The 56849-nt window shown below is 73.3% G+C and carries 50 protein-coding genes (1 of these 50 running past the window's edge); 17 read left to right on the top strand and 33 right to left on the bottom strand.

Annotation, left to right across the window (positions count from 1 at the left end):
- From dnaG to POF43_RS34750, 6 genes are all read right to left on the bottom strand, one after another.
- Positions 1-1339, bottom strand: the 5' portion of a protein-coding gene (gene dnaG / locus POF43_RS01800) for a DNA primase (RefSeq protein ID WP_271325479.1). It extends 557 nt beyond the left edge of the window; only the first 1339 of its 1896 coding nucleotides appear in the window; it begins with the start codon at positions 1337-1339; the stop codon falls past the left edge of the window.
- A 71-nt stretch (positions 1340-1410) separates the two neighbouring features.
- A complete protein-coding gene (locus tag POF43_RS01795; RefSeq protein ID WP_282704364.1) occupies positions 1411-2691 on the bottom strand; it encodes an NAD(P)/FAD-dependent oxidoreductase in 1281 nt (426 codons plus the stop codon).
- 333 nt (positions 2692-3024) lie between these two features.
- Positions 3025-4344, bottom strand: a complete 1320-nt coding sequence (locus POF43_RS01790) for a deoxyguanosinetriphosphate triphosphohydrolase (RefSeq protein ID WP_271325956.1) — start codon at positions 4342-4344, stop codon at positions 3025-3027.
- A gap of 137 nt (positions 4345-4481) precedes the next feature.
- Complete coding sequence (locus POF43_RS01785) at positions 4482-4763, bottom strand: hypothetical protein (protein WP_282704363.1); 282 nt, start codon at positions 4761-4763, stop codon at positions 4482-4484.
- 132 nt (positions 4764-4895) lie between these two features.
- On the bottom strand, positions 4896-5342 hold the full coding sequence (locus POF43_RS01780; protein WP_271314533.1) for a gamma-glutamylcyclotransferase family protein: 447 nt from the start codon (positions 5340-5342) through the stop codon (positions 4896-4898).
- 45 nt (positions 5343-5387) lie between these two features.
- Positions 5388-5519, bottom strand: coding sequence for a hypothetical protein (locus POF43_RS34750; protein ID WP_271323523.1), 132 nt, complete (start codon positions 5517-5519; stop codon positions 5388-5390).
- Between POF43_RS34750 and POF43_RS01770 the strand changes: the two genes are divergently transcribed.
- Positions 5518-6099: a SanA/YdcF family protein gene (locus POF43_RS01770; RefSeq protein ID WP_308217715.1), complete on the top strand. Its 582-nt coding sequence runs from the start codon at positions 5518-5520 to the stop codon at positions 6097-6099. The genes POF43_RS34750 and POF43_RS01770 overlap by 2 nt on opposite strands.
- A gap of 200 nt (positions 6100-6299) precedes the next feature.
- Here POF43_RS01770 and POF43_RS01765 read toward each other — a convergent pair whose 3' ends face one another.
- On the bottom strand, positions 6300-6461 hold the full coding sequence (locus POF43_RS01765) for a hypothetical protein (RefSeq protein WP_271314535.1): 162 nt from the start codon (positions 6459-6461) through the stop codon (positions 6300-6302).
- A 219-nt stretch (positions 6462-6680) separates the two neighbouring features.
- Here POF43_RS01765 and POF43_RS01760 point away from each other — a divergent pair, with 219 nt between their 5' ends.
- From POF43_RS01760 to POF43_RS01735, 6 genes are all read left to right on the top strand, one after another.
- The gene (locus POF43_RS01760; RefSeq protein ID WP_271314536.1) at positions 6681-7073 is read left to right on the top strand and encodes a rodlin; all 393 of its coding nucleotides are present in this window, start codon (positions 6681-6683) and stop codon (positions 7071-7073) included.
- 448 nt (positions 7074-7521) lie between these two features.
- Positions 7522-8280, top strand: a complete 759-nt coding sequence (locus tag POF43_RS01755; RefSeq protein WP_271314537.1) for an MgtC/SapB family protein — start codon at positions 7522-7524, stop codon at positions 8278-8280.
- A 214-nt stretch (positions 8281-8494) separates the two neighbouring features.
- The gene (locus POF43_RS01750; RefSeq protein WP_372515760.1) at positions 8495-9805 is read left to right on the top strand and encodes an ABC transporter substrate-binding protein; all 1311 of its coding nucleotides are present in this window, start codon (positions 8495-8497) and stop codon (positions 9803-9805) included.
- A gap of 3 nt (positions 9806-9808) precedes the next feature.
- Positions 9809-10723, top strand: a complete 915-nt coding sequence (locus POF43_RS01745) for a carbohydrate ABC transporter permease (protein ID WP_271323519.1) — start codon at positions 9809-9811, stop codon at positions 10721-10723.
- A complete protein-coding gene (locus POF43_RS01740) occupies positions 10723-11559 on the top strand; it encodes a carbohydrate ABC transporter permease (RefSeq protein ID WP_271314540.1) in 837 nt (278 codons plus the stop codon). The genes POF43_RS01745 and POF43_RS01740 overlap by 1 nt, the downstream gene beginning before the upstream one ends.
- A gap of 101 nt (positions 11560-11660) precedes the next feature.
- Positions 11661-12587 (top strand): oxidoreductase, encoded by a 927-nt coding sequence (locus POF43_RS01735; protein ID WP_271314541.1) that lies wholly within the window; start codon positions 11661-11663, stop codon positions 12585-12587.
- A 115-nt stretch (positions 12588-12702) separates the two neighbouring features.
- Here the strand turns inward: POF43_RS01735 and ppdK are convergent, their stop codons facing one another.
- The 3 genes from ppdK to POF43_RS01720 form a co-directional block, all read right to left on the bottom strand.
- Complete coding sequence (gene ppdK / locus POF43_RS01730) at positions 12703-15402, bottom strand: pyruvate, phosphate dikinase (protein ID WP_271314542.1); 2700 nt, start codon at positions 15400-15402, stop codon at positions 12703-12705.
- 429 nt (positions 15403-15831) lie between these two features.
- Positions 15832-16962, bottom strand: coding sequence for a tRNA dihydrouridine synthase DusB (gene dusB, locus POF43_RS01725; RefSeq protein ID WP_271323520.1), 1131 nt, complete (start codon positions 16960-16962; stop codon positions 15832-15834).
- A gap of 140 nt (positions 16963-17102) precedes the next feature.
- The gene (locus POF43_RS01720) at positions 17103-17993 is read right to left on the bottom strand and encodes a helix-turn-helix transcriptional regulator (RefSeq protein ID WP_271323521.1); all 891 of its coding nucleotides are present in this window, start codon (positions 17991-17993) and stop codon (positions 17103-17105) included.
- A gap of 89 nt (positions 17994-18082) precedes the next feature.
- Here POF43_RS01720 and POF43_RS01715 point away from each other — a divergent pair, with 89 nt between their 5' ends.
- The 5 genes from POF43_RS01715 (at position 18083) to POF43_RS01695 (ending at position 23845) form a co-directional block, all read left to right on the top strand.
- Complete coding sequence (locus POF43_RS01715; protein ID WP_282704362.1) at positions 18083-19615, top strand: MFS transporter; 1533 nt, start codon at positions 18083-18085, stop codon at positions 19613-19615.
- Positions 19616-20000: 385 nt separating this feature from the next.
- Positions 20001-21005: an aldo/keto reductase gene (locus POF43_RS01710; RefSeq protein WP_271325429.1), complete on the top strand. Its 1005-nt coding sequence runs from the start codon at positions 20001-20003 to the stop codon at positions 21003-21005.
- A gap of 24 nt (positions 21006-21029) precedes the next feature.
- The gene (locus tag POF43_RS01705) at positions 21030-21626 is read left to right on the top strand and encodes a TetR/AcrR family transcriptional regulator (RefSeq protein ID WP_271325430.1); all 597 of its coding nucleotides are present in this window, start codon (positions 21030-21032) and stop codon (positions 21624-21626) included.
- Between the two features lie 249 nt (positions 21627-21875).
- Complete coding sequence (locus POF43_RS01700; RefSeq protein ID WP_271317915.1) at positions 21876-23324, top strand: MFS transporter; 1449 nt, start codon at positions 21876-21878, stop codon at positions 23322-23324.
- On the top strand, positions 23321-23845 hold the full coding sequence (locus POF43_RS01695; RefSeq protein WP_282704361.1) for a MarR family transcriptional regulator: 525 nt from the start codon (positions 23321-23323) through the stop codon (positions 23843-23845). Before POF43_RS01700 ends, POF43_RS01695 begins: the two co-directional genes overlap by 4 nt.
- A gap of 99 nt (positions 23846-23944) precedes the next feature.
- Here the strand turns inward: POF43_RS01695 and POF43_RS01690 are convergent, their stop codons facing one another.
- Positions 23945-25327 carry a glycine--tRNA ligase gene (locus POF43_RS01690; protein WP_271317577.1) on the bottom strand — a complete coding sequence of 461 codons (1383 nt, stop codon included), beginning with the start codon at positions 25325-25327 and terminating at the stop codon, positions 23945-23947.
- A gap of 278 nt (positions 25328-25605) precedes the next feature.
- On the opposite strand from POF43_RS01690, the gene POF43_RS01685 reads away from it, so the two are divergent.
- Positions 25606-26028: a Fur family transcriptional regulator gene (locus POF43_RS01685; RefSeq protein ID WP_271317578.1), complete on the top strand. Its 423-nt coding sequence runs from the start codon at positions 25606-25608 to the stop codon at positions 26026-26028.
- 36 nt (positions 26029-26064) lie between these two features.
- On the opposite strand, the gene POF43_RS01680 is transcribed toward POF43_RS01685, so the two are convergent.
- The 4 genes from POF43_RS01680 to leuA form a co-directional block, all read right to left on the bottom strand.
- Positions 26065-26904 carry an isoprenyl transferase gene (locus POF43_RS01680; protein ID WP_271317579.1) on the bottom strand — a complete coding sequence of 280 codons (840 nt, stop codon included), beginning with the start codon at positions 26902-26904 and terminating at the stop codon, positions 26065-26067.
- Between the two features lie 13 nt (positions 26905-26917).
- Positions 26918-27664, bottom strand: coding sequence for a DNA repair protein RecO (gene recO / locus POF43_RS01675; protein ID WP_271317581.1), 747 nt, complete (start codon positions 27662-27664; stop codon positions 26918-26920).
- Between the two features lie 95 nt (positions 27665-27759).
- Positions 27760-28503, bottom strand: a complete 744-nt coding sequence (locus POF43_RS01670; protein WP_271314713.1) for a TerB family tellurite resistance protein — start codon at positions 28501-28503, stop codon at positions 27760-27762.
- A 233-nt stretch (positions 28504-28736) separates the two neighbouring features.
- On the bottom strand, positions 28737-30503 hold the full coding sequence (gene leuA, locus POF43_RS01665; protein WP_271314712.1) for a 2-isopropylmalate synthase: 1767 nt from the start codon (positions 30501-30503) through the stop codon (positions 28737-28739).
- A 340-nt stretch (positions 30504-30843) separates the two neighbouring features.
- Between leuA and POF43_RS01660 the strand changes: the two genes are divergently transcribed.
- The gene (locus POF43_RS01660; RefSeq protein WP_271314711.1) at positions 30844-31989 is read left to right on the top strand and encodes a M4 family metallopeptidase; all 1146 of its coding nucleotides are present in this window, start codon (positions 30844-30846) and stop codon (positions 31987-31989) included.
- Positions 31990-31991: 2 nt separating this feature from the next.
- Positions 31992-32279 carry a protealysin inhibitor emfourin gene (locus tag POF43_RS01655; protein ID WP_271325157.1) on the top strand — a complete coding sequence of 96 codons (288 nt, stop codon included), beginning with the start codon at positions 31992-31994 and terminating at the stop codon, positions 32277-32279.
- Between the two features lie 471 nt (positions 32280-32750).
- Here the strand turns inward: POF43_RS01655 and era are convergent, their stop codons facing one another.
- From era to hrcA, 14 genes are all read right to left on the bottom strand, one after another.
- Entirely contained in the window at positions 32751-33692 is a 942-nt protein-coding gene (gene era, locus POF43_RS01650; RefSeq protein WP_271316446.1) for a GTPase Era, read from the bottom strand.
- Positions 33693-33750: 58 nt separating this feature from the next.
- Positions 33751-34107, bottom strand: coding sequence for a cytidine deaminase-like protein (locus POF43_RS01645; protein ID WP_271316447.1), 357 nt, complete (start codon positions 34105-34107; stop codon positions 33751-33753).
- Between the two features lie 52 nt (positions 34108-34159).
- Entirely contained in the window at positions 34160-35464 is a 1305-nt protein-coding gene (locus tag POF43_RS01640) for a hemolysin family protein (RefSeq protein WP_271322912.1), read from the bottom strand.
- A 4-nt stretch (positions 35465-35468) separates the two neighbouring features.
- Positions 35469-35966, bottom strand: coding sequence for an rRNA maturation RNase YbeY (ybeY, locus tag POF43_RS01635; protein WP_271316449.1), 498 nt, complete (start codon positions 35964-35966; stop codon positions 35469-35471).
- Positions 35967-35979: 13 nt separating this feature from the next.
- Positions 35980-37023: a PhoH family protein gene (locus POF43_RS01630; protein ID WP_271322911.1), complete on the bottom strand. Its 1044-nt coding sequence runs from the start codon at positions 37021-37023 to the stop codon at positions 35980-35982.
- A gap of 207 nt (positions 37024-37230) precedes the next feature.
- Positions 37231-38331: a carbohydrate kinase family protein gene (locus POF43_RS01625; protein WP_271322910.1), complete on the bottom strand. Its 1101-nt coding sequence runs from the start codon at positions 38329-38331 to the stop codon at positions 37231-37233.
- A gap of 145 nt (positions 38332-38476) precedes the next feature.
- Positions 38477-39376, bottom strand: a complete 900-nt coding sequence (locus POF43_RS01620; protein WP_271322909.1) for a ribonuclease Z — start codon at positions 39374-39376, stop codon at positions 38477-38479.
- 21 nt (positions 39377-39397) lie between these two features.
- A complete protein-coding gene (locus tag POF43_RS01615) occupies positions 39398-39754 on the bottom strand; it encodes a histidine triad nucleotide-binding protein (protein ID WP_271316452.1) in 357 nt (118 codons plus the stop codon).
- A gap of 182 nt (positions 39755-39936) precedes the next feature.
- Positions 39937-43221: a S41 family peptidase gene (locus tag POF43_RS01610; protein WP_271322908.1), complete on the bottom strand. Its 3285-nt coding sequence runs from the start codon at positions 43219-43221 to the stop codon at positions 39937-39939.
- Positions 43222-43638: 417 nt separating this feature from the next.
- Positions 43639-44040, bottom strand: a complete 402-nt coding sequence (locus POF43_RS01605; protein WP_271313960.1) for a DnaJ family domain-containing protein — start codon at positions 44038-44040, stop codon at positions 43639-43641.
- Between the two features lie 181 nt (positions 44041-44221).
- The gene (locus POF43_RS01600) at positions 44222-44959 is read right to left on the bottom strand and encodes a 16S rRNA (uracil(1498)-N(3))-methyltransferase (RefSeq protein WP_271322907.1); all 738 of its coding nucleotides are present in this window, start codon (positions 44957-44959) and stop codon (positions 44222-44224) included.
- Positions 44956-46017 (bottom strand): nitronate monooxygenase, encoded by a 1062-nt coding sequence (locus POF43_RS01595; RefSeq protein ID WP_271322906.1) that lies wholly within the window; start codon positions 46015-46017, stop codon positions 44956-44958. Before POF43_RS01595 ends, POF43_RS01600 begins: the two co-directional genes overlap by 4 nt.
- Positions 46018-46126: 109 nt before the next feature.
- Positions 46127-47263 carry a molecular chaperone DnaJ gene (gene dnaJ, locus POF43_RS01590; RefSeq protein WP_271313963.1) on the bottom strand — a complete coding sequence of 379 codons (1137 nt, stop codon included), beginning with the start codon at positions 47261-47263 and terminating at the stop codon, positions 46127-46129.
- Complete coding sequence (hrcA, locus tag POF43_RS01585; RefSeq protein ID WP_271313964.1) at positions 47264-48280, bottom strand: heat-inducible transcriptional repressor HrcA; 1017 nt, start codon at positions 48278-48280, stop codon at positions 47264-47266. It abuts the gene before it with no gap.
- 225 nt (positions 48281-48505) lie between these two features.
- Between hrcA and POF43_RS01580 the strand changes: the two genes are divergently transcribed.
- Together POF43_RS01580 and POF43_RS01575 are read left to right on the top strand one after the other, a co-directional pair.
- The gene (locus POF43_RS01580) at positions 48506-49243 is read left to right on the top strand and encodes an MBL fold metallo-hydrolase (protein WP_271313965.1); all 738 of its coding nucleotides are present in this window, start codon (positions 48506-48508) and stop codon (positions 49241-49243) included.
- Positions 49244-49271: 28 nt separating this feature from the next.
- Positions 49272-50105 (top strand): DUF3097 domain-containing protein, encoded by an 834-nt coding sequence (locus POF43_RS01575; RefSeq protein ID WP_271322905.1) that lies wholly within the window; start codon positions 49272-49274, stop codon positions 50103-50105.
- 241 nt (positions 50106-50346) lie between these two features.
- Here POF43_RS01575 and hemW read toward each other — a convergent pair whose 3' ends face one another.
- The 4 genes from hemW to lepA all read right to left on the bottom strand — a co-directional run bounded on the left by hemW (position 50347) and on the right by lepA (position 56664).
- Positions 50347-51579 carry a radical SAM family heme chaperone HemW gene (gene hemW / locus POF43_RS01570; protein ID WP_271325378.1) on the bottom strand — a complete coding sequence of 411 codons (1233 nt, stop codon included), beginning with the start codon at positions 51577-51579 and terminating at the stop codon, positions 50347-50349.
- A 161-nt stretch (positions 51580-51740) separates the two neighbouring features.
- Positions 51741-53624, bottom strand: coding sequence for an AMP-dependent synthetase/ligase (locus POF43_RS01565; protein ID WP_271313968.1), 1884 nt, complete (start codon positions 53622-53624; stop codon positions 51741-51743).
- 226 nt (positions 53625-53850) lie between these two features.
- Positions 53851-54552 (bottom strand): hypothetical protein, encoded by a 702-nt coding sequence (locus POF43_RS01560; protein WP_282704360.1) that lies wholly within the window; start codon positions 54550-54552, stop codon positions 53851-53853.
- 243 nt (positions 54553-54795) lie between these two features.
- Positions 54796-56664: a translation elongation factor 4 gene (lepA, locus tag POF43_RS01555; RefSeq protein WP_271313970.1), complete on the bottom strand. Its 1869-nt coding sequence runs from the start codon at positions 56662-56664 to the stop codon at positions 54796-54798.
- Between the last annotated feature and the right edge of the window lie 185 nt (positions 56665-56849).

The following is a 56849-nucleotide window of genomic DNA, read 5'->3' as shown; positions in this document are numbered from 1 at the left end:
TGCGGTCCCGCTGCCAGGTGGCCAGCTGGCTGACCCGGCGGACGGCGACCTGGTTCTCGATGACGTACCCGAGCAGCCCGGAGAGCATCACCGCGTACCGGTGCCGGATGGCGGTGTCCTTGATCCGGGCGACGATCGGGGCCGCCGCCTCCAGGGCCGCGGCCTGGCCCTCGGGGGTGTCGATGTCGTGCTGGTCGGTCGCCGAGCGGATGGCGAACTCGAAGAGCGGCGTGCTCTCGTCGACGAGCTGGCGCACGGCCTCGTCGCCCTTGGCCAGCCGCAGTTCGCACGGGTCCATGCCGCCCGGGCTGATCGCGATGTTCGTGGCGGCGGCGAACTTCTGGTCGTCCTCGAACGCCCGCAGCGCCGCGCGCTGGCCGGCCGCGTCGCCGTCGAAGGTGAAGATGACCTTGTTGCGCGAGGAGTCCATCAGCACCCGGCGCAGGATCTTGACGTGGTCGCCGGCGAAGGCGGTGCCGCAGGTGGCGATGGCGGTGGTGACGCCGGCGAGGTGGCAGGCCATGACGTCGGTGTAGCCCTCGACGACGACGGCCCGGCCGGTGCGGCCGATCTCCTTCTTGGCCAGGTCGATGCCGTACAGGACGTGGGACTTCTTGTAGAGCGGGGTCTCGGGGGTGTTGAGGTACTTCGGCCCGTTGTCGTCGTCGCGCAGCTTGCGGGCGCCGAAGCCGATGACCTCGCCGGTGATGTCGCGGATCGGCCAGACCAGGCGGCCGCGGAACCGGTCGATGGGGCCGCGGCGGCCGTCGCTGGCCAGGCCGCCGGTGAGCAGTTCCTTGTCGGTGAAGCCCTGGCCGCGCAGGTAGCGCACCAGGTGGTCCCAGCCGGCCGGGGCGTAGCCGACGCCGAAGTGGGCGGCGGCGTCCTGCCCGAAGCCGCGGGCGGCCAGGAAGGCGCGGCCGATCTCCGCCTCGGCGCTGTCGAGCTGCTCGGTGTAGAACCGGGCGGCGGCCTTGTGCGCCTCGATCAGCCGGGTGCGCTCGCCCTGCTGGCGGGCCGGGTTGTAGCCGCCGTCCTCGTAGCGCAGGGTGATGCCGGCCTGCGCGGCGAGCCGTTCGACCGCCTCGGAGAACGTGAGGTGGTCGAGCTTCATGACGAAGTCGAGGGTGTCGCCGCCCTCCTGGCAGCCGAAGCAGTAGAAGAGCCCCTTGCTGGCGCTGACCTGGAACGACGGGGACTTCTCGTCGTGGAACGGGCACAGGCCCTTGAGGTTGCCGCCGCCGGCCGGGCGCAGCTGGAGGTACTGCGCGACGACGGAGTCGATCGGGACCGCGTCCCGTACCGTCTTCACGTCCTCGTCCCTGATCCGTCCCGCCACACGGGAATCCTACGGGCACCGGCCGGCCCGGTCGCGCGCGGCCGGGTTCGGGGGAGCCCGGCCGCGGCGGGTCAGCCGAGGAAGGACTCCAGCGGCACGCCGGGGTCGGCGAGGCGGCCGGGATCGACCGGGCGGCCGGCGCGGATGACGGCCTGGAGGGTGTCGGTGACGTCCCAGACGTTGACGTTCATCGCGGCCCGCAGCCGGGGCCCGCGCCCGTCCTGGCCGCCGCCGAGCCAGAACGCGACGAACTCCCGCTTGCCGATGTCGCCGCGCACCACGACCTGGTCGTAGCTGCCGGGCGCCGCGTGGCCGCAGAACTCCATGCCGAGGTCGTACTGATCGGTGAAGAAGTACGGCACCTTGTCGTACGAGACGTCCCGGCCGAGCATGGCGCGGGCGGCGGCCGCGCCCCCGTCCAGGGCGTTGGACCAGTGCTCGACGCGCAGCCGGATGCCGAGCAGCGGGTGCCGGGCGGCGGCGCAGTCGCCGGCGGCGAAGATGTCGGGGTCGCTGGTGCGCAGGCCGGCGTCGACCGCGATGCCGCCGCCCTCGGCCGCCGGGACGAGGGCGAGGCCGGCCGACTCGGCGAGCGCGACGCGCGGGGCGGCGCCGATGGCGGCGAGCACGTCGTGGCAGGGGTGTTCGTCGCCGTCGTCGGTGCGGGCGGCCAGCACCAGGCCGTCCTGCCCCTCGATGGCGGTCAGCCGGGTGCCGAAGGCGAAGCGGACGCCGTGCTCGCGGTGCAGGTCGGCGAAGACCGCGCCGAGTTCGGGGCCCAGGGCGGCGTGCAGCGGGGTGGGCGCGGGCTCGACGACGGTGACCTCGGCGCCGTAGGAGCGGGCGGCGGCGGCCACCTCCAGGCCGATCCAGCCGGCGCCGGCGACCACCAGGTGGCCGTTCTCGCGGCCCAGCGAGGCCAGCACGGCGCGCAGCCGTTCGGCGTGCGCGAGGCGGCGCAGGTGGTGGACGCCGACCAGGTCGGTGCCGGGGATGTCGAGGCGGCGCGGTTCGGCGCCGGTGGCCAGCAGCAGCTTGTCGTACGACAGGGGCGTGCCGTCGCCGAGGGTGACGGTCTTCGCGGCGCGGTCCAAGGTGGTGACCGGCTGGCCGAGGTGGAGTTCGACGTCGTGCTCGGCGTACCAGGCGGTCTCGTGCACGAAGACGGAGTCGCGGTCGTCCTGGCCCAGCAGGTACCCCTTGGACAGCGGTGGCCGTTCGTAGGGATGGTCGCGTTCGTCGCCGATGAGGATCACCCGGCCGGTGAACCCCTCCGCGCGCAGCGTCTCGGCCGCCTTCGCCCCGGCCAGTCCCGCTCCCACGATGAGATACGTCAGATCTGCGTCGACCACTGTGCGCCTCCTCGCGCGGATTCCCCCGGCGAATCCTTCTCACCGGAGCGTCCCTCACCGCACGGCTCGCGGGAAGAGCGCCGCACCGCAGGAGGCCGGATCGGTTCGGCAGGAACGGTCCTGCTTCGCGGGGTCTTCACCGATCGGCCACGAAATGGTGGAAAGGACCGCGCCGCCGCGGGGCGCCGGGGGCGGGGGCGTTCCTCGGGGGTGACGGGACATCAGGGGCGGGAGTGGATGCCAGAGGCGGGGGTCGCTCCCCGGGGGTGCCGGGGCGTCAGGGGCGGGTGCGGATGCCAGGGGCGGTAGCCGTCCCCCAGGGGTGGCAGGGCGTCAGGGGCGGGTGCGGGCGGTGAGGCGGGCGTGCAGGGTGATGGCGGCGGCGTCGGTGAGGGAGGCGATCTGGTCGACCACGACCCGGGCGCGGGCGCGGTCATCGGCGGCGGTGTGCCAGGCGCCGCGGAACTCCGGCGTCAGTCCCTCCGGGGCCCGCTCGGCGATCGACTCGGCGAGTTCGGCGATGACGACGCGCTGGTCGGCGCGGCGGCGGGCCTGGTCGGCGCGCTGCATGACGTAGCGGTCGGCGACCGCCTTGAGCATCGCGCACTCCAGGACGACGTCGCGCGGCACGACCAGCCGGGCGGCGTAGCGGGTCAGCCGGCCGGGGCCGTAGGCGTCGCGGGTGGCGCGTTCGGCGGCCAGGCAGAAGCGGCCGATGAGCTGGGAGGTGGCGTCCTTCAGCCGGGCCTGGGCGATCGCGGAGCCGTCGTAGCCGTGCGGCCACCACTCCTGGTCGAGCAGCCGGTCGAGGGCCGCGGTCAGCTCGGCCGGGTCGGCGCCGGGCGCGTACCGGGCGGCGGCCACCGCGCTGATCTCCCGGCGTTCCGGCTCGGCGTGCAGCATGTTGGGGTCGAGGTGGCCGGCGTGCAGGCCGTCCTCGACGTCGTGCACCGAGTAGGCGACGTCGTCGGACCAGTCCATGACCTCCGCCTCGAAGCAGCGCGTCCCGGCCGGGGCTCCGTCGCGCAGCCAGCGGAAGACGGGTTCGTCGTCCTCGTAGACGCCGAACTTCGGCGATCCGGGGTCGCCGGGGCGTTCGCCGCGCGGCCAGGGGTACTTGGTGGCGGCGTCCAGCGCGGCCCGGGTGAGGTTGAGGCCGACGCCGACCGTGGTGCCGGACGCGTCGGTGGTGAACCGCTTGGGCTCGATCCGGGTGAGCAGCCGCAGCGACTGGGCGTTGCCCTCGAAGCCGCCGATGTCGCGGGCCACGTCGGCCAGCGCCTGTTCGCCGTTGTGCCCGAACGGCGGGTGGCCCAGGTCGTGCGCGAGGCAGGCGGTCTCCACCAGGTCCGGGTCGCAGCCGAGCGCGGCGCCCAACTCCCGTCCCACCTGGGCGCATTCGAGGGAGTGGGTCAGCCGGGTGCGCGGTGAGGTGTTGATCTCCGGCGAGCCCGCACCGGGGTCGACGACCTGGGTCTTGCCGGCCAGCCGGCGCAGCGCGGCGGAGTGCAGCACCCGGGCGCGGTCGCGCTGGAACGCGGTGCGCCCGGCGCGCTTGTCCGGCTCCGGGACCCAGCGCTCGGTGGCCGCCTCTTCGTACGGCGCGTCGGAGGCGGTGGCGTGCGCGGCCGTCACCGGCGGGTTCCCGTTCATACGACGACCGTAACCGGCCTGGCCGAGGTCATGCGCGTCCGGCGGGGCGGGGGGCCGGTCCGGTGGTACGGGCCCGGCGTGGCGTCAGCGGTACGCGGGCGGGGGCACGTCAGCGGCGCGGGGGCTCCGGGGTCGCGTCAGCCGTACGGGGGCGGCGTGGCGTCAGCCGTACCGGCCCGGGGGGCGCGTCGGCGTAACGGGGGGCCGGCGTCGGCTCCGGTGGGCTGCGGGAAGGGGCGCAGGTGGGCGAGCTGGACGGTCAGCTGCGCGGTGAAGCGGGTCATGAGGGTCTCCGCGCTGCCGAAGACGTCCTCGGCGGGCGGGGCCGGGCGGGGCAGCGCCTCCGGTCCGCCGGACCAGCAGGAGACGGGGACGGACAGCGGGTCCGGTGCGCGGAAGTGGCTGATGTCGTCGGTCATGTACGTAGTGTGCGGCGACCGGATTGCCCGTTCGTTGCACAAACGTACCCGGCGCGTGCCGGCGTCCACCCGTCAGCCGCAACCGGCCCACCGGCATCCACCCGTGCGGGGGACCCGGTGTGCCGGGGAAGGTCAGCGGTCCGGGTGCCACTCGCCGTCGGCGATCCTGCGGCCGTGAGCGGCGAGCCGGCGGCGGGCGGCGGGGCCGGCCAGGTAGACCCAGGCGCCGACCGCCGTACCGTCCGGGCCGAGGACGTCGCGCCGCACGCGTACGTAGAGGCTGCCGGGGTCGCCGGGCACGTACTCCTCCAGCCGGTCGAGGGCGGCGAGCACGCGGTCGTAGGCGGCGGGCAGCGGCTGCACGAGGTCGCCGCGGACACGGTCGGCCGCGGTGCCGTCGACCGCCCAGGGGTAGCCCGGTCCGGCGTGGAGCGCGGCGCCGGGCAGGACGGCGGGGGCGGTCCAGGCGGTCCGGCCGCGCAGCAGGCGGTCGTGGTTGGCGTTGCCGGGGCGCAGCGTGCCGTATACGAAGACCGGCGGGCGGTCGGGCGGGACGGGCGGCGCGGGTGGGGTGCTCACCCGGCCATGATGCGGAACCGCCGGGCGGACCGGGGCGTCCGGGGTTCACAGGGGGCCGGCCCGGCCCGGGGAGGGGACGCCGGACATGAGGAGACCGAGGTGGCCCGCGACGACGCGCGGGCGGCGGCGGGTGGTGCGGTGGGCGGCCGCGGTGTGCGTGGCGGCGCTGCTGCCCATGACCTGGCTGTACGTCAGCGCCTCGCAGCGGGTGCGGGACCTGGCGGACGTGCCGGCCGAGCCGGTGGCCGTGGTGTTCGGCGCCGGGCTGGACCACGGCGTGCCGTCCCCGTACCTGGCGCACCGGCTGGGGGCGGCGGCCGCGCTGTACCGCGAGCACAAGGTCGAGGTGATTCTGGTGACCGGCGACAACAGCCGGACCGACTACGACGAGCCGGACGCGATGAGCGGATGGCTGGTCGGCCACGGGGTGCCGCGCTCGCGCGTGGTGCCGGACTACGCCGGGTTCGACACCTGGGACTCGTGCGCGCGGGCCCGGCGGATCTTCGGCGTGACGCACGCGGTGCTGGTCTCGCAGGGCTTCCACATCCGCCGGGCGCTCGCGCTGTGCGCGGCGGCGGGCATCACGGCGTACGGCGTCGGTGTCGACGAACGGCACGACGCGACCTGGTACTACGGCGGCGTGCGGGAGGTCCTCGCCTCCGGCAAGGCGGCGCTGGACTCCGCCGCCGACCCGGCCCCGGACCTGCTCGGCCCGCGCGAGCACACCGTGACGGCGGCCCTGCGGGCGGCCCGGTGAGTGCACCGGTGCGGGGTTCGGTGAGGAAGCCGGCGCAGAGGTTCGCTGAGGGGCCCGGTGCAGGGGTGGACCCGGTGCGGGCCTCGGCGCGGCGTAGGCGTCGGCCTGGTGCGGGCGTCGGCGCGGTGCGGCCCTCGGCGCGGGACCTGACGTAGGGCCGACGCGGGACCTGACATGGAGCCGACGTGGGGCCGGTGTGATCAGCGCATGATCAGGGCGACGAATACCAGGATCGCCAGCAGGACCGGGCAGCCGAAGACCACCATCAGGCCGAGCCACGGGCGGTACTCCCCCTCGGCGGCGGCGGTCGCCGCCAGCGGCTGAATGGTGACCAGAAGTTCCTCGGAACCGTCCGCGGACATGCCGCTCCCCCCGTCCGTCCCCCACAGCCCCCCGGCTGTGGGGGAATGCTACCGGCGGGGCGCGAGAACGGACAGTGATAACGCGTCAGGCCGCCGGCCGGGACCGGCGGCCGGCGGAATTGGTCCGGGAGAGTGAACGAAGAGAACCAATCCTGTTCCGTGACAGTTGTTCAGTCTGCTCCGGCTAGTGGGGCGCTCCAGGATCGGAAGGAAATTCTCGTGATCAAGAAGGTTCTCGCTACCGCGGCGGTCGTCATTTCCGCGGTCGGCGTCACCGCCGCTCCCGCGATGGCCATCGGCAACAACCACGGCCCCAGCTCCACCAACGGAGACGGCGCCGAGCAGGCCTACGGCAACACCACCACCGGCGGGTACATGAGCCCGCAGATCGGTCTGGTCCAGGGCTCGCTGAACAAGCCCTGCATCGGCCTGCCGGCCAAGGCGAACCTCACGTCGCTGGTCGGCCTGGTGCCGATCGGTGTCCAGGACATCCTGACCCAGCCGCAGATCCAGCAGTGCACCGAGAACTCCAGCCAGGTCAAGGGCGACGACCCGCTGTCGCACATCCTCAGCAACATCCCGGTGCTGTCCGGCAACGGCGCCAACAGCTGAATTCCCGCACGGGAATCCAGCGACGGCGCAGCCCGTCCTCCAGGCGAATTCCGTACGGTATGAAGAAACGCCTTCCTCTCACGGAGACGTTCCTCGTCCGGCGACCGGAATAAACCGGCCCGGCGGATTGATCGCCGAATAGCCCGAAGGCCCGTTCACCCCCTTCACCGGGTGAACGGGCCTTCGGCATGCGGTGCGGAAGATCACGGCCGCACCGTCGGCCGCCTGCTGTCCTGCGGCGACGGCGGCACCCGTTGTCCCCCGGCCGCACCGCGGGATGAGCCGCACCGCGAGGCGGGCCCGCACCGCTGGACGGGCCGCACCGCGACACGGGCCGCGTCGCGGCGGTGGGGGACGAGGGACGTAAAGCGGTCATCTAGGCTCGCGGTCGGGCCTTCGGACGGAGAGCGTGCCGGGGGTGGCGACATGGGGTGGAGGCGTATTCGAAGTGCGGGAGATCGCGCTGCCGTTGTGGGACCCGGCCGCGGGGCAGGGGTTCCGGCAGCTGGCGGAGCTGGGGCTCGCGCTGGTGCTGTCGACGGTGATCGGGGTGGAGCGGGCCGTCCAGCAGAAGAGCGCGGGGCTGCGGACGCACACGCTGGTCGGCGTGGGCAGCGCGCTGTTCATGGAGGTGTCGCAGCACGGGTTCAACAGCGTGCTGGCCCTCCAGCACATCTCGTTCGACCCCTCGCGGGTGGCGGCGCAGATCGTGTCGGGCATCGGGTTCATCGGCGGCGGCATCATCTTCGTGCGGCGCGACGCGGTGCGCGGGCTGACGACGGCGGCGACGGTGTGGCTGACGTGTGCGATCGGCATGGCGTGCGGTGGCGGGCTGCCGCTGCTGGCGCTGGCGGCGACCGCGACGCACTTCCTGGTGGTGCGGGGCTACCCGCTGCTGACCCGGCTGGTGCCGGCGATCTCCACCGCCGCGCAGGCCCAGATCCAGGTGGCGTACGACATCGGGGGCGGCGTGCTGCCCCGGGTGCTGGAGCGGTGCACCCGGGCGGGGTTCCGGGTGCTGGACGTGCGGGTGGAACGGGCGCCGTGGCTGGAGCGGGACGAGGAGCCCAGGCCGGCGGACCCGGGCACCTCCGACGTCGAACTGACCATCCAGGGCACCGGGAGCGTGCACCAGCTCGTGGCGGAGCTGGCCGAGCTGGAGGGCATCCGCAGCGTGTGGTCGCCGGCGGTGGACACCACCGACTGACAGTGATGAACGCGCGCACGCCGGGTTGACCGGGGTCGTCACCGTTGCGCGGAACCGCGAACGCCGCGCCGCGCCGGGGCATCTCCCCCTCGCCGGCGGGCAGTTGGCCCACCGGCACGGCAATACCTGGTGGGACAGGCCGCGACGGGCGGCGGCGGCAGGGCGAAGCTTCACGTATCCGTGATGCTTTTTACACACGCCACCGCGATACTTCATGACCATGTCCGAGTCCACGCGGTCCGACCGCGCTTCGCTGCCCCTGCCCCACCTCGGCCGCCGCGGTCTGCTCGCCGCCGGCGGTGGTCTCGCCGCGGCCGGGCTGCTGACCGCCTGCGGTTCCAACACCGGCCGGGGAAGCGGTGGCGCGGGCAGCGGTCCGGCGCTGTCGCAGTGGTACCACCAGTACGGCGAGGCCGGCACCGAGCAGGCCGTCAAGCGGTACGCCGCCGCCTACAAGCCCGCCGACGTCACCGTGCAGTGGCGGCCCGGCAACTACGACCAGCAGACCGCCGCCGCGCTGCTGACCTCCAACGGCCCGGACGTCTTCGAGGTCAACGGGCCCACCCTGGACCAGATCCAGGGCGGCCAGGTCGTCGACCTGACCGCCGAGATCGAGGCCGTGCGGTCCGACTTCAACCAGGCCGTGCTGGCGCCGAAGATCTTCGACGGCAAGGTCTGGGCCGTCCCGCAGGTCATCGACATGCAGATGCTCTTCTACCGCAAGAGCCTGCTGAAGAAGGCCGGCGTCAACCCGCCGCAGACCCTGGACGAACTCGTCGACGCGGCCGGCCGGCTGACCACCAAGGACGTCAAGGGCCTGTTCCTGGGCAACGACGGCGGCGCCGGGGTGATGGGCGGCACCCCGCTGTTCGCGGCCGGCCTGGAACTCGTCACCGCGCAGGGCACGGTGGGCTTCGACGACCCGGCGGCGGCCACCGCGCTGGGCAAGCTGCACACCCTGTACAAGAACAAGTCGCTGCTGCTGGGCGCGCCCGCCGACTGGTCCGACCCGTCGGCGTTCACCCAGGGCCTGACCGCCATGCAGTGGTGCGGCCTGTGGGCGGTGCCGCAGGTGCAGAAGGCGCTCGGCGACGACTTCGGGGTGCTGCCCTTCCCCCGGGACGGCGCGAGCGGCCGGCCGGCGGTGCCGGTGGGCGCGTACGGCTCGGCGGTCAGCGCGCGCAGCAAGCACGTCGCGGCCGGCAAGGCGTTCGTGAAGTGGCTGTGGGTGGACCGCACCGACTTCCAGGAGGACTTCTCCACCTCCTACGGGTTCCACATCCCGGCGCGGATCTCGCTGGCCAAGCGGGCGGCGAAGCTGCGCACCGGCGCTGCGGCCGAAGCGGTGCGGCTGACCACCGAGTACGGGCACGCCAACCCGCTGCTGTGGACGAGCGCGTCGACGTCGGCGCTGATGGACGCCACCAACCGGATCATCAAGGACGGCGCCTCGCCGGCCGCCCAGGTCAAGGCGGCGGCCGCGACGGCGGCGGCGGAGCTCAAGCGCGTCCAGAAGCAGAGCTGACGGGTGCTCGCACGGCTGCTCGGACCGCAGAAGCGCAACCTGTGGTTCTGGATCTTCACCGGCCCGTTCGTCCTCGGGCTGATCGTCTTCACCTACGTACCGCTGCTGTGGAGCATCACCCTCAGCTTCTTCGACGCCCGCAACACGGTCACCCCCACGCACTTCGTGGGGCTGTCGAACTACGCGACGGTGCTGGGGGATTCGGCGTTCACCTCCAGCCTGCTGACGTTCGCCGTCTTCTCGCTGTTCATCGTGCCGGCCACCTACGCGCTGTCGCTGGGGCTGGCGCTGATGGTGCACCGGCTGCGGTTCGCCCGGGCGTTCTTCCGCTCGGTGTTCTTCCTGCCGACCGCGTGCAGCTACGTGGTGGCGTCGCTGATCTGGAAGATGTCGATCTTCAACGGGGTGCGGTTCGGGCTGGCCAACACCGTGCTGCGCTGGTTCGGCGCCGACCCGGTGGCGTGGCTGTCGACCACGCATCCGCCGTGGTACTGGCTGGTCATCGTCACCGTACGGCTGTGGCTCCAGGCCGGTTTCTACATGGTGCTGCTGCTCGCCGGGCTCCAGCGCATCCCGCGGGCGCTGTACGAGGCGGCCGCGGTCGACGGGGCCCGGCCGGGCTGGCAGACCTTCCGGTACATCACGTTCCCGCAGCTGCGGGCGACGTCGGTGGCGGTGGTGCTGCTGCTGGTGATCAACGCCTTCCAGGCGTTCGACGAGTTCTACAACCTGCTGTCGACGGCCAACGGCTATCCGCCGTACGCCCGGCCGCCGCTGGTGTACCTGTACTACGTGGCGCTGGGCCAGGGGCAGCAGCTGGGGGTGGGGAGCGCGGGCGCGGTGGTGCTGGCGCTGATCATCGCCATCGTGACCGTGGCGCAGGCCCGCTGGTTCGGCCTCGGCCGGAAGGAGGCGTGATGGAACCGGGTCTGGCCAGGTTCGGCCGCGCACTGCGTGCCGTGGTGCTGGTGGCGCTGGCGGTGCTCTTCCTCGTCCCGTTCTACCTGCTGGTGCGCGACGGCCTGTCGACCGAGGCCGACATCACCGCGCCGGGCTGGTCGTTCTTCCCGCACAGCCTGCACTGGGGCAACGTGCGGGAGCTGTTCGACGACCCGTCGGTGCCGATGCTGCACTCGCTGTGGAACTCGGCGCGGATCGCGGTGCTCACCACCGTCGGCACGCTGTTCCTGGCGTCGCTGGCCGGGTACGGGCTGGCCCGCATCCCGTACAAGTACGCCAATCATGTCTTCTACGCGATCCTCGGGTCGCTGATGATCCCCTCGGCGGTCACCTTCGTGCCCAGCTTCGTGCTGGTCTCCTCGCTGGGCTGGGTCTCCACGCTGCGCGGCCTGGTGATCCCCACGCTGTTCAGCGCGTTCGCCGCGTTCTTGTTCCGGCAGTACTTCCTGGGCTTCCCGCCCGAGCTGGAGGACGCGGCGCGGGTGGACGGGCTGGGGTACTGGCGTACCTACTGGCGGATCGTGGTGCCCAACTCCCGGGCGGTGTTCGCCGCGGTCGGCGCGATCGTCTTCATCGGCTCGTGGAACTCCTTCCTGTGGCCGCTGGTCATCGGTCAGGACGAGTCGGCGTGGACGGTGCAGGTGGCCCTGTCGACCTTCACCGACGCGCAGGCGGTCAACCTGCACGAACTGTTCGTCGCCGCCGCGGTGTCGATCCTGCCCCTGGTGATCGTCTTCGTGGTGCTGCAACGGCACCTGGTCGCCGGGGTGGAGCGTTCCGGCATCGACGACTGAGCGGACGGCGCCTATGCTGTGCCGTTCCGTCCGCCGGGCGGGCGGTCCGGGACGGCGCGGCGCGCGACGCCGCGTCCACGACGTGAGGGACGGCAGGCCTGATGGGCTGGAACGAGACCGATATCCCGGACCAGAGCGGCCGCACGGCCGTGGTCACCGGCGCCAACAGCGGTATCGGCTACTGCGCGGCGCGCGGCCTGGCCCGGCGCGGTGCCCGCGTGCTGCTGGCCTGCCGCAGTGAGCGGCGCGGCCAGGCGGCGGCGGAGCGGCTGCGCGCCGAGGTGCCCGGCGCCCGGACGGCGTACCGGCACCTGGACCTGTCGGACCTGACGTCGGTGCGGGACTTCGCCGGCGACTTCGAGGGCGACCGGCTCGACCTGCTGGTCAACAACGCCGGTGTCATGGGCGTGCCGTACGGCAGGACCGCCGACGGTTTCGAGACGCAGTTCGGCGTCAACCACCTCGGGCACTTCGCGCTGACCGGGCTGCTGCTGCCGAAGCTGCTGGCGACCGCGGGCGCCCGGGTGGTGACCGTCTCCAGCGCGCTGCACGCGCTGGCCGACATCGACCCCGGCGACCTCAACAGCGAGCACGGCTACCGGCGGTGGATCGCCTACGGCCGGTCGAAGACGGCGAACCTGCTGTTCACCCACGAGCTGTCGCGGCGGCTGGCCGCGGCCGGCTCCACGGTGGTCGCGGCCGCCGCGCACCCCGGCTACGCCGACACCAACCTGATCGCGGCCGGCGCCGCCCCGGAGAACCGCGCGCTGCTGGTGCGGCTGGGCCGGATCAGCAACCGCCTGGTCGCCCAGCCGGCCGCCGCCGGCGCCCTGCCGACGCTGTACGCCGCCACCGCTGCCGGGGTGCGCCCCGACGACTTCGTCGGACCCCGCCTGCAGGGCTGGCGCGGCGCCCCGGCGCGCTCCTGGCGGGCCCCCTGGACCCGGGACGACGCCGCCGCCGAACGGCTGTGGACCGCGTCGCAGACCATGACCGGCGTCGGCTTCGAGGGCCTGGCGGCGGGCTGAGCGGTGACACGGCCGCGGGGGGCACGCCGGTGGCTTCCGGCGGGCCCCGCGCGGGGTGGGGGCGGCGGCTCCCGCACGAAGCGCCGCTCCCGGTGAGGGTGTTACCGGTGGTGGATCAGGTGCCCGCCGCCGCGGCCCGGCCGGCTTCGAGGCGGGCGACGGGGATGCGGAACGGCGAGCAGGAGACGTAGTCCAGGCCGACCGCGTGGAAGAAGTGCACGGACTCCGGGTCGCCGCCGTGCTCGCCGCAGACGCCGAGCTTGAGGTCGGGGCGGGTGGCGCGGCCCTCGCGGCAGGCGCGTTCCACCAGGGCGCCGACCCCGTCGCGGTCGATGGTCTCGAACGGGCTGACGCCGAAGATGCCCTTCTCCAGGTAGGCGGTGAAGAAGCTGGCCTCCACGTCGTCGCGGGAGAAGCCCCACACCGTCTGGGTCAGGTCGTTGGTGCCGAACGAGAAGAACTCGGCGGCCTCGGCGATCTGACCGGCGGTCAGCGCGGCGCGCGGCAGTTCGATCATGGTGCCGAGTGCCAGGTGCAGGTCGACGTCGTGGCGCTTCTGCACCTGGGCGATGACCTGTTCGGCCTCGTCGCGGACGAGTTCCAGCTCCTGCACGGTGCCCACCAGCGGGATCATGATTTCCGCGCGCGGGTCCCCGCCGGCCGCCCGGCGCGCTGCGGCGGCCTCGGCGATGGCCCGCACCTGCATGGTGAACAGTCCCGGGATCACCAGCCCGAGCCGCACGCCGCGCAGCCCCAGCATCGGGTTCTGCTCGTGCAGCCGGTGCACGGCCTGGAGCAGCCGCAGATCGTTCTCGTTGGAGTCCTCGCGCGACTCGGCGAGCGCCACCCGCACCGACAGCTCGGTGATGTCCGGCAGGAACTCGTGCAGCGGCGGGTCGAGCAGCCGCACGGTGACCGGCAGGCCGTCCATCGCCTCGAACAGGTCGACGAAGTCGTCGCGCTGCTGCGGCAGCAGGGCCTCCAGCGAGGCGGTCCGCTCCTCGTCGGTGTCGGCGAGGATGAGGCGTTCGACCAGTTCGCGGCGCTCGCCGAGGAACATGTGCTCGGTGCGGCACAGCCCGATGCCCTGGGCGCCGAACCGGCGGGCCCGCGCGGCGTCCTCGGCGTTGTCGGCGTTGGCCCGCACCCGCAGCCGGCGCATCCGGTCGGCGTAGGCCATCATCCGGTGCACCGCCTTGACCAGTTCGCCGGCGTCGTCGGCGCCGGCGTGCGTGCGGCCCTCGAAGTACTCCACGACCGGTGACGGCACGACCGGTACCTCACCGAGGTAGACCTTGCCGGTGGAGCCGTCGATGGAGACGGTGTCGCCCTCCTCGACGACCACGCCGCCCGGCGCGGTCATCCGGCGCCGCTTGGTGTCGACCTCCAGCTCCTCGGCGCCGCACACGCAGGTCTTGCCCATGCCGCGGGCCACCACGGCGGCGTGCGAGGTCTTGCCGCCGCGGCTGGTGAGGATGCCTTCGGCGGCGATCATGCCGTTGAGGTCGTCGGGGTTGGTCTCACGGCGGATGAGGATGACCTTCTCGCCCGAGCGCGACCACTTCACCGCGGTGTAGGAGTCGAAGACCGCCTTGCCGACCGCGGCGCCCGGCGAGGCGGCGATGCCGCGGCCGAGGCGGTCGGCGGTGACCTTGTCGGCGAACCGCGGGAACATCAGCTGCGCCAGCTGCGCGCCGTTGACCCGCTGGAGCGCCTCGGCCTCGTCGATCAGGCCCTGGTCGACGAGCTGGGTGGCGATGCGGAACGCGGCGGCCGCGGTGCGCTTGCCGACCCGGGTCTGCAGCATCCACAAGGTGCCGCGCTCGATGGTGAACTCGATGTCGCACAGGTCCCGGTAGTGGGTCTCCAGGGTTTCCATGATGCTCATCAGCTCGTCGTATGACTTCTGGTCGAGGCCGGCCAGGTCGGCGAGCGGCACGGTGTTGCGGATGCCGGCCACCACGTCCTCGCCCTGCGCGTTCTGCAGGTAGTCGCCGTAGACGCCCTGCTGGCCGCTGGCCGGGTCGCGGGTGAACGCCACGCCGGTGCCGGAGTCCGGGCCGAGGTTGCCGAAGACCATCGAGCAGATGTTGACGGCGGTGCCCAGGTCGCCGGGGATGCGTTCCTGGCGGCGGTAGAGCTTGGCGCGCTCGGTGTTCCACGAGTCGAAGACCGCGCGGACCGCCAGGTCCAGCTGCTCGCGCGGGTCCTGCGGGAAGTCGCGCCCGGCGTCGAGGCGCACGATGTCGTGGTAGACGGCGACCAGGTCGCGCAGGTGCCCGGCGTCGAGGTCGACGTCGTTGACCGCGCCGGCCTCGGCCTTGGCCTGCTCCAGCGCGTCGTCGAACCGTTCGGCGGCCACGCCCAGCACGGTCGCGCCGAACATCTGGATCAGCCGGCGGTAGGAGTCCCAGGCGAAGCGCTCGTCGCCGGCCTGCGCGGCCAGTCCCTCGACGCAGGCGTCGGACAGGCCGACGTTCAGGACGGTGTCCATCATCCCGGGCATGGAGAACTTCGCGCCGGAGCGGACCGAGACCAGCAGCGGGTCGCCGGGCTGGCCGAGCCGCTTGCCCATCCGCTCCTGGAGGGCGTCCAGGTGCGCGCCGACCTGCTCGCGCAGCGCCGCCGGTTCCGCGCCGGACCGCAGATAGACCTTGCAGGCGTCCGTCGTGATGGTGAAGCCGGGCGGGACGGGCAGACCGAGGTTGGTCATCTCCGCGAGGTTGGCGCCCTTGCCCCCCAGGAGGTCCTTGAGGTCCTTGTTGCCCTCAGTGAAGTCGTAGACGAATTTCTGCGGTGTTTCCTGATCCGACACGGGGCGAACTCCTCGCGACCGGGAAGTGACTTGCTGGCCGGGAGCGTACCCAGCCGCGAGGGGTCGCAGAACCTCCCACCGCACGTCAGGTGGCCGCAACCACTCGTCTGCCCGGGGGCCGGCAGCGTCTCGCGCCGTCGGCGGACGCGTCGCGGGCCGGGCGGGCGGCGGCGGTCCACCTTCAAGTCTTCAACACATGAGCGGATACCAGGACAACCGAGCGGCCATTTCGGCTACCCAACGTGACGCATTCTTGAGACCGTGAACCCAGCGGGCCGACACCGAGTGCCACGCATTGGAGAGATGACGGCACGCAGTGCAGGCGCAGCGCGGCGGACACCACCGCTCGGATGAGCGCGGCGTCATTCAAACGTGGCATGAATCACCCGGCCGCCGGACCGGTCCGTCTCACCTGGCGGACGGCGGGCATCAGCCGCCCGAGGTGTCGGACTCGGCCTCGGCGGTGACGGCGGCGGTGACGTCCCACGGGTCGGCCAGCCAGTTGTCGGGCAGCACGACGCGCTTGGCGCCGGCGGTGCGGCCGCGCGGGCCCTCGGCGCCGGCCGGCCACGGCTGGTCGAGGTCGAGGCCGGCGAGCAGCTCGTCCAGCGCGGCCAGCGAGGAGGCCATCGCCAGGTCGCGGCGGGCCTGCGAGCCGATGGCGAAGCCCTTGGTGTACCAGGCGACGTGCTTGCGGAAGTCGATGACGCCGCGCGCCTCGTCCTCCAGCCACTCCCCCAGCAGTTCGGCGTGCCGGCGCATGACCACCGCGACCTGGCGCAGCGTCGGGCGGGTGCGCTCGGGCGAGCCGGCGAAGACGTTGACCAGGTCGCCGAAGAGCCAGGGGCGGCCCAGGCAGCCGCGGCCGACCACCACCCCGTCGCAGCCGGTCTCGCGCATCATGCGGACCGCGTCGTCGGCGCTCCAGATGTCGCCGTTGCCCAGCACCGGGATCTCCGGCACCGCCTCCTTCAGCCGGGCGATCGCCTCCCAGTCCGCGGTGCCGCCGTAGTGCTGGGAGGCGGTGCGGCCGTGCAGGGCGACCGCGGTGACGCCCTCCTCGACGGCGATGCGGCCGGCGTCGAGGTAGGTGAGGTGGTCGTCGTCGATGCCCTTGCGCATCTTGATGGTCACCGGCAGGCCGTCGGCGTTGCCGACCGCCTCGCGCAGGATGGAGCGCAGCAGGTGGCGCTTGTACGGCAGGGCCGAGCCGCCGCCCTTGCGGGTGACCTTGGGCACCGGGCAGCCGAAGTTGAGGTCGATGTGGTCGGCGAGGTCCTCGTCGGCGATCATCCGCACCGCCTTGCCGACGGTGCCGGGGTCGACGCCGTACAGCTGGATGGAGCGCGGCTGCTCGCCGGGGCCGAACCGGATGAGCTGCATCGTCTTGTCGTTGCGCTCCACCAGCGCCCGTGTGGTGATCATCTCGCAGACGAACAGCCCCCGGCCGCCGGCGAACTCCCGGCACAGGGTGCGGAACGGCGCGTTGGTGATCCCGGCCATCGGCGCGAGCACGACGGGCGGCGTCACGGTGTGCGGGCCGATCTGCAGGTGCGGCATGGCGGTGGTGTTCCCTCGGGACGACGGTCGGCGCTGGCGACCCCATTGTCCCCCAGGGGACGGCGGCGGTTCGGACAGCGGGGTTCGGACGGCGGCGGTTCGGACGGCGGCGGTCAGCCGCGGCGGTCCGGACGGCGGGGTCACACGGCGACGGTCAGCCGCGGCGGTTCGGCCCGCACGGCGGCCAGCAGGATCTCCAGGCGGGTGCGGGCCTCGTCGTCGAGCGGGGTGTAGACCACCATGCGGCTGCCGTTGCCCGGGCCCAGCCACATGCTGCTGTGCTGGAGGTTGAGCAGGCCGACGCGGGCGTTGAGGAACCGCTTGGGCGTGCTGGAGGGCCGGACCACCTCGTGCCGCGCCCACAGCTGCTCGAACTCCTGCGACGTCTGGCGCAACCGCTTGACCAGCGTCTTCCACGCCGGTTCCGCGACGTGCTCGGCCATCGCGGCGCGCAACTGGGCGGTGCAGCGGCGGGTGAACTCGTCGCGGTCCACCACCGCCTCGCGCCAGTCGGGGTGGGTGAAGACCAGCCACAGCAGGTTGCGGTCGGCGTCCGGGACCTGGTCGAGGTCGCTGACCAGATGGGCGTACGTGCGGTTGTACGCGAGAATGTCGTACCGGCTGTTCATCACACAGGCGGGCAGCGGTTCCAGCTGCCGCATCATCGCCAGCAGCGACGGCGTGACGTACGGGCAGTCCTTGCTGGGCGAGGGGTCCGGGACCCCGGCGAGCACGAACAGGTGGGCGCGCTCGTTCCGGTCGAGCAGCAGCGCCCGCGCGACCGCGTCGAGGACCTGGGCGGACACCTGGATGTCGCGGGCCTGCTCCAGCCACGTGTACCAGGTGACCCCGACCGCCGAGAGCTGGGCGACCTCCTCGCGGCGCAGCCCCGGGGTGCGCCGGCGGCGTCCGGGGGGCAGGCCGACCTGGTCCGGGGTGATCCGCTCCCGCCGGCTGCGCAGGAAATCGGCGAGTTCACGGCGCCGGATCAGTTCGCCGGCGGCCGGGGCGGGTGATGGCGTGGCGGTCATGCTGCCAGGATGCCCGATGGCGCAGCCGGTTGCCAGGTTCGCCGGATACCTGGATAAGCAGACTCTGGTACCCCTCTGGGAATGCCCGGATGCTCTGGGGTGTGAATGCATCGACCACGACGACCCCGCCCCTGCCCTCCCCCGCCTCCGTCGTACCGCGCGTGCGGCACCTCGGCCGGCCGCGCCGGCCGGACCCCGGCTCCCGCCCGCCCCTGGACCCGTCCGGCACGCCGTCCGCCCCCGGGGCGCTGAGCCCGCTGGGGCTGCTGACGCTGCTGCTGGGCGCGGCGCTGCCGATGATCGACTTCTTCATCGTCAACGTCGCGCTGCCCACCATCGACAAGGACCTCGACGCCGGGCCGGCGATGCTGGAGATGGTGGCGGCCGGTTACGGCGTCGCCTACGCCGTGCTGCTGGTCCTGGGCGGACGGCTCGGCGACACCGTCGGGCGGCGCAGGCTGTTCCTGATCGGCACCGCGCTGTTCGCGCTGACCTCGCTGGCGTGCGGCCTGGCGCCGGACGCCTGGACGCTGGTGGTCGCCCGCGTGGTGCAGGGCGCCGCCTCCGCGCTGATGCTCCCGCAGGTGCTGGCGACGATCCAGTCGACCACCACCGGGCAGCGGCGCGGCCGGGCGCTCGGGCTGTACGGCGCCACCGGCGGCATAGCGGCGGTGCTGGGACAGGTGGCCGGCGGCTGGCTGGTGGCGGCGGACATCGCCGGCAGCGGCTGGCGGTCGATCTTCCTGGTCAACGTGCCGGTGGCGGCGGCCGCGATCGTGCTGAGCCTGCGGACGGTGCCGGAGACCCGGTCGCCGCGCCCGGCCCGGGTGGACGTGCGGGGCACGGCGCTGCTGGCGGCGACGCTCCTGACGCTGCTGGTCCCGCTGATGGAGGGCCACGCGGTCGGCTGGCCGTGGTGGACCTGGCTGCTGCTGGCGCTCTCCCCGGTGTTCGGCGCGGCGTTCTGGCGGGTGGAGCGGTCGGCGGAGCGTTCCGGCGGCGACCCGCTGCTGCCGCCGTCGCTGCTGGCCAACGACGGGATGCGCGGCGGGCTGCTGGTGGCGCTGCCGTACTTCACCGGCTTCGGCGGCTTCATGTTCGTGATGGCGGTGGCGCTCCAGCAGGGCATGGGCCTGGGTCCGGTGATCGCCGGGACCGCGCTGGCGCCGATGGCGGCGGCCTACTTCGCCGCGTCGCTGCTGGCGCCGCGCCTGGTGAACCGGTTCGGGCGGCACGTGGTGACCGGCGGCCTGGTGACGCAGGGGCTGGGCCTGGTGGCGGTGATCGGCACGGCGTTCGCGGCCTGGCCGCGGCTGGGGGCGCTGGACCTGGTGCCGGCGATGCTCGTGCTGGGCTTCGGCCAGGGGCTGGTGATGGGCCCGCTGTTCCGCGTGGTGCTGTCGGAGGTCCCGGCCGACCGCGCCGGGGTGGGCGGCGGCGTCCTGACCACCACCCAGCAGTCCTCGCTGGCGCTGGGGGTCGCGACGCTCGGCACGCTGTTCCTGTCGCTGTCGGCCGCGCACGGCACGCTGGACGCCCTCGCGGTGACGCTGCTGGTCCAGCTGGCGGTGGTGGTCACCGCGATCGCGCTGAGCGTGCGCCTGCCGCGCCAGGTGGCATGAGGGGGCGCGTCCGGCGGCGTGCGCCTGCCGCGCCAAGGCGGCGCGAGGGGTGCCGCGTCGGGCGGCGCGAGGGCGGCGTGAGGGGCGCCGCGTCGGGCGGCGCGAGGGCGGCGCGATGGGCGCCGCCGGACGGGGTACCCGACGGACCGCGTATCGCGGGGCGAGGGGACGGGAGGGAGACGGGGACGACGGAGTCCCGGGGGACGGGACCGGCGGTCGAGGGGTTCGGCGGGCGGGGGCCTCGGGCGAGGAGGTCGGCGGGCGGGGGCGTCGGGCGAGGGTCCGGCGGGTCCGGGGTACGCGAGCCGGTGATGGATGACAGATATTGAAATCTGTCATCACACATGTCACTCTTGAGTCGGGAATCCAACGAAGGAGCGAAACCATGCGCACGCGCCACCTCGGAAGCACCGGACCGCAGACCTCGGCGATCGGACTGGGCTGCATGGGGATGTCGGCCCTGTACGGCACGGCGGACCGCAAGGAGTCGATCGCCACCATCCACGCGGCCCTGGACGCCGGCGTCACGCTGCTGGACACCGGCGACTTCTACGGCATGGGCCACAACGAGATGCTCATCGGCGAGGCACTGGCGGCGGCCGGACAGGACCGCGACAGCGTCCAGCTGAGCGTCAAGTTCGGCGCGCTGCGCGACGCGGCCGGCGGCTGGTCCGGCTACGACGGCCGCCCGCAGGCGGTCCGCAACTTCCTGGCCTACTCGCTCAACCGCCTCGGCACCGACCACCTCGACGTCTACCGCATCGCCCGCGTCGACCCCGCCGTGCCGATCGAGGAGACCGTCGGCGCGATCGCGGAGGCCGTCGAGGCGGGCTGGGTGCGGCACATCGGGCTGTCGGAGGTGTCGGCCGACACCCTGCGGCGGGCGGCGTCGGTCGCGCCGATCAGCGACCTGCAGATCGAGTACTCGCTGTTCTCCCGCGGCATCGAGGACGACATCCTGCCCACCGCCCGCGAACTCGGCGTCGGCGTCACCGCGTACGGCGTGCTGGCCCGCGGCCTGCTCAGCGGCCACTGGACCCGCGACCGCGACCTGACCCCGGGCGACTTCCGCGGGATGAGCCCGCGTTTCACGGGCGACAACCTGGAGCGCAACCTCGGCCTGGTCGACGCGCTGCGCGAGGTCGCCGACGCCAAAGGCGCCTCGGTCGCGCAGACCGCCATCGCCTGGGTGCTGTCGCGGGGCGAGGACATCGTGCCGCTCATCGGCGCGCGCAGCCGCACCCGGCTCGACGAGGCGCTCGGCGCCCTGGACGTCACGCTGGAGCCGCAGGACCTGGCCGCCATCGAGCGGGCCGTTCCGCCGGGCGCCGCGGCGGGCGAGCGCTACCCTGCGGCCCAGATGCACCACTTGGACAGCGAGAAGAAGTAGCCCCCGCAGAAAGGCCGGACCCCCATGCCGCCGGACGTCCTGACCCCCGAGCGCATCCTGGAAGCCACCGAGGACGTGCTGCGCCGCTTCGGCCCCGCGAAGGCCACCGTGGTGGACGTGGCCCGCGCGCTGGGGGTCAGCCACGGCAGCGTCTACCGGCACTTCCCCAGCAAGGTGGCGTTGCGCGAGGCGGTCACCGGCCGCTGGCTGGAGCGCGCGCACGGCGAACTGGCCGGCATCGCGTCCGCCGCCGGGCCGGCGCCGGAGCGGCTGGCGGCGTGGCTGGGGGCGCTGTTCGCCGCCAAACGCCGCAAGGCACTGGGCGATCCGGAGCTGTTCGCCACCTACCGGTCGCTGTTCGGCGAGCACAGCGCGGTCGTACGGTCCCATCTGGCGGATCTGTGCGGCCAGTTGAGGGTGATCATCGAGGACGGCGCCGCCCGCGGGGAGTTCGCCGCCGACGGCCCCGCCGCCGACCCGGCCACCGCCGCCCAGGCCGTCTTCGACGCCACCGTCCGCTTCCACGACCCGGTCCACGCCGCCCACTGGTCGGCCGCCGGCATCGAGGAGGCGCACGACGCGGTGGTGGCGCTGGTCCTGCGGGGGCTGTCGGCTCGGTAGGCGGCGCGTTCCGCGGGTGGCCGCGTGCGCGCGGGTGCCCGCGGACGCCCGTGGGGCTCCGGAGGGCGCTGGGGCCCGTGCGCCGCGGGGCCGGGGAGCGGGAGAAGCCGGGTCGGCGGGGAATAGTTGTATTGTAAAAATAGTTATGACCGCACAACCAACTACCGCACCCGTACCCCCGACCACCGCGCACCGCACCGCGCGCCCCACCACGCCCGCGCCCGCACCCGCACGTACCGGAGAAGCCCCGTGCCCGAGTTGACCCGCCGGCGGCGTCTGCTGGTGCTGGCGATCTGCTGCATGAGCCTGCTGATCGTCAGCCTGGACAACACCGTTCTCAACGTCGCCCTGCCGTCGATGCAGCGCCAGCTGCACACCAGCGTCTCCGGGCTCCAGTGGACGATCGACGCCTACACCCTGGTGCTGGCCAGCCTGCTGATGCTGTCGGGCTCCACCGCCGACCGGATCGGCCGGCGCCGCACCTTCCAGGTCGGCCTGACCGTCTTCACCGTCGCCTCGCTGCTGTGCAGCCTCGCGCCGAGCCTGCCGTGGCTGATCGCGGCCCGCATGCTCCAGGCGATCGGCGGCTCGATGCTCAACCCGGTCGCGATGTCGATCATCACCAACGTCTTCACCGACCCCAAGGAACGGGCCCGGGCGATCGGCGTGTGGGGCGGCGTGGTCGGCATCAGCATGTCGATCGGCCCGATCGTCGGCGGCCTGCTGGTGCAGACGACCAGCTGGCGGGCGATCTTCTGGATCAACGTGCCCATCGGCCTGGCCGCCCTGGTGCTGACCCGGCTGTTCGTCCCGGAGTCCCGGGCGCCCAAGGCCCGCCGGGTCGACCCGGTCGGCCAGGCGCTGATGATCGCGCTGCTGGCCTCGGTGACGTACGCGATCATCGAGTCGCCGGACCGCGGCTGGTCCTCGCCGTTGATCCTCGGCTGCGTGGCACTCGCGGTGGTCTCGCTGGTCTCGCTGCTGATCTACGAACCCCGGCGCCGCGAACCGCTGATCGACCTGCGGTTCTTCCGCAGCGCGCCGTTCTCCGGGGCCACCGTGATCGCGGTGTCCGGCTTCGCCGCGCTCGGCGGCTTCCTGTTCCTCAACACCCTCTACCTGCAGAACGTCCGGCACCTGGACGCGCTGCACGCCGGGCTGTACATGCTGCCGATGGCCGCGATGGCGCTGGTCTTCGCGCCGCTGTCGGGGCGGATCGTCGCCAGCCGCGGGCCGCGCACGCCGCTGCTGCTGGCCGGCACCGCGCTGTGCGCCAGCGGGGTCTTCCAGGCGCTGAAGTACTCCGCGCACACCTCGACCACGCTGCTGTTCGCCGGGTACGTCGTCTTCGGCATCGGCTTCGGCCTGGTCAACGCGCCGATCACCAACACCGCGGTGTCCGGCATGCCGCGCGCCCAGGCCGGAGTGGCCGCCGCGGTCGCCTCCACCAGCCGCCAGATCGGCAGCTCGCTCGGCGTCGCCGTCATCGGCGCGGTCATGGCCGCCGGCGTCAACGGCGGCTACGGCCAGGCGTTCACCGACGCGGGGCGCACCGCCTGGTGGATCATCGCCGGCTGCGGCGGCGCGGTGCTGGTGGTCGGCGCCGTCACCTCCGGCCGCTGGGCCCGCTCCACCGCCGCCCGCACCGCGGAACGGCTGCAAACGGAAGAGGCCAGGACGCCGGTGAACGTGGGATGACGGCCGCCCCGGCCTCCCCCGATCCCGACCCCGAAGCCCCGGCCGCCCCCGAGCTCCCGGCCGCCGCCGAAGCCCCGGCCGCCCCCGATCCCGCCCCCGATCCCGGCACGGACCCGGACCGCACCGCGCTGCACGCCTGGCGGGGGCTGCGGACGCTGCTGCTGGAGCGGCACGACCGCCGCAAGGAGGTGGCCGACGCCCTCGGCATGAGCTTCAACCGGGTCAAGGCGCTGCGGCGGGTGGCCGCCGAACCGCTGACGCTGCGCGCGCTGGCCGAGTTCCTGGTGGTCGACGCGCCCTACACCACGGTCATCGTCGACGACCTCGTGCGGCGCGGCCTGGCCGACCGCACCCCGCACCCGGACGACCGGCGCTGCAAGGTGGTCCGCGTCACGGCTGCCGGGCGGGCGGCGGCGCGGGAGGCCGACCGGATCATGGACACCCCGCCGCCGGCCCTGCGCACGCTCGCCCCGCGGGACCTGGCGGCACTCGACCGCATCGTGGCCGAACTGCTGGGCTGACGTGCCCGGGGCGGGTGCCCGTCAGGGCCGGCGGGAACGCGCCGAGGGGCCCCGCGCGTCCGGTGCGGACGTGCGGGGCCCCTCGGGTGCGTCAGCGGCTCAGCAGCCCAGCAGGCGGCCGGCCAGGTAGCCCTGGACCTGGTCGAGGGAGATGCGCTCCTGCTTCATGGTGTCGCGCTCGCGCACGGTCACCGCGTTGTCCTCAAGGGTGTCGAAGTCGACGGTCACGCAGAACGGGGTGCCGATCTCGTCCTGGCGGCGGTAGCGGCGGCCGATGGCGCCGGCGTCGTCGAAGTCGATGTTCCAGTTGCGGCGCAGGTCGGCGGCCAGACCCTTGGCCTTGGGCGACAGCTCCGGGTTGCGCGACAGCGGGAGCACCGCGACCTTGACCGGGGCCAGCCGCGGGTCGAGGCGCATCACGGTGCGCTTTTCCAGGACGCCCTTGGCATTGGGCGCCTCGTCCTCGTTGTACGCGTCGAGCATGAAGGCCAGCATGGCGCGGTTGACGCCCGCCGCCGGCTCGATGACGTACGGGAACCAGCGCTCGCCGGCCTCCTGGTCGAAGTACGACAGGTCCTGGCCGGACGCCTTGGAGTGCGCGCCGAGGTCGTAGTCGGTGCGGTTGGCCACCCCCTCCAGCTCGGAGAACTCGCTGCCGCCGAAGTTGAAGCGGTACTCGATGTCAGCCGTGCGCTTGGAGTAGTGCGACAGCTTCTCCGCGGGGTGCTCGTACCAGCGGATGTTCTCCTCGCGGATGCCGAGGTCGCGGTACCAGTTCCACCGCTGCTCCATCCAGTACTCCTGCCACTTCTCGTCCTCACCCGGCTTGACGAAGAACTCCATCTCCATCTGCTCGAACTCACGGGTGCGGAAGATGAAGTTGCCCGGGGTGATCTCGTTGCGGAACGACTTGCCCATCTGGGCGATGCCGAACGGCGGCTTCTTGCGCGAGGTCTGCTGCACCTGGGCGAAGTTGGTGAAGATGCCCTGCGCGGTCTCCGGACGCAGGTAGGCGACCGAGCCGCTGTCCTGGGTCGGGCCGAGGTGGGTGGCCAGCATGCCGGAGAACTGCTTGGGCTCGGTGAAGGCGCCCTTGGTGCCGCAGTTGGCGCAGTTGATGTCGGCCAGGCCGTTGGCGGGCAGGTGGCCGTGCTTGGCCTCGTACGCCTCCTCCAGGTGGTCGGCCCGGTAGCGCTTGTGGCAGGAGGTGCACTCGGTCAGCGGGTCGCTGAAGGTGGCGACGTGACCGGATGCCTCCCACACCTCGGGGGCCAGGATCACGGACGAGTCGAGACCGACGACGTCGTCGCGCGAGGTGACCATGGAGCGCCACCACTGGCGCTTGATGTTCTCCTTGAGCTCCACGCCGAGCGGCCCGTAGTCCCAGGCGGCCTTCGAACCGCCGTAGATCTCGCTACAGGGGTAGACAAAGCCACGGCGCTTGCTCAGGCTGACGATGGTGTCGATCTTGTCGGCGGCCACGGTGCTCTCTTCAGTACGACGAAGCGGTCATGTGGGGTCCGCAGGCTTCCGCGTGTCGAGTGGTGATGCGGCCCGTCGCGGCCCAGCGAATACTTCAGGTTACCGGCGTCCGCACCCCCCGGATCAAATCGGTGGCCTTCCGGGGCCCGATCCGGCGGGCCGCGGGGCGTGGCCGGAGGGGTTCGCCGGCCCGGTGATCATCCGTCGCTGGCACAATGGGAGGGCACCGGCACCCCGCCAGCCCGCCATCCGGTCCGGGGACCCCGAGGAGGACGATCGTGGCCACCGTCAACCCGCCCGTGCGGGGCCGTGCGACCAGGCAGCGGGCCGCGGTGTCCGCCGCGCTCGCCCAGGTCGACGAGTTCCGCAGCGCGCAGGAACTGCACGACATGCTGCGGCACCGGGGCGACTCGGTCGGCCTGACCACGGTCTACCGCACCCTGCAGTCGCTGGCCGACGCCGGCGAGGTCGACGTGCTGCGCACCAGCGAGGGCGAGGCGGTCTACCGGCGGTGCAGCAGCGGTCACCACCACCACCTGGTGTGCCGCTCGTGCGGCAAGGCGGTGGAGGTGGAGGGGCCCGCGGTGGAGAAGTGGGCCGACTCCGTCGCCGCCGAACACGGCTACGTCGAGGTCGACCACACCATCGAGATCACCGGCACCTGCGCCGACTGCGCCGCCGGCTGCGGCACGTCCGGCTGAGACCGCGCCGCCGGAACCGGCGCGGGACCGGTGCGGTCAGTCGCTCGGGTCGGCGTTCTTGTCCAGGGCCCGCATCTCGTTGGGCAGCGCGCCGCCGAAGCGGCGATCACGGGAGGCGTACTCCAGGCAGGCCCGCCACAGGTCGCGACGGTCGAAATCCGGCCACAGAACGTCCTGGAAGACCATCTCCGCGTAGGCGGACTGCCAGATGAGGTAGTTGGACGTGCGCTGCTCGCCGGACGGCCGCACGAACAGGTCGACGTCGGGCATGTCCGGGTAGTACAGGTACTTCGCGAGCGTCTTCTCGTTGACCTTGGCCGGGTCGAGCCGGCCGGCCTTGACGTCGGCGGCCATCGCGGCGGCGGCGTCGGCGATCTCGGCGCGGCCGCCGTAGTTGACGCAGAAGTACAGGGTCATCGCGTCGTTGTCGACGGTCTGCTCCTGCGCGATCTGGAGCTCCTCCACCACGGACTTCCACAGCTTGGGCATGCGGCCGGTCCAGCGGATGCGGATGCCCAGCTCGTCCATCTCGTCGCGGCGGCGGCGGATGACGTCGCGGTTGAAGTTCATCAGGAAGCGGACCTCTTCGGGCGAGCGCTTCCAGTTCTCGGTGGAGAAGGCGTACAGCGACAGGTTCTTGACGCCCATCTCGATGCAGCCCTTGAGCACGTCCATGACGACGCCCTCGCCGACCTTGTGGCCCTCGGTGCGGGGCAGGCCGCGTTCCTTGGCCCAGCGGCCGTTGCCGTCCATGACGATGGCCACGTGGCCCGGCACCAGCTCGGCGGGGATCTTGGGCGGCCGGGCACCGGAGGGGTGCGGGTCGGGGACCCGGTACTCGCGGCGGTTGCGGCTGAGCAGCCCACGACGTGCCATGCGCGTGATTCTCCTATTTCTCGACGAACCGCAAGGAGCGCAGTCCCCGCTCCAGGTGCCACTGGAGGTACGCGGCGACGATCCCGCTGCCCTCGCGGGCGTGCCGGTCCTGGCAGCCGTCCGCGGTCTGCCAGTCGCCGGTGAGCAGCGCCCCCAGCAGCTCCAGTGACTCCGTTGAGGGTACGACGCTGCCGGGCACCCGGCATTCCGCGCACACCACTCCTCCGGATGCGACCGAAAAGAACCGGTTCGGTCCGGGCATGCCGCACTTGGCGCAGGCGTCGAAGCTGGGCGCGTAGCCGTTGACGGCCAGCGAGCGCAGCAGGAAGGCGTCGAGCACCAGGCGCGGTTCGTGAGCGCCGGAGGCGAGGGTGCGCAGGCCGCCGACCAGCAGCAGGTACTGCTGGAGCGCCGGCTCGCCCTCGTGGTCGGTGAAGCGTTCGGCCGTCTCCAGCATCGCGGTGCCGGCGGTGTAGCGGGTGTAGTCGGCGACGATGCCGCTGCCGTACGCCGCGATCGACTCGACCTGGTCGCACAACGGCAGCCCGCGGCCGACGAGTTCGCTGCCGCGGGCGAAGAACTGCACGTCCACGTGGGAGAACGGTTCCAGCCGCGCGCCGAACTTCGACTTGGTGCGCCGTACCCCGCGCGCGACCGCCCGGATCCGGCCGGAGTGGCGGGTGAGCACGGTGATGATGCGGTCGGCCTCACCGAGCTTCTGGGTGCGCAGCACCACGCCGTCGTCGCGGAACAGGGTCATGCGTTCATTGTCGCGTACCGCCGCGCACGCCCCACCCGCCCCGACACCCTGCGCCGGCCCCGCCGGCCGCCCGTGGGCCGCCGGGGCGGGCCGGGTCACGACGGGGTGCCGGTGGCGGCCTCCAGCAGGCGGGCGGTGTCCTCGCGGGGCAGCCCGAGGCAGTGGCCGACGGCGGCGAGCACCTCGCGTTCGGCCGGCAGGTAGGGGCCGTCTGCGAGGGCGATGCGGGCGCCCTGGAGCAGGATGTGCTCGCGGCCCTGCGGGGCGAGGTGGCAGGTCAGCGGCTCCAGCGCCTCGTGCAGCTCGATGGCCAGCCGGGCCTCGCAAACGGCGTCGAGGTCGTCCGGGCCGGCCGGGCCGTCCTCGCCTCCGCCCGGCCCCGCGTCCGGCGGACGGTCCCCGTCGGCGTCGAGCGCGGCCAGCAGTCCGGCCAGCCGGTCGTCGGCGCAGTCCGCGCCACCGGCCTCGCGCACCGTCTCCAGCGCCGCCTCCCGCACCGGCCGGGCGGCGGCCCCGCCGGCGCTGAGCACCGCGAGCGCGACGGCGTGCGCCGCCTCCCGCAGCATGGCCGAAAACCGCCCCGAGGTCGGCAGTTCGAGGGCGTCCAGGTCATAGCGTTCGTGGCAGGTGCCGCACTCGGCCACGGCGGCGACCGTGCCGCGGTGCAGCAGCGGGACGTTGAGGACCGTCAGTCGCCGGACGCCGCTGCGGCGCAGGTAGTTGCGGTCTCCCCCGCAGGCGGCGCAGTAGAACTCGCCGTCCGACTCGGTGTGCCAGGTGGTGCGCACACCCATGATGAACAGTCCGCCGCAGTGCAGCTCCAGCGTTGGCAGGTCCACGTCGCGTCCTCCCGGCGGTGCGTCCAGGAACGAGTCACGGCACGCGCGCGCAGAGTGACATAACGCTCCGGCAACGGCGCCGTGTTGGAGTGATGTTAACCACAGTGCGCGGCGACGTCAGTAGCGTGTGCGCGGTCCGCCCGAAAACCGCGGGAAAACGGCCTGCCCCGGCCCGTACGGAACGGGCCGGGGCAGGGTGGTCGATACCCGGGCGCACCCGGCGGCCGGCCGGGTCAGCCGCGGAACGCCCGGTTGACGGCCGAGACGACCGCCTTGATCGAGGCACGGGTGGTGTTCGGGTCGATGCCGATGCCCCACAGCACCTGGCCGTCGATGGCGCACTCGATGTAGGAGGCCGCCCGGGCGCTGGCGCCCTCGCTCAGCGTGTGCTCCTGGTAGTCCAGCAGCCGCGCGTCGACGCCGACCGCGGCCAGCGCGTCGAAGAACGCCGAGATCGGGCCGTTGCCGGTGCCGGTCAGCGTGGTCCGGCCGCCGTCCACCACGGCCTCGGCGGTGAGCACGTCGTGCCCGTCGGCGTCGGTGGAGGTACGGGTGGCGCCCAGGTCGATGCGGCCCCACGGCGCGTCGTCGGTCGGCAGGTACTCGTCGCGGAAGGCCGACCAGATCTGCGCCGGGGTGACCTCGCCGCCCTCGCTGTGCGTCTTGGCCTGGATGATGCGGGAGAACTCGATCTGCATGCGGCGCGGCAGGTCGAGCTTGTGCTCGTTCTTCAGCACGTAGGCCACCCCGCCCTTGCCGGACTGGGAGTTGACCCGGATGACCGCCTCGTAGGAGCGGCCGACGTCCTTGGGGTCGATCGGCAGGTACGGCACCGCCCAGGCGATGTCCCGCACCGGCTTGCCCTGCGCGGCGGCGTCGGCCTCCAGCGCCTCGAAGCCCTTCTTGATGGCGTCCTGGTGGGAGCCGGAGAAGGAGGTGTAGACCAGGTCGCCCGCGTAGGGGTGGCGCGGGTGGACCTCCATCTGGTTGCAGTACTCCGCGGTGCGGCGGATCTCGTCGATCTGCGAGAAGTCGATCATCGGGTCGACGCCCTGGGAGAACAGGTTCATGCCCAGGGTGACCAGGTCGACGTTGCCGGTGCGCTCGCCCTGGCCGAACAGGCAGCCCTCGATGCGGTCGGCGCCGGCCATGACGGCCAGCTCGGCGGCGGCCACCGCGGTACCGCGGTCGTTGTGCGGGTGCGCCGACAGGCAGACGTGCTCGCGGCGGCTGATGTTGCGCGACATCCACTCGAAGCGGTCCGCGTGCGTGGAGGGCGTCGAACGCTCCACGGTGGCCGGCAGGTTGAGGATGATCTCGCGGCCCTCCTCGGGCTGCCAGACGTCCATCACCGCCTCGCAGACCTCCAGCGCGAAGTCCAGCTCGGTGTCGGTGAAGATCTCCGGGCTGTACTGGTAGCCGAAGACGGTCTCCTCGCCCAGCAGCTTGTCGGCGTACTCCATCACCAGGCGGGTGCCGTCGGTGGCGATCCGCTTGGTCTCCTCGCGCCCGCCGCGGAAGACGACCCGGCGGAACAGCGGCGCGGTGGCGTTGTACAGGTGCACGGTGGCCCGCGGCGCGCCGGCCAGCGCCTCGACGGTGCGCTCGATGAGCTCCTCGCGGGCCTGGGTCAGCACCGAGATCGTCACGTCGTCGGGGATGGCGCCCTCGTCGATGATCGAGCGTACGAAGTCGAAGTCGGTGGCGCCGGAGGACGGGAAGCCGACCTCGATCTCCTTGTACCCCATGCGGACCAGCAGGTCGAACATCGCCCGCTTGCGGGCCGGGGACATCGGGTCGATCAGCGCCTGGTTGCCGTCGCGCAGGTCGGTGGACAGCCAGCGGGGCGCGGCGGTGATCCGGTTGCCGGGCCAGGTGCGGTCCGCGATGTCGACGGCCTCGTAGCGGCCGTAGCGGTGGACCGGCATGCCCGAGGGCCGCTGCCGCACGGTGGCGGCGGTGATCGGCGTGGGACGGCCTGCGGAGAGGGGACTGCTCATGCGGAGTGGCTCCTGGGTCACTGGTCCGGAGACGACCGACGGCTGCGGGATCGCACCACACAACTCCGCGGGGAGGGGGTCGGCCTCGACTTACAGGCCCTCGCCGCGGCAGCTAAGGAGAAGCAGCCCGAAACGCATGATGCGGGAAGCCTAACCGAGCGGCGGCGCCAGGCCCAGCCGGCACCCGATCCCTCTCACCATGCAAGACGTCGTCAAACCCCACAGCACCATCTTCCACTCTTTCCAGGCAACTTCGACCACGATGAGTTACAACAGCGCTACGCAGTGCCACATTTACCCACAGGAGAAACCCCGCCTGGAGCAGCACTGGGAGCACGCCATGGAACGCCTCACGGAAAGCGTCGCACCGCACGGGCCACGAACGCCCGTCCCCTGTGCGGTCGTGCCGCCGCACATGCTCGAACGGCTCGCCGCGCACCCCGACCCGGACATCCACCTGCCCGCCCGGCGCTCCCTGGAGCTGGACGCCGCGCACCGGGTCCGCCGGCACACCACCGCCCGCACCGCCGCACCCCCGGCCGCCGGCGCCGCGCCCGCCGACACCGCCGAGCGCACCATCCACGACGCCCGGCACAGTGAACGACTCCCCGGCCGCAAGGTCCGCTCCGAGGGCGGCAAGCCGGTCAAGGACGCCCCCGTCAACCGCGCCTACGACGGCCTCGGCGCCACCTTCGACCTCTACCTCGACGTCTACCACCGGCACTCCGTCGACGGCGCCGGCCTGCCGCTCATCGGCACGGTGCACTACGGCGAGCAGTACGACAACGCCTTCTGGGACGGCACCCAGATGGTCTTCGGCGACGGCGACGGCCGGGTCTTCAACGACTTCACCGTCGCGGTCGACGTCATCGGCCACGAACTGACCCACGGCGTCACGCAGTACAGCGCCAACCTGACGTACCACGGGCAGTCCGGCGCGCTCAACGAGTCGATCTCCGACGTCTTCGGCTCGCTGGTCAAACAGCACTCCCTGGGGCAGAGCGCGGACGAGGCGGACTGGCTGATCGGCGCCGGCCTGCTGGCCCCGCACGTCAACGGCGTCGCGCTGCGCTCCATGAAGGCCCCCGGCACCGCCTACGACGACCCGGTCCTGGGCAAGGACCCGCAGCCGGGCACCATGATCCACTACGACGCCACCACCGCGGACGACGGCGGCGTCCACATCAACTCCGGCATCCCCAACCACGCCTTCTACCTGGTGGCCACCGCGCTCGGCGGCCACGCGTGGGAACGCGCCGGGCAGATCTGGTACGACACCCTCACCGGCGGACAACTGCGCCCCGACGTCGACTTCATCGGCTTCGCCGCCGCCACCGCCGCCACCGCGCTCGGGCGCTACGGTGACGGGGAGGAGCACCGCGCGGTGACGGCCGCCTGGGCCGGTGTCGGCGTCCCCACCAGCCGCTCGGACAGCACGCTGCCCCGCCAGGCCGCCGAGGCGGCCCGCCAGCCGGAGCGGAGGTGATCATGCGGATAACCGTCACCAGGACCGGCGGCCTGACCGGCCGCACCGTCAGCGCCGCCCTCGACACCGAAGGCCACCCCGACGCGGACCGCCTGCACTCCCTGGCCCGTGCGGCCCTCACCCCCGGTACGGACGCCCGCGGCGGCGGCGCCGGCGCCCGCGCCGGGGGCGTGCCGGACGGCTACCGGTACGAGATCACCGCGGACGGCCGCACCGCCCGCTGCGCCGACCCCCGGCTGACCGCGGCCCAGCGCGAACTGATCCGGCTGGTGCTGGAGCGGGGCACCTGACGGCGGGGGCGGGGGCGCGGCGCGGGCGGGGTCCGGGGAGGTGCGCGCCCGACCGACGCCAGCGGGCCCGACCGCCGGCGGCACCGGGTCAGCGGTGCGGGCGGGGACGGAGGAGGCGCACGTCCGACCGACGCCAGCGGGCCCGACCGCCGGCGGTATCGGCGTCAGCGGGGCGGGCGGGGACGGGGGGTGGGCGGCTGACCGGCGTCAGCGGTGGGAGCGGGGCGGAGGTCAGCGTCCGACCGGCGTCAGCGGGGCGGGAGCGGGCCGGGGAGCGGAGGTGCGCCTCTGACCGCCGGTGGCACCGGCACCGGTGCGGGCCGGGATCAGGTCGGCAGCCCGCACATGACCGGCGCCCGAACCCGGCACCCCGGGGCGCGACCGCCGGCGGCGCCGGCAGCACCGGGTCAGCGGTGCGGGGCGGGGACGGAGGTGCGGGCGCGACCGCCGGCGGCGCCGGCGGCAGCTCGCTCAGAAGCCGAGTTTGCGCAGCTGCTTGGGGTCGCGCTGCCAGTCCTTGGCCACCTTGACGTGCAGGTCGAGGAAGACCGGGGTGCCCAGGAGTGCCTCGATGTGCTGGCGGGACTTGGTGCCGACCTCCTTCAGCCGGGCGCCCTTGGGGCCGATGACGATGCCCTTCTGGCTGGGGCGCTCGATGTAGATGTTGGCGTGCACGTCGAGCAGCGGCTTGTTCTGCGGGCGGTCCTCGCGGGGGATCATCTCCTCGACGACGACCGCGATGGAGTGCGGCAGCTCGTCGCGGACGCCTTCGAGCGCGGCCTCGCGGATGAGTTCGGCGACCATGATCTGCTCGGGCTCGTCGGTGAGGTCGCCCTCCGGGTAGAGCGCGGGCCCGGTCGGCATCAGCGGCACCAGCAGGTCGGCGAGCAGGCCGACCTGGCTGTCGCCGACGGCGGAGACCGGGACGATCTCGGCCCACTCGAAGCCGAGTTCGATGGCGAGCTGGTCGACGGCGATGAGCTGGTCGGCGAGGCGCTCGTTGTCGACCAGGTCGGTCTTGGTGACGACGGCGACCTTGGGGGTCTTCTTGATGCCGGCGAGTTCCTTGACGATGAAGCGGTCGCCGGGGCCGAGCTTCTGGTCGGCCGGCAGGCAGAAGCCGATGACGTCGACCTCGGCCCAGGTGGTGCGCACCACGTCGTTGAGACGTTCGCCGAGCAGGGTGCGGGGCTTGTGCAGCCCGGGGGTGTCGACCAGCACGAGCTGGGCGTCCGGGCGGTGCACGATGCCGCGCACGCTGTGCCGGGTGGTCTGCGGGCGGTTGGAGGTGATCGCCACCTTCTGACCGACCAGAGCGTTCGTGAGGGTGGACTTGCCCGCGTTGGGACGGCCGACGAAGCAGGCGAATCCGGCGCGGTGCGAGGTCTCTTCGATGGGGGTGCGAGCGCTCATGGCGCCCATTGTCCCCGATCCGCGGCGCTGTCCCGACCGCCGGCCGCCCCGGCCGCGCTCAGGTGGTCGTGGTGGCGGCCAGCGTGCCGTCCGGGCCGGCCAGCAGGATCGGGGTGCCCGGGCCTCCGAGGTCCCGCACGGCGGCGGCGTCCTCGGCGGTGACCTCGGTGGCCTCGCTGACCACGGCGGCGGCCTCCAGCGAGGTGGCACCGCCGGCGGCGGCCATCGCGACCGCGGTGCGCAGCGCGCTCAGCGGCAGCGACGGCAGGTCCACGGTGACCGCCACGTAGGTGCGGCCGGTCTCGTCGCGGACCGACGCGCCCTCCGGTACGCCGTTGCGGGCGCGGGCGGAACGCGCCAGTGTGATGATCTTGCGGTCCTCGGGGCCCAGGGAGTCGCTCATACGAGCGAGCATAGCCGGAGGATCTTCAGGAATCCGCCGGTCTGCTGCCCCCGGGAACCCGCCCTCAGGAGTCCGCCGCCTGCTCGTCCTCGACCGGGGTGACCAGGACCGTGCCGATGCGGTTGCGGCGGCCGGCCGGGGACTCCGCGGTCAGGCGCAGTGCGGCGGGGGCGTGGACGGAGGGCGCCGAGGCGTCGGCGGGCAGGACGACGACCGCGCTGGCGCCCGGGATGGGCACCCGGCCGAGGGACTTGGCGAGCAGCCCGCCGACGGTCTCGACGTCCTCGTCGTCGAGTTCGACCCCGTACAGCTCGCCGAGGTCGCCGATGTCGAGGCGGCTGGTGACGCGGAACCGGCCGTCGCCGAGGTCTTCGACCGGCGGGAGTTCGCGGTCGTACTCGTCGGTGATCTCGCCGACGATCTCCTCCAGGATGTCCTCGATGGTCACCAGGCCGGCGGTGCCGCCGTACTCGTCGACGACGATGGCGACGTGGTTGCGCACGCTCTGCATCTCGCGCAGCAGGTCGCCGGCGTTCTTGGTGTCGGGCACGAAGCTGGCGGGCCGGATCAGCGTGGAGACCTGGTCGGCCTCGGTCTCGCGGTTGATGTGCACCCGGCGGGCGAGGTCCTTGAGGTAGACGATGCCGACGATGTCGTCCTCGTTCTCCCCGGTGACCGGGATGCGGGAGAAGCCGCTGCGCAGCGCGAGGGTGAGGGCCTGCCGGATGGTCTTGCCGCGTTCGATCATCACCAGGTCGGTGCGCGGCACCATGACCTCGCGCACCAGGGTGTCGCCGAGTTCGAAGACCGAGTGCACCATGCGGCGTTCGTCGTCCTCGATGAGGCTGTCCTGCTCGGCGAGGTCGACCAGGGCGCGCAGTTCGGCCTCGGAGGCGAACGGGCCCTGGCGGAAGCCCTTTCCGGGGGTGAGCGCGTTGCCGATGAGGATCAGCAGCTTGGGCACCGGGCCCATGACGCGGGCCAGCGGCAGCAGGACGTAGGCGGCGGCGGTCGCGGTGTTGAGCGGGTGCTGGCGGCCGATGGTGCGCGGGGAGACGCCGACGGCCACGTAGCTGACCAGCACCATCACGCCGATGGCGACCAGCAGGACTTCCCACAGGCGGTCGAAGTGCCGGTCGGCGTAGACGGTGATGAGGACCGCGGCGGAGGTCTCGCAGGCGACCCGGACCAGCAGGGCGACGTTGAGGTAGCGGACCGGGTCGGAGGCGATGGCCAGCAGTTTGGCGCTGCCGCGCCGGCCGCCGCGCACCGCCTCCTCGGCCCGGAACGGGGTGACCCGGGCGAGGCCGGCCTCGGCGCACGCGGCGAGCCAGGCGACGACGATCAGCAGGACACTGGCGACGATCACGGCGTCAGTGGGTGGTCGGGGCCGGTGAGGGCCCGGTGGCGCCGCGCGCGGCACGCCATTCGTCCAGGATGGTCTTCTGCAGGCCGAACATCTCGGTGCGTTCCGCCGGTTCCTCGTGGTCGTAGCCCAGCAGGTGCAACACCCCGTGCACGGTGAGCAGTTGCAGCTCCTCGTCCATGGTGTGCCGGCTCTCGGCGGCCTCGCCCTGGCGCTTGGCGACCTCCGGGCACAGCACGATGTCGCCGAGCAGGCCCTGCGGCGGCTCGTCGTCGTCCTTGCCGGGCGGGCGCAGTTCGTCCATCGGGAAGGACATCACGTCGGTGGGGCCGGCCAGGTCCATCCACTGCAGGTGCAGCTGCTCCATGGCCGCGGCGTCCACCGCGATGACGGACAGTTCGGACAGCGGGTGGATGCGCAGGGACTGAAGAGCGTGGCGGGCGGCGTCGAGCACCGACTGCTCGTCGAACTCCCACCCGGACTCGTTGTTGACGTCGATCGACATGGTGCGGTGTCTGTTACTTTCTGTCGCTGCGGGAGCCGGCGGCCGGGGGCTGCCCGGTGCGGCTGTCGAACGCCTCGTAGGCGTCCACGATCCGGCCGACGAGCTTGTGGCGGACCACGTCGGTGCTGTTCAGGCGGGCGAAGTGCACGTCGTCGACGCCGTCGAGGATCTCCTGGACCTGGCGCAGGCCGCTCTTGGTGCCGCCGCCGGGCAGGTCGATCTGGGTGACGTCGCCGGTGACCACGATCTTGGAGTCGAAGCCGAGCCGGGTGAGGAACATCTTCATCTGCTCGGCGGAGGTGTTCTGCGCCTCGTCGAGGATGATGAACGCGTCGTTGAGCGTGCGGCCGCGCATGTAGGCGAGCGGGGCGACCTCGATGGTGCCGGCCGCCATCAGGCGCGGGATGGAGTCGGGGTCGACCATGTCGTGCAGCGCGTCGTAGAGCGGGCGCAGGTAGGGGTCGATCTTCTCGTACAGGGTGCCGGGCAGGAAGCCGAGGCGTTCGCCGGCCTCGACCGCGGGGCGGGTGAGGATGATCCGGTTGACCTGCTTGGACTGAAGGGCCTGCACGGCCTTGGCCATCGCCAGGTAGGTCTTGCCGGTGCCGGCCGGGCCGATGCCGAAGACGATGGTGTGGGTGTCGATGGCGTCGACGTAGCGCTTCTGGTTGAGCGTCTTGGGCCGGATGGTGCGGCCGCGGCTGGACAGGATGTTCTGCGTCAGCACCTGGGCCGGGGTCTCGGGGTCGGCGCCGGGGGTGCCGCTCTTGCGGAGCATCGCGACGGAGCGTTCCACCGCGTCCTCGGTCATCGGCTGACCGGCGCGCAGCACGATCATCATCTCGTCGAACAGCCGCTGGACCAGGGCCACTTCGGCGGCGTCGCCGGTGGCGCTGACCTCGTTGCCGCGCACGTGGATGTCGACCTCGGGGAAGGACGACTCGATCACGCGCAGCAGGGAGTCACCCGATCCCAGAACGGTGACCATGGGGTGCTTGGCCGGAACGACGAAGTGGGCGCGTGCCTGCTTCTGGTGCTGGGTCGGTGTCTGTGTCATGGGCCGGCTCTAGGGCCTACCTGTCCCGCTTTCCGGTGCGATGGGGCCCGCGTGAGGCCTTGGGTGTCCAGGGTACGACGCCGGGGCGCCACGTACCGAGGGCATTTGCCGTCCGGTTCCGCCGCCGGCCCGGCCCGCGGGCCCCGCGCACCGCGTGCGCCGGCCGGTCACCCGGTACGTTGGCCGGTCACCCGGTGCTTCGGCCGATCATCCGGTGCGGAAGCCGATGGTGGGCACCGCGCGGCGCAGCGGCCAGCGGCGCGAGCCGCAGGGCAGCAGGTCGTCGAGGAAGGCGTAGCGGCGCAGCGCGGCGCGGTCCTGGTCGTCGTAGGACTTCGCGTGCTGCCACCAGGCGGCGATCTCCACCCAGCCGGGCGCGGACAGCGAGCCGCCGAACTCCTGGACGGACAGCGCGGCGGTCAGGCTGGCGAAGGCGAGCCGGTCGGCCAGCGGCCAGCCGGCCAGTGAGCCGGTGACGAACCCGGCGACGAAGACGTCGCCGGCGCCGGTGGGGTCGAGGGCGTCGACCAGCAGGGCGGGCACCTCGGCGGACTCCCCGGTGGCGGAGTCGACCGCGCACGCGCCGCGCGAGCCCATGGTGACGACGGCGACCGGCACGCGTTCGGCGAGCTTGCGGGCCGCCATGCGCGGGTCGTCGGTACGGGTGTAGCGCATCGCCTCGTCGGCGTTGGGCAGGAAGGCGTCGCAGTGTTCGAGGTCGGCGAGGTCGGCGGGGTCCCAGCGGCCGGTCTCGTCCCAGCCGACGTCGGCGAAGATCCGGCTGCCGTGCCGGGCGGCGTGCTCGATCCACTCCTCGCGGCGGCCCTGGGCCAGCGAGGCGATCGACGCGCGGGAGGCCGGCGGGCAGCTGGGGGCGGGTTCCTCCGGCGGCGGGGCCTCGTGGCCGTGGCTGACCATGGTGCGCTCGTCCTCGTACGCCATGGAGACCGTCACCGGCGAGTGCCAGCCGCGGACCCGGCGCGAGTGCGTCAGGTCGATGCCCTCGTCGCGTTCCAGGCACTCCCAGCAGAAGTCGCCGTAGACGTCGTCGCCGAACGCGGCGGCCAGCGAGGTGCGCAGGCCCAGCCGGGCCAGGGCGGTGGCCATGTTGGCGATGCCGCCGGGGCTGGAGCCCATGCCGCGGGCCCAGGTCTCGGTGCCGCGTACCGGTGCGCTGCGCATGCCGGTGAAGATGATGTCCAGGAAGACGGTCCCGGTCAGGTAGACGTCGGTCCCGGGGTCCCCGGCGCGGCGCAGCGCGGCCAGCGGATCGAGGATCGGCAGCTCGGGAACGGGAAGCTCGGACACGTGGTGGCTCCTTTCGGCGTGCTCCCCCGCGCGTGCGTACCGGCCGGCCGACACGGCCCGGCGGAACGCGCGCGGGGTACGCGTGCACTGTACGCACACGGCGCCCACCAGGGGAAAGATGCCCGGTGGGCGAAACGGCGCAAGATCAGCGGCGCTTGGGGACCGGCACCCGGTCCAGGTCGCGGGCGATGGTCAGCGCGCCCTGGAACCCGGCGTCGCGGGCCTCCCGCTCGAACGCGTCGGGGTCGCGGTAGCGCTGGGAGAAGTGGGTGAGCACCAGGTGCCGCACCCCGGCGGCGGCCGCGGTGCGGGCGGCCTGGGCGGCGGTGAGGTGGCCGTGCTCGCGGGCCAGGTCCTCGTCGGCGTCGAGGAAGGTGGACTCGATGACCAGCAGGTCGCAGCCGTCGGCGAGTTCACCGACGGCGTCGCACATCCGGGTGTCCATCACGAACGCGAACTTCTGCCCCGGGCGCGGCACGCTGACCTGGTCCAGGGTGACGCCGCGCAGTTCGCCGTCGCGCTGGAGCAGGCCGACGTCTGGTCCGGTGATGCCGTGGGCGGCGAGCCGGTCGGGCAGGATGCGGCGGCCGTCCGGTTCGGCCAGGCGGTAGCCGAACGCCTCGACGGGGTGCGACAGCCGCCGGGCGGACAGGGTGAAGCCGGCGGTCTCGGCGATCACCCCGTCGCCGGCCACCGGTGCCCGGACCGGGGCGACGGTCTCGCGGTAGGCGGTGGCGTGGCACAGCCGGTCGAAGAAGTGCTCGCCGGAGGCCGGGTAGTGGGCGGTGACGGGGTGCGGGACGCGGTCGAGGTTGATCCGCTGCACCACGCCGGCCAGGCCCAGGCTGTGGTCGCCGTGGAAGTGCGTGACGCAGATCCGGGTGAGGTCGTGGGCGGCGACCCCGGCGTGCAGCATCTGGCGCTGGGTGCCCTCGCCGGGGTCGAACAGGATGCCTTCGCCGTCCCAGCGCAGCAGGTAGCCGTTGTGGTTGCGGTGCCGGGTGGGCACCTGGCTGGCGGTGCCCAGCACGACGAGTTCACGCATGGCGTCGGTCAACCGCCGCTGTCAGACGAGGCGTTGCAGGTCACGGCCGCCCAGGACGTGGGCGTGGGTGTGGAAGACGGTCTGGCCGGCGCCGGCGCCGGTGTTGAACACGATGCGGTAGCCGGTGACGTCCACCTTCTCCTGCTCGGCGACCGCGCCGGCCTCGCTCAGCAGCTCCCCGCACAACTGCGGCTCGTTGTCGGCCAGTTCGGCGGCGTTGGCGTAGTGCACGCGCGGGATGACCAGAACGTGGGTGGGGGCCTGCGGGTTGATGTCGCGGAACGAGATGGTGTTCGGCGACTCACGGACGATGGTCGCCGGGATGTCCCCCGCGACGATCTTGCAGAACAGGCAGTCCGCCTGCGGTTCTCCCGCCACGGCCACGTCTCCTTCATCAGCTCCGGGTCGTTACGCGCCGCAGCCTACCGGCCGGACGGCACCGGTGTGGCCGGGATGGCCGAGCCGGGTGGTGGGGGTGGGACGGCGTCCCGCACCGCACCCACCGCACCGCCGGCCATCCCGCACCGCACAGCGCAGCGTCCCGCACCGCCCGGCCGGGGTCAGTCCTGCGTTCGGTCACCGCCCGGGACCGGCGGCAGCGGCGGCGGGGTCCTGGCCGGGGTGGCCTCCAGCGCCTCCAGGGCCAGCCGGATCGCGGTGTCCAGCTGCGGGTCGCGGCCGTGCACCCGGTCCTGCGGGGTGATGACGACCTCGACGTCCGGGTCGATGCCGTGGTTCTCCATGCCCCAGCCGCAACCCTCCATCCAGGTGGCGAACTTCGGCTGGGTGATCAGCGTGCCGTCGACCAGCGCGTACCGCGAGTCGATGCCGATGACGCCGCCCCAGGTGCGGGTGCCGACCACCGGGCCGATGCCGAGCGCCTGGAACGCGCCGTTGACGATGTCGCCGTCCGAGCCGGCGAACTCGTCGGCCACCGCGACGACCGGGCCGCGCGGGGCGTCCGCCGGGTAGGCCGTCGGGGTCCCGTCGCGCGGGTAGTCCCAGCTGATCAGGCGGCGGGCCAGCTTTTCGACGACCAGCTGCGAGGTGTGGCCGCCGCGGTTCTCCCGGACGTCGAGGACCACGCCCTCGCGGCCCAGCTCCACCCGCAGGTCGCGGTGCAGCTGCGCCCAGCCGGCGCCCATCATGTCGGGCACGTGCAGGTAGCCCAGCCGGCCGCCGGAGGCCTGGCGGACGTGGGCGCGGCGGCCGGCCACCCAGTCGTGGTAGCGCAGCGCCTCCTCGCTGGCCAGCGGCACCACGACGACGGCGCGCGGCTCGCCGGAGGAGGGCAGCACCGTCAGCTCCACCGGCTTGCCCGCGGTGCCGACCAGCAGCGGCGCCGGCCCGGTCAGCTCCTCCACCGGGCGGCCGTCGACCGCGGTGATCGCGTCGCCGGAGCGCACGGCCACCCCGGGGGCGGCCAGCGGCGAGCGGGCGTGCGGGTCGGAGGTCTCCGACGGCAGCACGCGCTCCACCCGCCACAGGCCGTCGGGGTCACGGGCGATGTCGGCGCCCAGCAGCCCCTGGCGGCGGGCGACGTCGTGGTAGGCACCGGGCGGCAGGACGTAGGCGTGCGAGGTGCCCAGCTCGCCGTGCACCTCCCACAGCAGGTCGACCAGGTCGTCGTGGGTGGCGACGCCGTCCAGCACCGGGCGGTAGCGGTCCAGGACACCGTCCCAGTCGACGCCGTTCATGTCGGCACGCCAGAAGTTGTCGCGCATCAGGCGGCCGGTCTCCTCGTACATCTGGCGCCATTCGGCGGCCGGATCGACGGTGAGCCGCACCCGCGACAGGTCGACGGTGACGCTGCCGTCGCCGTCGTCGTCGTCGGAGGACTTGCTGTCGGACGGCACGATCCGCAGCCGCGCGTCGTACAGCAGCGCCAGGCGTTCGCCGTCGCCGGTGACCCGGAAGTCCGCCACGTCCTCGGCGAGCTCCTCCGACCGCAGCCGGGCCAGGTCGTAGCGCTGGAGGACCGAGACCGGGGCGCGGTCCTGCGGTGAGGCCAGCGAGTCGCCGAGCACGCCGGTCAGCGGGTGGCGCAGCCACAGCACGCCGGTGCCGGCGGTACGCAGCGTGGAGTACCGCCCGGCCTCCACCGGGAACGGCACGATGCGGTCGGCCAGCCCCTCGACGTCGACCCGGGTGACCGGGGTGCGCTTGTCGTCGCCCTCGCCGTCGGCGCCGGAGGCCTTCGGCTGCTTGTCGCCGTCGTGGCCGTCGTCGTCACCGCGGCCCAGCGACCGGCCGGCCCGCTGCGGCCCGAACGGCGAGGGGGTGTCGGCAGCCAGCGTGATCAGGTGCGGGCGGCAGGCGTTGGGGAACGACAGGTCGAACACGTGCGCGTCGTAGACCGGGTCGAAGGCCCGTTCCGACAGGAACGCCAGGTGCTTGCCGTCGGCGGTGAACGCCGGGGAGTGGTCGGTGAACCGCAGCGGGGTGGCGTCGGCGACCGCGAGGGTGGCGACGTTGGCGATCCGCAGGTTGCGCAGCCCGCCGGGGCCGGGCTGGGACCAGGCCAGCCAGCCGGAGTCGGGCGAGAAGACCAGGCCGGAGGCGTCGCCGTCGTCGCCGTCGGCGCACACCGTCCGCACCTCGCCGCTGTCGGTGTCGACCAGCAGGACGCGTCCGTCGTGCGCGGCGACCGCGACCCGGCGGCCGTCCGGCGAGACGGTCATCGCGTGCACCCGGCCCAGCTGTCCGGCGGCCATCCGGCGCGGCGCGGCGGGGGCGGTGACGCCGGTGGACGCGCCGATCTCCAGGGCGTCGTCGCCCTCGGCGTCGGTGACCCACACCACCTGCGTCTCGCCGGTGCCGCCCTTGCGGAAGACCCGCGGCAGCCGGGTGCGGACGCCGGGGGTGACGGCCAGCGCGCGGGCCGGGCCGTCGCGGTGGGTGACCCAGTGGATGGTGCCGCGGACCTCCACCGCGCTGCCGCGGCCGGTGTGGTCCGGCGAGGCGTCGCCGAAGTGCGCGGCGGCGCGCACCGGGTACGGCTGCCGGTCGGTGACCTGCCCGCCCAGCCGGATCTCCAGCACCCGGGCGGCGTCCGGCCCGGCGTCCAGCGACTCGACCAGGTGCAGCCGGCCGGCCGCGGTGAAGACGACGCGTTCGCCGTCGGTGGCCGCGTGCCGGGCGTAGAAGCCGCCGAGCGCGCTGTGCCGGCGCAGGTCGTCGCCGTCGGGCAGGCAGGAGTAGAGCGCTCCGGTGCCCTCGTGGTCGGACAGGAACGCCAGCCGCTCCCCCACCCACATCGGGCACTCCAGGTTGCCGTCCAGCCCGGCGAGCACCCGGTGGAACTCGCCACCGCCGTCCGGGTCCAGCCACAGCTTGCCGGCCCCGCCGCCCCGGTAGCGCTTCCACGCGGCGGCCTCCCGGATGCCGGGCACCGAGCAGGTCAGCACCGCGCCGCCCGGCCCGTACGCCACGTCGCCGACCCAGCCGTACGGCAACCGCAGGGCCGGCCCGCCGCCGACCGGCAGCGCGTAGGCCCAGGAGCGCTGCGCCGACGCCTCGCCCCGGGAACTGACCACGACGACGTCGCCGTCCGGCGTCCAGGTCGAGACCGCGTTGCGCCCGACGCCCCAGTGCGTCAGCCGCCGCGCCGCGCCGCCGTCCACCGGGACCACGACGTTCTCCGGCGCGCCGTCCCGCGTGGTGGTGTACGCGATGTGCCGGCCGTCCGGCGAGATCCGGGGCCGGCGCACCGGCATGTTGTCGGAGCTGACCCGCCAGGCACGCCCGGCGCCGGTCAGCGACGCCGCCCAGACGTCGTCCTCGGCGGTGAAGGTGATCAAGTCACCGTGCAGGTGCGGGTATCGGAGATACGAAGGCTGCGTCACGAACGCCACATTAACCACGCGAACGCTTCACGACGAGGGTGCCCGGGCGAGGCCGGTCCCGGCGGGGGCGCCCGCGCGGCGGTCGCAGGGGGCGCCCGGGCGGCGGCCGGGCGGCAGCCGGGCCGGGCGGCGGGCCGCGGTGCCTCGCCGGGGCACCCTTGGCGTCGGCGACGGCCCCGGGGGCGCCCCACCGTCAGCGACGGACCCGTGGGCAACCGCACCGTCGGCAACGGCCCCGGGGGCACCGCCATCGGCAACCGCACCGTCGGCAACGTACCCACGAGGCACCGCGCACCGTCAGCAACTGCCCCGGGGGTACCCCGCACCGTCGGCATCGGACCCGTGGGCACCCCCATCGGCAACCGCACCGGGGGAAGAGCCCGCGCGCCGAGCCGTGGCATCCGCACGGCGCCCCCGTCAGGCCGAGCGGCGGGTGCGCCACTCGCGCAGGAAGTCCTCGACGTCGATCGGCCTCAGGCCGAGCGGGGGGCCGGGCGGGGGGCGGCGGACCGCTGCGGCGATCCTGTCGTTCAGCGGTTCCAGCAGGCGCCGGACCGCGGCCTCGGAGGGGGCCCGGGACGCCTGTTCCAGGGTGTCCTCGGCCTCCTTGCGCAGCGCGAGGGCCGGCGGCAGGAAGGACAGCCCCTCACTGGCCATCTTCTGCTTGAGCCACCACGTCTCGTCGTAGGGCCGGTCCAGGCTCTCCAGCGGCTTCCCGGCGCCCGGCAGGTCCTTGAAGGCGCCGCGTTCCTCGGCCTCGCGGATCTGCCGGTCGACCCAGGACTCGAAGTCCAGTCCGGGCGGCTTGCGTTCGGTCATGGGGGCTCCTCCCGTCGGCACGGCGGTGGTGCTTCCATCATGCCGGACGGCACCGCGCCGACGGGGTCGGCCGCCGGGCGGGCCACGGCGCGTCCCCTCATGCGTTCCGCCCGAACGCGTCCCCGCACACCCTCCGCACGAAAGCCTCCCCCCGCACGCCGTCCGCACGGACCCGGTGCCGTCAGTTCCAGCGGCCGGTGCGGGTCAGCAGGACGGCGGCGGCGGCCACGCCGGCGGTGGAGGTGCGCAGGACGGTGGGACCGAGCCGGTGCGGGGCGGCGCCGACGGCGGCGAACGCGGCGAGTTCCTCCGGGGCGACGCCGCCCTCGGGGCCGACGACGAGCACCAGGTCACCGTGGTCGGGCAGCACCGCCCGGGCCAGCGGCAGCGCGCCCTCCTCGTGCAGGACGGCGGCGAAGGACGCGCCGGACAGCAGATCGCAGACCTGCCGGGTGGTCATCGGGCCGGTGACGTCGGGGAACCGCAGCCGGCGCGACTGCTTGCCGGCCTCCCGCGCGGTGGCCCGCCACTTCGCGAGCGCCTTCTCCCCCCGCTCGCCCTTCCACTGCGTGACGCACCGCGAGGCCGCCCACGGCACGACCGCGTCCACCCCGGCCTCCGTCATCGTCTCCACCGCCAGCTCGCCCCGGTCGCCCTTGGGCAGCGCCTGCACGACGGTCAGCCGCGGCACCGGCGCGGCCTCGGTGCGCCGGCCGGTGACGGCGACCTGGAGGCGGTCCTTGCCCTCGACCGCGGTGACGGTGCCGGCCGCGCCGCCGCCCGCACCGTCGGTCAGCACCACGGCCTCGCCCACCCGCAGCCGGCGCACCGACACCGCGTGCCGGCCCTCCGCTCCGGCGACGGTGACGTGGTCGGCGGCCAGGTCGGCGGCCGGTACGACGAAGACCGGCGCGGTCACCGGCCGGCCGCACCGGAACGGGCCGCGTCCAGCTCGGCGGCCAGCGTGTGCACCAGCCGGGCGGCGGGCAGCTCCCGGGCCAGCCGGTGGCCCTGGCCGGCCCACAGCGCCATGCCCTGCGGGTCGCCCTTGGCGGCCGCCGCCTTGCGCAGCCCGGACGTCAGGAAGTGCAGCGCCGGGTAGGCGGCCGGCGCGAACCCGCCGTGCTCGCGCAGGAACCGGTTGACCAGTCCGCGGGCCGGCCGGCCGGAGAACGCCCGGGTCAACTCCGTGTGGCTGAACGCCGGATCGGTCATCGCCCGCTTGTGCAGCGCGTTCGCGCCGGACTCCGGACAGACCAGGAACGCGGTGCCCAGCTGGGCCGCGCTGGCGCCGGCCGCCAGCACCGCCGCGACCTGCCCGCCGCGCATGATGCCGCCCGCCGCCACCACCGGCAGCCCGACGCACTCCCGTACGGCGGTGACCAGCGTCAGCAGCCCCGCGCCGGCGCCGTCGCGTTCCGGGTCGTCGACGTGGGTGCCCTGGTGGCCGCCGGCCTCCAGGCCCTGCACGCACACCGCGTCGGCGCCGGCCGTGCGCGCCGCCCGCGCCTCGGCGACCGAGGTGACGGTGACCACGGTGTACGTACCGGCGCGGCCGAACGCCTCGAGCACCGCGCGGTCCGGGCAGCCGAAGGTGAAGCTGACGACCGGCACCGGGTCCGCGGTCAGCGCCGCGACCTTGGCGTCGAAGGCGTCGTCGGCCGGGCCGTAGGGATCGCCGAGCTCGACGCCGTACCACTCGGCCTCACCGGTCAGCCGACCCCGGTAGGCCTCCACGGCCTGGCGGTCCGGCGTGCCGGTCTGCGGCATGAAGAGGTTCACGCCGAACGGCCGGGACGTCAGGGTCCGCAGCCGCTCGATCTCCTCGGTCATGGCCGCGGCGCTCTTGTAGCCGGCCGCGAGGAAGCCCAGTCCCCCGGCTTCACTCACCTCGGCCGCCAGCGACGGGCACGACGCGCCCCCCGCCATCGGGGCCTGGACGACGGGGACGGTGAACAGATCGGTCAGCGCTGGCATGCACACATGGTGTCACGTTCCGTGCCGGGCACCGGCCACGGGGCCGGGACGCGAAAAGAGTGCGGCGGGCGGTGTGCCACACCGCCCGCCGCACTCAACGTCCTTGCGCCTAACGGCCGTTGAACGCGTCCTTCAGCCGGGAGAACAGTCCCTGCTGGCCCGGCTGGAAGTGGCCGGAGGGCCGCTCCTCGCCGCGCAGCACCGCCAGCCGCCGCAGCAGGTCCTCCTGCTCCGGGTCGAGCTTGCCGGGCGTCTGCACCTCGACGTGCACGATCAGGTCGCCCCGGCCGCCGCCGCGCAGGTGCGTGATGCCGCGCTGGTGCAGCGGGATCGACTGGCCGGACTGGGTGCCGGGGCGGATGTCCACCTCGTCCAGGCCGTCCAGCGTCTCCAGCGGCACCTGGGTGCCCAGCGCCGCGGCGGTCATCGGGATGGTGACCGTGCAGTGCAGGTCGTCACCGCGGCGCTGGAAGACCGCGTGCGAGGTCTCCCGGATCTCCACGTACAGGTCGCCGGCCGGACCGCCGCCGGGGCCGACCTCGCCCTCGCCGGCCAGCTGGATGCGGGTGCCGTTGTCCACACCGGCCGGGATCTTCACCGTCAGCGTGCGGCGCGAACGCACCCGCCCGTCACCGGCGCACTCCGGGCACGGGGTGGGCACGACCGTGCCGAACCCCTGGCACTGCGGGCAGGGCCGCGAGGTCATGACCTGGCCCAGGAAGGACCGGGTGACCTGCGAGACCTCACCGCGACCGCGGCACATGTCGCAGGTCTGCGCCGAGGTGCCGGGCGCCGCGCCCTCACCGCTGCAACTGCCGCAGGTGACCGCGGTGTCGACCTGGATGTCCTTGGTCGTGCCGAACGCGGCCTCGTCCAGGTCGATCTCCAGCCGGATCATCGCGTCCTGGCCGCGGCGGGTGCGCGACCTGGGCCCGCGCTGCTGCGACTGGCCGAAGAACGCGTCCATGATGTCGCTGAAATTGCCGAATCCGGCGTTGCCGAAGCCGCCCGCGCCACCGCCGCCGTTCGCCGAGAGCGGATCGCCGCCGAGGTCGTAGACCTGCTTCTTCTGCGGGTCCGACAACACCTCGTAGGCGGCGTTGATCTCCTTGAACCGCTCCTGGGTCTTCGGATCGGGGTTGACGTCCGGGTGCAGCTCGCGAGCGAGTCGGCGGAACGCCTTCTTGATCTCGTCCTGGCCGGCGTCGCGCCGTACTCCCAGGACCGCGTAATAGTCCGTGGCCACTTACGACTCCGCCAGGATCTGTCCGACGTACCTCGCCACTGCGCGTACCGCTCCCATCGTTCCCGGGTAGTCCATGCGGGTCGGTCCGACCACGCCGAGCCGGGCCACCGCCTCGTCGCCAGAACCGTAACCCACCGCCACGACCGACGTGGAGTTGAGACCCTCGTGGGCGTTCTCATGACCGATTCTGACCGTCACACCGGCGTCCTTGACCTCGCCGAGCAGTTTGAGCAGGACGACCTGCTCCTCCAACGCCTCCAGTACCGGACGGATGGTCAACGGGAAGTCGTGGTTGAACCGGGTGAGGTTCGCGGTGCCGCCCAGCATGATGCGTTCCTCGGTCTCCTCCACCAGCGTCTCCAGCAACGTGGAGAGCATCACGGCGACCGACGGGCGGTCCTCGTGCTCGAAGGAGTCCGGCAGGTCCTGCACCAGCGGCGGCACGTCGGAGAACCGGCGGCCCACCACCCGGCTGTTGAGCCGGGCCCGCAGGTCCGCCAGCAACGTCTCGCCGACCGGCGCCGGGCAGTCCACCAGGCGCTGCTCGACCCGGCCGGTGTCGGTGATCAGCACCAGCATCACCCGCGCCGGGGCCAGCGACAGCAACTCCACGTGCCGCACCGTCGAACGCGTCAGCGACGGGTACTGCACCACCGCGACCTGCCGGGTCAGCTGCGCCAGCAGCCGCACCGTGCGGGCCACCACGTCGTCGAGGTCGACCGCGCAGTCCAGGAAGTTCTGGATGGCGCGCCGCTCCGCGACGGTCAGCGGCTTGACGCCGGCCAGCCGGTCGACGAACAGCCGGTAGCCCTTGTCGGTCGGGATACGGCCCGCGCTGGTGTGCGGCTGGTGGATGAAGCCCTCGTCCTCCAGCACCGCCATGTCGTTACGGACCGTGGCCGGCGAGACACCGAGCCGGTGCCGCTCGGTCAGCGCCTTGGAGCCGACCGGCTCCTCGGTGCCGACATAGTCCTGGACGATGGCGCGCAGCACTTCCAACCTGCGTTCGCTGAGCATTCGCGCGTGCACCTCCCACCGTCTTCTCGTGCGTCCGGCCCCGGGGGGGCCGACCGTCCGGGCGCTGGCACTCAAACGTCGCGAGTGCCAGATCTCGTCAAGTGTACGGCCCGGTAGCCGGGGCAGGGCAAGAGCCGGAGCGCATACGCCGCCGCCGGCGGGTGCCCGCCGCGCGTGCCACCGTACCGCGCCCACCGCCACAGGACCCCGGGGTAGCGTCGGCCCATGGGAAACCACCAGGAGTCCGCCGAGCGGGACGGCTGGGAACATCTCGCGCCCGGCGTGGCGCGCCGCAGGCTGCCGTTCCTGGACGTGACCGTCGGCGCGGTCGCCGGCGCCGGGCGCCTGCTGGTGGTCGACAGCGGTTCCACGCTGGGTGAGGGCGCCGCGATCGCCGCCGGCCTGCGCGACCTGACCGGCCTGCGGGTCACCGACGTGGTGCTCACCCACGGCCACTTCGACCACGTCCTGGGCACCGCCGCGTTCGGCGGCTCGCCACGGGTGTATGCGGCCGCCGGGCTGGCCGAACTGCTGGCCCGCGAGCACGACCGCGACGCGCTGCGGGCCGACGCCGTCCGGCACGGCGTGGACCCGGCCGGGGCGGCGCGGGCGGTCGCCGCGCTGGCGGTACCGGACGAGCCGGTCGACGGCCGCCGCGAGCTGGACCTCGGCGGGCGTGCCGTGACGCTGCTCACGGCCGGCCCCGGGCACACCGGGCACGATCTGGCGGTGCTGGTGCCCGGTTCGCCGCCGGTCGTCTTCTGCGGCGACCTGGTCGAGGAGTCCGGCGACCCGCAGGCCGGCCCGGACGCGGTGCCGGCGGCCTGGCCGGCCGCGCTGGACCGGCTGCTGGCGCTGGGCGGCGAGCGCGCCCGGTACGTGCCCGGCCACGGCGCGGTGGTCGACGCCGGCTTCGTGCGCGCGCAGCGCGACGCGCTGGCGGCCCGCGCCGCCCGGGCCTGACGGACCGGCGGCGGCTACCATCTCGCGCATGCGCAGCAGGAGTTACGACCCCGATCTGACGCCGCCGTGGAAGAAGTCGGCGCCCGCCCCCGAGGTGGCCGCCGACCGCGACCTGGTGGTCGAGGAGGTCACCACCGGCTTCTGCGGCGCGGTGCTGGGCTGCGAGAAGTCGGCGCAGGGCCTCACCGTCACGCTGGAGGACCGGTTCGGCAAGCGGCGGGTCTTCCCGATGGACCCGCGCGGCTTCCTGCTCGACGGCAAGGTCGTCACCCTGGTCCGGCCGGCCGCCGCGTCCGGTCCGGCCGCGCCCCGGCTGACCGCCTCCGGCTCGCTGGCGGTGCCCGGCGCCCGGGCCCGGGTGGCGCGGGCCGGGCGGATCTACGTCGAGGGGCGGCACGACGCGGAGCTGGTGGAACGCGTGTGGGGCGACGACCTGCGCGTCGAGGGCGTCGTCGTGGAGTACCTGGAGGGCGTCGACGACCTGCCGGCGGTGGTGGACGGCTTCGTGCCCGGCCCGGACGCCCGCCTGGGGGTGCTCGTCGACCACCTGGTGCCCGGCTCCAAGGAGTCCCGGATCGCGGCCCGCGTCACCGGCGACCACGTGCTGGTGGTCGGCCACCCCTTCATCGACATCTGGCAGGCGGTCAAGCCGTCGTCGGCCGGCATCCCCGGCTGGCCGGCCGTCCCGCGCGGCCAGGACTGGAAGACCGGCGTCTGCCAGGCGCTGGGCTGGCCCGCCAACACCGGCGCCGCCTGGCAGCGCATCCTGTCGTGCGTCCGCTCCTACCGCGACCTGGAACCCCAACTGCTGGGCTCCGTCGAGCACTTGATCGACTTCGTGACGGCCCCGGAGGAGGGCTGACCACGACTGCGGGGACGGGGGCGGCTCGCGCCGGGGCGGGACGGCTCGCGCTGGGGCGATGCGGGGGCTGGCGCCGGGGCGGTACGGGCTCGCGCCGGTGCGGGGACGGGCTCGCGCAGGCACGGCACGGCACGGGTGGCTCGTGGCGGGGCGGCGGGCGGACCGTGTCGATCTCCAGCAGCTTACGGTGACCCGCGGGCCAGCGCTTCGCCTTCGCGGGCGGAATCACCCCATCAGGTGATCAGTCCACCAGGTCCCTGACGACCGCGTCGGCGAGCAGGCGGCCGCGGAGGGTCAGGACCGCGCGGCCGGCGGCGTGGGCGGCCGGGTCGAGGAGGCCGTCGGCGGCGGCGCGGGCCGCGGCACGGGCGCCGGGCGGCCGCAGGAGGTCGAGGGGCAGGCCGTCGGACAGGCGCAGTTCGAGCAGCACGCGTTCGACCCGGCGGTCCTCGTCGGTGAGCAGTTCGCGGCCGGCGCCGGGCGAACGGGACTCGGCGAGGGCCTGCGCGTAGGCGCCCGGGTGCTTGACGTTCCACCACCGCACGCCGCCGACGTGGCTGTGCGCGCCGGGCCCGGCACCCCACCAGTCGGCGCCGCGCCAGTACAGCTCGTTGTGCCGGCAGCGCGCGGCCGGTGCGGTGGCCCAGTTCGACACCTCGTACCAGCCGTACCCGGCCGCCGTCAGCGCCTGCTCCGCCAGCAGGTAGCGGTCGGCGTGCACGTCGTCGTCGGTGGGCGGGATCTCGCCGCGCCGCACGCGCCGGGCCAGCTGGGTGCCCTCCTCGACGATGAGCGCGTACGCGGACACGTGGTCGGGCCCCGCGCCGACGGCCGCCTCCAGCGAGGCCCGCCAGTCGTCGTCGGACTCGCCGGGGGTGCCGTAGATCAGGTCGAGATTGACGTGCTCGAACCCGGCGGCGTGCGCCTCGGCCACGCACGCCTGCGGCCGGCCGGGGGTGTGGGTGCGGTCCAGGACGCGCAGCACGTGCGGCCGGGCGCTCTGCATGCCGAACGAGACCCGGTTGAAGCCGCCGGCCCGTAGGTCGGCCAGGTAGCGCGGGTCGACGGTCTCCGGGTTCGCCTCGGTGGTGACCTCCGCGTCCGGGGCGAGCCCGAACTCCGCGCGGATCACGCCGAGCACCCGGGTCAGGTCGGCCGCCGCCAGCAGGGTCGGCGTGCCGCCGCCGACGAAGACGGTCTCCACCGGACGCGGATCGTCGCCCAGCGCCTTGCGGGCGAGCCGGATCTCCTGCGCGAGGGTGTCGGCGTAGTTGTCCCGGGAGGCGAGCACGCCACCGGAACCGCGCAGCTCGGAGGCGGTGTAGGTGTTGAAGTCGCAGTAGCCGCAGCGGGTCGCGCAGTACGGCACGTGCAGGTAGAAGCCGAGCGGGCGGCCGGCCGCCCCGGCGAGGGCGTGACCGGGCAGCGCCCCGTCGTCGGGCACCGGCTCGCCGTCGGGCAGTACGGAAGGCATGACGCCATTGTCCGGCATCCGCGGCGAAGCCCGGCCCGGGCCCGGCGGCGGGGTTCTCGTGCGGTGCGCCCGAAAGCCCCGCCGCCGCGAGAGGGAGGCCCCGCCGCCGCATGAGGGAGGCCCCGCCGCCGTACGGCAAACGGCCCCGCCGCCGTCCGGGGTCAGGCCTCGCGCGAGCCCGCGTACATGTCGTCGATGAGGCTCTTGAACTCCTTCTCCACCACCGGGCGCTTGAGCTTCAGGCTGGGTGTGAGGTCGCCGTCCTCGACGGTGAGGTCGCGCGGCAGGAGCCGGAACTTCTTGATCGTCTGCCAGCGCTGGAGGCCCTCGTTGACCCGGCGCACGTACTCCTCGATGAGGGTCGTGGTGCGCTGGTCGGCGACAATACGGTCGTAGGGCTGGTCCCCCAGCCCGTGCTCCGCGGCCCAGGTCAGGATGGTCGGCTCGTCCAGCGAGATCAGCGCCGTGCAGTAGTTGCGGTTGGCGCCGATCACCAGCACGTTGCTGACGAACGGGCAGGTGGCCTTGAACTGGCCCTCGACCTCGGCCGGCGAGATGTACTTGCCGCCGGAGGTCTTGATCAGGTCCTTCTTGCGGTCGGTGATCCGCAGGAAGCCGTCGTCGGACAGTTCGCCGATGTCGCCGGTGTGGAACCAGCCGTCCGCCTCCAGCACCTCCGTCGTCTTCTCCGGCAGGCCGTGGTAGCCCTGCATGATGCCGGGGCCGCGCAGCAGGATCTCGCCGTCCTCCGCGATCCGCACCTCGGTGCCGGGCAGCGGCTTGCCGACCGTGCCGGTGCGGTACGCCTCGCCGGGGTTGACGAAGCTGGCGGCGCTGGACTCGGTGAGGCCGTAGCCCTCCAGGATGTGGATGCCGGCACCGGAGAAGAAGTAGCCGATCTCCGGGGCGAGCGCGGCCGAACCCGACACGCACGCCCGCAGCCGGCCGCCGAACGCCTCCCGCAGCTTGGCGAACACCAGCCGGTCGGCGATCGCGTGCTGGGCCCGCAGGCCCATCGGCACCGCCGCGCTGCCGCTGGCCCGGCGGTTCTCCTGGGAGACCTTGGCATAGTCGCGGGCGATCCCGGCGGCCCACAGGAAGATCTTGTACTTGGCCGGCCCGCCCTCGCGGGCCTTGGCCGCGACGCCGTTGTAGACCTTCTCGAAGATGCGCGGCACCGCGGCCATGTAGGTGGGCTGCACGACCGGCAGGTTCTCGATGATCTTGTCGACCCGGCCGTCGACCGCGAGGACGTGGCCGACCTCGATGTGCCCGGCGGTGAGCACCTTGCCGAAGACGTGGGCCAGCGGCAGCCACAAGTACTGGAGGTCCTCGGTGGTGACCAGGCCGGTCGCACTGATGGCCTTGGCCATGTACGCCCACGCGTCGTGCGCCAGCCGCACCCCCTTGGGGCGGCCGGTGGTGCCGGAGGTGTAGATCAGCGTCGCCAGCTGGTCGGGGGTGATCCCGGCGACCGTGTCCTTGACGCTCTGCGGGTGCTGCTCCAGGTACGCCGCGCCGCGCCGCTCCAGCTCCGCCAGGCTGATCACCCAGTCGTCGGACCCGGTGCCGTCCGCGCCGGTGGCCGCGTCGATCACCACGACGTACTTCAGCGCCGGGAGTTCGGCGCGGCGCTCCACGGCCTTGGCGAGCTGGGCGGCGTTCTCGGCGATCAGCACCGTGCTGCCGGAGTCGGCGAGGATGAACGCGGACTCCTCGGCGTTGGTGCTCGGGTAGATCGTGGTGGTCGCGGCGCCCGCGCAGGAGACCCCGAGGTCGGCCAGGATCCATTCCACGCGGGTGTTGGCGGCGATGGCCACCCGCTCCTCGGGCCGCACGCCCAGGTCCATCAGGCCGGCCGCGATGGCCGACACCCGGCGGGACGCGTCGCCCCAGGTCAACGACCGCCACTGATCGGGTCCGCCGGCCGGGTCGGGTACCGGGTAGCGGTACGCCTCGGCGTCCGGCGTGGCCTCGACCCGTTCCAGGAACAGGTTGGCCACGGAGGGCGGCCGGTTCTCGATCAGTGGTTGTGTGTCGGTCACGAAAACCTCCGGGGCCACGGGGCCCGCATCATCGCGTCGCTGCTTAGTGACTCACGAGTAACCTTGAACAGAGCACCAGGTTAGACGCCCTCCTCGCGGCATGTAAGGGCCTGTGGACGGTTGGTTCCGGTCATCGCCCGCCCCGCGGCGGACCGCCGGCGGCGGCGCGGCCCGGCGCGGCGGCCCGGGACGGCGCCGCTCCCGCCCCGGCGTCCGGCACCGCCCGTCAGCCACCGAGCGGCACCCGCCCCCCGCCGGCCGGAAGTCCACCCAGCAGCCCGCTGACCTGGCCGAGCGCCCCGCCACCCAGCAGCCCCGCGGGCTTCGGCGGAGCCTGCCGCGCGCCCTGAACGACGTGCGCCGGCCGCGCGGGGCCCGCCTGCCGCGGCCGGGCGTGCCGACCGGCGGGCCGGGCGGCGTGTTCAGCGGTATGACCGCTGGCATGCGCGGCGGTGTGACCGGTGGCGTGCTCGGCGGTACGGCCCGTGGCGTGGGCGGCGGTGTGCTTGGCGGCGTGCCCGGGGGCGTGGGCGGCGGTATGACCGGTGGCGTGCTCAGCGGTGTGGGCGGCGGCGGGCTGGGCGGCGTGGCGGGCCGGGGCCTTCGCCGCCGGGGCCTTCGCCGCCGGGCGTTCGGCGTGGGCGGGCCGCGGTGCGGCGTCCGGGTCCACCGCGTGGCACAGCGCGCGGACGCCGTCGCTGCCGGGGCCGGCGTGCACCCCGTTGAACGCCTTGGGCAGCGCACCGGTGGCCAGCACGTGTTCACCCGTCAGGCCCACGTCGCGGACCGCGCACTCGGCGCCCTGGTTGACGCTGAGGTGGCGGCCGTCGAAATCGTCGGCGAGCGCCGGAGCGCCGGCCGCGCCCAGCAGGAGCGCGGAACCGGCCGCGGCGAGCAGAGCCCGTCCGGCGGTGGAGATGTCGGTCACGGTGGAATCCCTTCCTGGCGCCGCGCCCTCGCGCCGCTGCCACCGTGCGTAACGGCCGCGGCCCCCGGCCGTTACGCAGTGGAGCGGACCACCCGGCCGCCGTTCACCCCGCGTCCCGGCGCCGACCGCCCGCTCACCGGGACCGGCGCCCCCGCTCGCGTGCTGCCCGCCGGCCCCGGCCCGTCCCGCTTCCCGTCCTGCTTCCCAGGTGCTACCGGCCTGCGGCCGGCCCTGCCACCGGGCCTACTTCTTGGCCTTGGCGTCGGAGTCGTCGGTGGACAGCGCGGCGATGAACGCCTCCTGGGGGACCTCGACGTTGCCCACCATCTTCATGCGCTTCTTGCCCTCCTTCTGCTTCTCCAGCAGCTTGCGCTTGCGGGAGATGTCGCCGCCGTAGCACTTGGCCAGCACGTCCTTGCGGATGGCGCGGACCGTCTCGCGGGCGATGACGCGGCTGCCGATGGCGGCCTGGATGGGCACCTCGAACTGCTGGCGCGGGATGAGTTCGCGCAGCTTCCCGGCCATCCGGACGCCGTACGCGTACGCCTTGTCCTTGTGCAGGATCGCGGAGAACGCGTCGACCTTGTCGCCGTGCAGCAGGATGTCGACCTTGACCAGCTCGCTGGTCTGCTCGCCGGTGGGCTCGTAGTCCAGCGAGGCGTAGCCGCGGGTCTTGGACTTCAGCTGGTCGAAGAAGTCGAAGACGATCTCGGCGAGCGGCAGGGTGTAGCGCAGTTCGACCCGGTCCTCGGACAGGTAGTCCATGCCGAGCAGGGTGCCGCGCCGGTTCTGGCACAGCTCCATGATCGCGCCGACGAACTCGCTGGGAGCCAGCACGGTGGAACGCACCATCGGCTCGTAGACCTCGGAGATCTTGCCGGTGGGGAACTCGCTGGGGTTGGTGACGACGTGCTCGCTGCCGTCCTCCATGATCACCCGGTAGACCACGTTGGGCGCGGTGGCGATCAGGTCGAGGCCGAACTCCCGCTCCAGGCGCTCGCGGACCACGTCCAGGTGCAGCAGGCCGAGGAAGCCGACGCGGAAGCCGAAGCCGAGCGCGGCGGACGTCTCCGGCTCGTAGACCAGCGCGGCGTCGTTGAGCTGGAGCTTGTCCAGCGCCTCGCGCAGCTCCGGGTAGTCCGAGCCGTCCAGCGGGTACAGCCCGGAGAACACCATGGGCAGCGGCTCCTTGTAGCCGCTCAGCGGATCGGTGGCGCCCTTGTGGAGCCGGGTGACGGTGTCGCCGACCTTGGACTGCCGCACGTCCTTGACGCCGGTGATCAGATAACCCACCTCGCCGACGCCCAGGCCGTCGGAGACGGTCATCTCCGGTGAGGAGACGCCGATCTCCAGCAGCTCGTGGGCGGCGCCGGTGGACATCATCTGGATGCGCTCGCGCTTCGACAGGTGCCCGTCGACGACCTTCACGTAGGTGACGACACCGCGGTACGAGTCGTAGACCGAGTCGAAGATCATCGCGCGGGCGGGCGCGTCGGCGTCGCCGACCGGCGGCGGGACCTGCCGCACGACCTCGTTCAGCAGCTCCGGCACGCCGACGCCGGTCTTCGCGCTGACCTTGAGCACGTCGGAGGCGTCGCAGCCGATGATGTGCGCGAGTTCGGCCGCGTACTTCTCCGGCTGGGCGGCCGGCAGGTCGATCTTGTTGAGCACCGGGATGATCGTGAGGTCGTTCTCCAGCGCCAGGTAGAGGTTGGCGAGGGTCTGCGCCTCGATGCCCTGGGCGGCGTCCACCAGCAGGACGGTGCCCTCGCAGGCGGCGAGCGACCGGGAGACCTCGTAGGTGAAGTCGACGTGGCCGGGCGTGTCGATCATGTTGAGCACGTGGGTCGTGCCCGGCCCGTCACCGTCGGTCGGCGCCCACGGCAGCCGCACCGCCTGGGACTTGATGGTGATACCGCGCTCGCGCTCGATGTCCATCCGGTCGAGGTACTGGGCGCGCATCTGCCGCTGGTCGACCACCCCGGTCAGCTGGAGCATCCGGTCGGCGAGTGTCGACTTGCCGTGGTCGATGTGCGCGATGATGCAGAAGTTACGGATCAGCGCCGGGTCGGTACGGCTGGGCTGCGGCACATGGGATGGGGTCGCGGGCACGCGGGGTCCTGATTCTCGACTCGGGTTCTCGACTCGGTTTTCCGACTCGGTTCGACTCGGGCGTTCGGTCTCGGTCGCTACGTTGCCCTCCATAGTCCCACGGCCGGGCGGGGGGCGGGGTCGTGCCCGGGGGGTGATGGCGGGGGCGTGTCCGGGGTACCCCGGCGCAGGGCGGATGGCGGGGG

The organism is Streptantibioticus silvisoli (assembly GCF_027947535.2).
GTDB classification, from domain to species: Bacteria; Actinomycetota; Actinomycetes; order Streptomycetales; family Streptomycetaceae; genus Streptantibioticus_C; species Streptantibioticus_C silvisoli.
Note: the sequence above shows the minus strand (reverse complement) of the source record. Positions and strands in the feature narration are given on the sequence as shown.

What these genes read in the sequence shown, in the direction of transcription:
- POF43_RS34750 (WP_271323523.1), bottom strand. Translation starts at nt 5,519, where the DNA reads ATGGGCAGCAGCGCCGCCACGCACACCGCGGCCGCCCACCGCACCACC.
- POF43_RS01580 (WP_271313965.1), top strand. Translation starts at nt 48,506, where the DNA reads ATGGGAAACCACCAGGAGTCCGCCGAGCGGGACGGCTGGGAACATCTC.
- POF43_RS01605 (WP_271313960.1), bottom strand. Translation starts at nt 44,040, where the DNA reads ATGACCGAACGCAAGCCGCCCGGACTGGACTTCGAGTCCTGGGTCGAC.
- POF43_RS01695 (WP_282704361.1), top strand. Translation starts at nt 23,321, where the DNA reads ATGACGGCCGCCCCGGCCTCCCCCGATCCCGACCCCGAAGCCCCGGCC.
- POF43_RS01740 (WP_271314540.1), top strand. Translation starts at nt 10,723, where the DNA reads ATGGAACCGGGTCTGGCCAGGTTCGGCCGCGCACTGCGTGCCGTGGTG.
- POF43_RS01620 (WP_271322909.1), bottom strand. Translation starts at nt 39,376, where the DNA reads ATGCGTGAACTCGTCGTGCTGGGCACCGCCAGCCAGGTGCCCACCCGG.
- POF43_RS01750 (WP_372515760.1), top strand. Translation starts at nt 8,495, where the DNA reads ATGACCATGTCCGAGTCCACGCGGTCCGACCGCGCTTCGCTGCCCCTG.
- POF43_RS01785 (WP_282704363.1), bottom strand. Translation starts at nt 4,763, where the DNA reads ATGACCGACGACATCAGCCACTTCCGCGCACCGGACCCGCTGTCCGTC.
- recO (WP_271317581.1), bottom strand. Translation starts at nt 27,664, where the DNA reads ATGACCCTGTTCCGCGACGACGGCGTGGTGCTGCGCACCCAGAAGCTC.
- hemW (WP_271325378.1), bottom strand. Translation starts at nt 51,579, where the DNA reads ATGCCTTCCGTACTGCCCGACGGCGAGCCGGTGCCCGACGACGGGGCG.
- POF43_RS01710 (WP_271325429.1), top strand. Translation starts at nt 20,001, where the DNA reads ATGCGCACGCGCCACCTCGGAAGCACCGGACCGCAGACCTCGGCGATC.
- POF43_RS01735 (WP_271314541.1), top strand. Translation starts at nt 11,661, where the DNA reads ATGGGCTGGAACGAGACCGATATCCCGGACCAGAGCGGCCGCACGGCC.
- hrcA (WP_271313964.1), bottom strand. Translation starts at nt 48,280, where the DNA reads ATGCTCAGCGAACGCAGGTTGGAAGTGCTGCGCGCCATCGTCCAGGAC.
- POF43_RS01575 (WP_271322905.1), top strand. Translation starts at nt 49,272, where the DNA reads ATGCGCAGCAGGAGTTACGACCCCGATCTGACGCCGCCGTGGAAGAAG.
- POF43_RS01790 (WP_271325956.1), bottom strand. Translation starts at nt 4,344, where the DNA reads ATGAACGGGAACCCGCCGGTGACGGCCGCGCACGCCACCGCCTCCGAC.
- POF43_RS01630 (WP_271322911.1), bottom strand. Translation starts at nt 37,023, where the DNA reads ATGACACAGACACCGACCCAGCACCAGAAGCAGGCACGCGCCCACTTC.
- POF43_RS01765 (WP_271314535.1), bottom strand. Translation starts at nt 6,461, where the DNA reads ATGTCCGCGGACGGTTCCGAGGAACTTCTGGTCACCATTCAGCCGCTG.
- ybeY (WP_271316449.1), bottom strand. Translation starts at nt 35,966, where the DNA reads ATGTCGATCGACGTCAACAACGAGTCCGGGTGGGAGTTCGACGAGCAG.
- POF43_RS01595 (WP_271322906.1), bottom strand. Translation starts at nt 46,017, where the DNA reads ATGCCAGCGCTGACCGATCTGTTCACCGTCCCCGTCGTCCAGGCCCCG.
- POF43_RS01645 (WP_271316447.1), bottom strand. Translation starts at nt 34,107, where the DNA reads ATGCTCGCTCGTATGAGCGACTCCCTGGGCCCCGAGGACCGCAAGATC.
- POF43_RS01680 (WP_271317579.1), bottom strand. Translation starts at nt 26,904, where the DNA reads ATGGCACGTCGTGGGCTGCTCAGCCGCAACCGCCGCGAGTACCGGGTC.
- POF43_RS01770 (WP_308217715.1), top strand. Translation starts at nt 5,518, where the DNA reads ATGACCTGGCTGTACGTCAGCGCCTCGCAGCGGGTGCGGGACCTGGCG.
- dusB (WP_271323520.1), bottom strand. Translation starts at nt 16,962, where the DNA reads ATGCCGCACCTGCAGATCGGCCCGCACACCGTGACGCCGCCCGTCGTG.
- leuA (WP_271314712.1), bottom strand. Translation starts at nt 30,503, where the DNA reads ATGAGCAGTCCCCTCTCCGCAGGCCGTCCCACGCCGATCACCGCCGCC.
- POF43_RS01655 (WP_271325157.1), top strand. Translation starts at nt 31,992, where the DNA reads ATGCGGATAACCGTCACCAGGACCGGCGGCCTGACCGGCCGCACCGTC.
- POF43_RS01720 (WP_271323521.1), bottom strand. Translation starts at nt 17,993, where the DNA reads ATGACCGCCACGCCATCACCCGCCCCGGCCGCCGGCGAACTGATCCGG.
- POF43_RS01705 (WP_271325430.1), top strand. Translation starts at nt 21,030, where the DNA reads ATGCCGCCGGACGTCCTGACCCCCGAGCGCATCCTGGAAGCCACCGAG.
- POF43_RS01660 (WP_271314711.1), top strand. Translation starts at nt 30,844, where the DNA reads ATGGAACGCCTCACGGAAAGCGTCGCACCGCACGGGCCACGAACGCCC.
- era (WP_271316446.1), bottom strand. Translation starts at nt 33,692, where the DNA reads ATGAGCGCTCGCACCCCCATCGAAGAGACCTCGCACCGCGCCGGATTC.
- POF43_RS01715 (WP_282704362.1), top strand. Translation starts at nt 18,083, where the DNA reads ATGCTCTGGGGTGTGAATGCATCGACCACGACGACCCCGCCCCTGCCC.